Source organism: Streptomyces sp. NPDC048001 (genome assembly GCF_043203115.1).
Classification (GTDB): Bacteria; Actinomycetota; Actinomycetes; order Streptomycetales; family Streptomycetaceae; genus Streptomyces; species Streptomyces sanyensis.
Genome location: NZ_JBIDBN010000004.1, coordinates 1 through 56,649 on the forward strand (window position 1 = coordinate 1; position 56,649 = coordinate 56,649).

The window sequence follows — 56,649 nt, forward strand, 5'->3', positions numbered from 1 at the left end:
CCCGAAGGAGGTTCATCGTTCGACTTGCATGTGTTAAGCACGCCGCCAGCGTTCGTCCTGAGCCAGGATCAAACTCTCCATGAATGCTTTCCCGTGATCGGGATGAACACCACGTTGAGCGGAACCAGTAGGCGGAATAAGCCCACCGGTCCACAGCGTCCTCGCTGTGTTTGTTACAAAGGAACCTCATCCACCAGACCACTGTGGGCCCGGGGACGGGGTATCAACTAATCTGGCGTTGATTTTTGGCACGCTGTTGAGTTCTCAAGGAACGAACGCTTCCTTCGTACTCACCCTCTCGGGCTTTCCTCCGGGCGCTTTCGCTTCGGTGTGTCCAAACACTATCAGGCTTTCCGGGCCCTCCTGACCACCACCCTGCAGACAGCAGTGGTTTAGACCAGTTAGGATCTCGCCTCGACAGTGCCGCCGACCCCCGACTCAGCGTCGCGTTGGGGCCAGGCAGGTGCTCGACACTACAGGTTGGTCACAGACGAGGCAAATCACCCCTGCCGTTCCTAGCTCCCCCAACTCGCAATGCTCTGGGGGAACTAGGACTTCACGTGACATACCCTGCTGAACAGCGTGCCGTCCGCGTACAGGCCGTGACGGCGCAGTACGAAACCCCCGCCCTGGGAGGCTCCATGACCACAGTGACGTCCCCTCTCGCCGGACAGGCCATCGGGCTCGGCGCCGTTCCCGATCCCGTGTTCTCCGGTGCGATGGTCGGTCCTGGGACCGCGATCGACCCCGACCGCGGGCCTTCCGAGGCCGTCTCCCCCGTGGACGGCATCATCGTGTCCCTTCACCCGCACGCCTATGTCGTCGTGGACGGCGAAGGCCACGGTGTCCTCACCCACCTCGGCATCGACACGGTCCAGCTCAACGGGGAGGGCTTCGAGCTCCTCGTCAACAAGGGCGACACCGTTGAGCGCGGCCAGGCGGTGATCCGCTGGGACCCCTCGGCGGTCGAGGCCGCCGGCAAGTCGCCGATCTGCCCGGTCGTGGCCCTGGAGGCCACCCCCGACTCGCTCTCCGAGGTCCGTGAGAGCGGTGAGATCAAGGCCGGGGAGAGCCTCTTCGGCTGGCAGTGACCTGCCCACGCCGGTGACGGCGACCAGCACATCCACCGCGGCGGCAGGGGTCGTCGCTCTAGCGGAGACGGTGAAATGGAGACAACGCTGCGAGGCGTCGGCGTGAGCCACGGTGTGGCGATCGGCGAGGTGCGGCACATGGGCACGGCGGTCCTGGAGCCGCCGGCCAAGCAGAATCCGGACCAGGACGCGGACCGGGAGCGGAGCCGGGCCCGGCAGGCCGTGGAAGCCGTGGCCGCCGACCTGACCGCCCGGGGCAACCTGGCGGGCGGTGAGGCGCAGGCCGTGCTCGAGGCCCAGGCCATGATGGCGCAGGACCCCGAGCTGATGTCCGACGTGGAGCGCCGGGTCGGCTCCGGCAGCACTGCCGAGCGCGCGGTGTACGACGCGTTCGCGGCCTATCGCGACCTGCTCGCGGGCGCCGGGGAGTACATGGCCGGCCGGGTGGCCGACCTCGACGACGTGCGGAACCGGATCGTGGCCCGTCTGCTGGGCGTCCCCATGCCGGGGGTCCCCGACAGCGACGAGCCCTACGTCCTGATCGCCCGTGACCTGGCTCCCGCGGACACGGCGCTGCTCGACCCCGCGCTGGTGCTCGGCTTCGTGACCGAGGAGGGCGGACCGACCAGCCACAGCGCGATCCTGGCGCGGGCCCTCGGGGTGCCCGCGGTGGTGGCCCTGCCGGGGGCGGGCGAGCTGGCCGAGGGCACGCTGGTGGCCGTGGACGGCGGCTCGGGCGAGATCTTCGTGGAGCCGAGCGAGGAGAAGCGCACCGAGATGGAGCGTGCCGCCGCCGAGCGCAAGGCGGCCCTCGCCGCCTCGACCGGCCCGGGCGCCACCTCGGACGGGCACAAGGTGCCCCTGCTCGCCAACGTCGGCGGCCCCGCCGACGTCCCGGCGGCCGTCGACGCCGGCGCCGAGGGCGTCGGGCTGTTCCGCACCGAGTTCCTCTTCCTGGACGACAGCACCACGGCGCCCTCCGAGGAGAAGCAGGTCGAGGCGTACCGCCAGGTGCTGGAGGCCTTCCCCGAGGGGCGTGTCGTGGTGCGCGTCCTGGACGCCGGTGCGGACAAGCCGCTGGACTTCCTGACGCCGGGCGACGAGCCCAACCCCGCACTGGGCGTGCGCGGGCTGCGGACCCTGCTCGACCACCCCGAGGTGCTGCGGACCCAGCTGACGGCGCTGGCCAAGGCCGCGCACGGCCTGCCCGTGTACCTGGAGGTCATGGCGCCGATGGTGGCGGACCGCACGGACGCCCGGGCCTTCGCGGAGGCCTGCCGCGAGGCCGGGCTGGAGGCCAAGTTCGGGGCGATGGTCGAGATCCCCTCGGCCGCGCTGCGGGCCCGGTCCATCCTGCAGGAGGTCGAGTTCCTGTCGCTGGGCACGAACGACCTCGCCCAGTACGCCTTCGCCGCGGACCGCCAGGTGGGAGCCGTCTCCCGTCTCCAGGATCCGTGGCAGCCGGCGCTGCTGGACCTGGTGGCGCTGTCGGCGGAGGCCGCCCGGGCGGAGGGCAAGAGCTGCGGCGTCTGCGGCGAGGCGGCAGCCGATCCGCTGCTGGCCTGTGTGCTGACGGGTCTCGGTGTCACCTCCCTGTCGATGGGTGCGGCGTCGATCCCCTATGTGCGGGCGACGCTCGCGAAGTACACCCTGGCGCAGTGCGAGCGGGCGGCCGCCGCCGCGCGTGCCGCCGACACCGCGGAGGACGCACGGCAGGCAGCCCGGGCGGTGCTGTCGGGCGAGTAGCGCACGGCCGGGGCGAACGGGGCTCCGCGAAGGGGCTCCCCGCGGGAGTGGACGCCTGCGTCCGGGACTGCGGGGAGCCCCTTCGTGCTCGCCGGGCGCGAGACTCGCGGGCCCGGACCGTCAGTGGTGGCCCCCCGGATCGGGAAGCGGCCCGCCTGCGCAGTACTCGACACCCGGCTCGGGTGGGACGGGTTCGCCGGTGACTGCGTCGGTGCAGTAGGCGTCGAACACCTCCGCCGCCGTGAGCGGGGTGAGCCGCCCCCGGTCCAGGCGCCATCCGTGCAGGCGGTCGGGGGCGCCGGGCCGGGAGGTGCGCAGCACGATGCCCCCGGGGCCCCGGAGTGCGAGGCCGACGGCGAGGACGGTGGTGAACTCGGCGGCCGCGTCCGCGTCCACCACGGCGGTGCCGGTGGCGGGGGCCTCCGCGTGGACCACGGCCAGGAGCTGTTCGTCGGGGGCCGGGACGCTGCACACCAGGTGGTGGCTGCCCTCGCCCGCGGCCTCCAGGAGTGCCATCAGGGCGGTGGAGGCCCGGTCGAAGGCGGACCTTCCGAGATCCTCCCCGCAGTCCTCGCAGGGGCCTGCGTCGGCGAGGAGCAGGGTGGCGTAGTTCCAGGTGGCGCGGCGCACGGACCGGTCGATCAGTCGGGGCAGGAGCGCGGTCAGCGGTGCGCCGTCGCAGACGACGGCAGCGCCGCTGCGGGCCGCCCGTGCGGTGAAGCGGCTCCGGGAGGCGGGGTCGTCGGGGTCCATCCCCTCCCGGGCGCAGTACTGCGCGTACTCCTCGGGGTCGAAGAGGGCGAGTGTGGTGTGGAGGTGCCGGGCCGCGAGGGTGTCCATCACCTGCTGGACCTCGCGCAGGTACGCGTCGTGGTCCGAGAAGGCGAAGGTGCGGTAGCGGCGCATGGCGGTGAAGTCCCGCGGATCGGCGAGGACGCCGAGCGTGGCGGGGACCTCCCGGTGGAGGCTGCGCCGCCGCCCGGCTCGGCCGGCGGGGCGGGACGTGGGGCGGTGGTGGGTCATGAGGATCTCCCCCGGGATCGCTGTGGGTCACTGGTCCACCACGCTAGGTGCCGCCACTGACAGTGGGGGTCGACCCGCCCCGGCCGGCCCGCCCCACGGGAGGGCGGGTCAGTGCGCGCTGCGCGCCGCGCGCCGGGTGTGTGCCAGTTCCTCGTAGAAGCGGAGCAGGTCCAGGTTGTCCACCGAACCGGGGTTGACCGCCCGGGCCAGGTCCGTCCCCTGGAGCAGGCGCTTGACGGGGACCTCGATCCGCTTGCCGGTGAGGGTGTGCGGCACGCCGGGCACCTCGATGATCTCGTCGGGGACGTGGCGCGGGGACAGTTGCTCGCGGATGGTGCGCTTGACCCGGTCGCGGAGGGCGTCGTCGAGCACCGCGCCCGGCGCCAGGTGGACGAACAGGGGCATCCAGTAGCCTCCGTCCGGCTCCTCCAGGCCGATGACCAGGGATTCGCGGATCTCCGGGAGGCGTTCCACGGCCTCGTAGATGTCGGCGGACCCCATGCGGACGCCCTGGCGGTTGAGGGTGGAGTCGGAGCGGCCGTGGATGATCACGGACCCGGTCTCGGTGAGGGTGATCCAGTCGCCGTGGCGCCAGACCCCGGGGTAGGTCTCGAAGTAGGACTCGCGGTAGCGGCTTCCGTCCGGGTCGTTCCAGAAGCGGACGGGCATCGAGGGCATCGGGTTGGTGACGACGAGTTCGCCGACCTCGCCCACGAGCGGCCTGCCCTGGGGGTCGAAGGACCGCAGGTCCGTCCCGAGGCAGGCGGCCTGGAGTTCGCCGATGCGCACGGGGAGGGTGGGCACGGCCCCGGCGAAGCAGCTGCACACGTCGGTGCCGCCGCTCACGGAGGCGATCCACAGATCGGCGCGCACCTCGTCGTGCAGCCAGCGGAAGCCGTCCGGGGGCAGCGGTGAGCCGGTGGTGGCGACGCAGCCGATGCGGGAGAGGTCGTGGTCGCGGGACGGGTGGACCCCGGCCTTGGCGCAGGCCATGACGTAGGCGGCGGAGGTGCCGAAGAGTGTGGCGCCCGTCCGTTCGGCCACGGCCCACTGGGCGCCGGTGGTGGGGTGGCCGGGGCTTCCGTCGTACAGGACCACCGTGGTGCCGGTGAGCAGCCCGGAGACGAGGAAGTTCCACATCATCCAGCCGGTGGAGGTGTACCAGAAGAAGCGGTCGCCGGGGCCGAGGTCGCAGTGGAGGCCGAGCTGCTTGTAGTGCTCCAGCAGGATGCCGCCCTGGGACTGGACGATCGCCTTGGGCAGCCCGGTGGTGCCGGAGGAGTAGAGGACCCACAGGGGGTGGTCGAAGGGGACCTGCTCGAAGACCGGCGCGGTCTCGCCCGCGGTGACCGCGGCCCAGTCGAGGGCCCCCTCGGGGGCTTCGGTGCCGAGGAGCGGGATGTGCACGACGGCGCGGAGGCTCGGGAGCTCGCCGCGGAGTTCCGCCACGGTGGCGGTGCGGTCGTGCTCCTTGCCGCCGTACCGGTAGCCGTCGACCGTGAACAGGACGACGGGTTCGACCTGCTGGAACCTGTCGAGGACGCTGCGGGCCCCGAAGTCGGGGGCGCAGGAGGTCCAGACGGCGCCGACCGCGGCGGTGGCGAGCAGGGCGGTGACGGCCTCCGGGATGTTGGGCAGGTAGCCGCTGACGCGATCGCCGGGGCGGACTCCGAGGTCGCGCAGCCGGGCCGCGAGAGCGCCCACCTGGCGCCGGAGCTCCGCCCAGCTGACGGGGGCGGGCTCCTGGGTCTCGTCCACGCGGAGGAGGGCGGGCTCCGCCGCCCGGGCGGGGTCCTCGGCCGTGCGCAGGGCGTGTTCGGCGTAGTTGAGGGTGGCGCCGGGGAACCAGCGGGCGCCGGGCATGGAGCGGTCGGCGAGGACGCGTTCGTAGGGGGTGGTGAAGCGGATGTCGAACCATTCGGCGACGGCCTGCCAGAAGGTCTCCAGCTCGTCGACGGACCAGCGGTGCAGCGCGGGGTAGCCGCCCTCGGCGGGCGCCCCGTGGTGCTCGGCCGCCCAGGCCTGGAAGCGGGTGACGCGGGCGTCGGCGACGCGTTCGGCGTCGGGCTGCCAGAGCGGGGCGGAGTTCGCTGCTGAGGTCATGGGTCGGCTCCCGGGCTGTCTCTCTACGCGGTGGTGCGCGGTGTCTGCGCGGCCCGCGCGCGGGCGGGGTGTGCGCGGACGCGGGCTGACAGGGACGATGCCATGTGATCGTCCTTCGCACCAGGGCTCGCCCCCCATGGGCGCACGGGCGAATATGTGCTCTCACCATGGGTGAACGGCAGTTGAACAGGGGCTCTGGCTCCTTCGGCGGGTGGCAGGGTGAGGCGCATGGACGATCGTGGTCTGGTGCGCCCGGTGCAGTGGTTCGGTTCGTGGCGGGGTCGGCGGGGGGAGCTGTCGGCACGGGGCGGTGCGGGAGCGGCCGCGGGGGCCTCGCGCGGTGAGCGTGCCCGGACCCCGGGCGCGGCGGTGGGGGCGGAGCCGTCGGACGGGGGCGGCGTGGTCCGATTCGCCCGTTCCTCGCTGCGGATCTTCGTGACCGCGGGTGGTGCGGTCTTCTCCGGCTGGGACGGGGCGGAGCCGCTGCCTTCCCACGGTCTGGCCGGCAGCCCTCCGGAGAGGGATCCGAGGGCCGTGCTGGAGCCGGACATGGACGGCGGCTGGCGGGTGGTGTCCGAGCGGGTGACGGTGGCGGTGTCGCGGCTCGGCGCGGTGGAGTTCCGCACTCCGGGGGGCGTGGTGCTGCGCCGGGAGCTGCCGCCGCGCTGGTGGGAGCCGGTGGACGGGGGGCCGGGGCGCTGGCTGCTGCGCAGCGAGGTGGCCGCGGACGCCCGGGTGTTCGGCTGGGGCGGGCGGGCGGAGGGCGTTCGGCTGCGGGAGGCGCGGCTCGGGTGGGCGGACGGCGCGGCGGGAGGGCGGTCCCCGCTCTTCGGCATGCCCGTGGAGCTGGTGGTCGCGGACGCCGGCACGCATCTGGTGTTCCACGACACCGCGCGTGCGGGGCGTGTCGTGGTGCGGGAGGGCGAGGAGGGCGCGGGGTCGGGGCACGACCGCTCCGGGTCGGTGGAGCTGCGGATGGACGGCGGTCCGCTGCGCAGTTGGCTGCTGGTCGGCGGACCTGCCCGGGTGCTCGGCGGATTCGTGCGGCTGACGGGCGCACCGGTGCTGCCTCCCGCGTGGGCGTTCGGGCGGCACCACCGGTTCCGGTTCGAGGGGCCGGTGGCCGAGGCGGAGGTGCGCGAGGCGGTCGCCGGCTGTTCCGCGCGGGGGGTGCCGTTGTCGGCGGTGCATCTCGGGGATTCCGCCGCTCACCTGCCGCAGACGCCGGAGGTGTCCGGGGGCTCCGCGCGGGACGCGGGGGCGGTCCCCGACGCGGCCCGGCTCGCCAAGGACCTGGACGGTGCGGGGGTGCGGCTGGTGTGGGCCGGTGCGCCTGGCGGGGGGCCGGAGCCGGCGGCGCGTGGGCAGGACGCCGGGGTGCCGTACGCGGAGCTGTCGGCGCGGGGGTTCGCGGGCGTGGTCCGGGGACCGGCCCTCCGGGACGGCTCGGGCGCCGGGCTGGCTGGTGCCGGGGTGGTGGACGAGGCGCGCGCTGTGCGTGAGGAGTTGCAGGCCGCGTGCCCGGAGGAGCCGCCGTTCCTGGCGGCGGTGGAGGGCTGGGCCGGGATCCAGCGGGCCGCGGCGGCCTGGGTGGCGCAGGACCCGGTGCAGGACGGGTGGGCGGGGCTGCGGGCCGCGCTGTCCGCGGTGCTGGGCCTCGGGCTGTGCGGGGTGCCGTTCACGGGGCTGGACGTGTCCGAGGCGGCGGCGCCCGGGGGGAGTCCGCCGGGTCGGTGGCGCCGCGCCGCGCCGGGGGCGTCGCCGGAGCTCGCGCTGCGGCGACTCGAGCTGGCGGCCTTCCTGCCGATGCTGCGGACGTCGGGGCCGCAGGCGGTACCGGGTCCGGACGGGGAGGCGGTTCTCAGGGAGCGGGAGCGCCTCGTGCCCTACCTGCTGTCCTCGGCGCGGCTGGCCCGGTGGACCGGTGCGCCGATGGTGCGGCCGCTGTGGTGGGAGCACCCCGGCGACCGGGGGCTGCGGGAGTGCGAGGACGCCTTCCTGCTGGGGGACGCCCTGCTGGTGGCCCCCGTGCTGGAGCCGGGTGCGACACGGCGCGCGGTGCGGCTGCCCCGAGGGCGCTGGTACTCCACGGCCGCGGCATGCCCGTGGGAGGGGCCGGGCGAGGTGGTGGTGGAGGCTCCCTTGGGGCGTGTACCGGTGCTCGCCCGGGCCGGCTCGGTGCTTCCGGTCCGCGGGCCGGGGGGCGGGACCGAGTGGGAGGTGTGGGCTCCCGTGCGGGGGCGTACGGGGGGCGGTCTGGTGGCGCGTGACACGGATGGAGGTCCGGCTGATCCGGGCATCGGGCGCTATACGACGCGGTGGGACGGGGACCGGGTCGTCGCGGAGTGGCGGGTGGGTGACGAGCGGGTGCCCGTCGCCGGACCCCTGCGGGTGCGTGGGGACGGCTGAGACTCCGCGGGAGCAGGGAGCAGGGAGCAGGCGGCGGGGAGCAGGCGGCGGGGCGGCGCCGGGAGGCCGGGGTCCGGGCGTCAGCGCCGGGCGTAGTCCCCGGCGAACCAGTGGGCCGCCGCGACCGTGTGGAGGGGGAACGCGAGCGTCTCGGGCGCTCGCAGCAGGTGCCAGCCCTCCGTCTCCCGGGTGGGCCGCACGGGCGGCAGGGCGGCGGCCGGGCGCGGCGGCAGCAGTCCGAACACCAGCAGGTGCCCGGCCGGGGAGCTCAGCGTGTCCGCGAGGCGCACTTCGCGCTCCGGTGCCTCGATACCGGTCTCCTCGGCGAGTTCGCGGACGACGGCGTGCCGCCAGTCCTCCCCGTGGTCGATGAAGCCGCCGGGCAGCGCGGTCCCGCCGCGCCGGGGCTCGATGGAGCGGGTGACGACGACGAGGCCGGTGCCCTCGGCGTCCTCGACGGGCAGCAGGGCGACGGCTACGGGCAGCGGGTTGCGGTAGGCCGTGGCGCCGCAGGACCGGCAGGTGCGCGGCCAGTCGGCGTCGGGGTCGTAGCGGGTTCCGCAGGAGGAGCAGTAGGAGTCCGTGGGCACGGGCGGACTGTAGCCCATCGTGCGCTGCGGCTCGGGCGGACCGTAGCCCGGGCCCCGGGACTGTCCCGCACGTCCCGGCGGGCGCGTGACGACAGCTGCGGCACCTCGCCGCAGTGCCGGGACATCCGCACCCGTCCGGTATGCGAAAGCCCCTCCGCCTCGGGATGCACCGCGTCCGACGCCGCACGCCGGTCCACCAGGAACTGCGAGACAGCCCCCGGTCGGCGCGCCCGGCCGCCGGGGCGGCGATGCCGGTGGTAGACCGTGGAGATGACCGATCATCAGGGTGCGGGCGGGCCCGTGGCCGGGGGGCGTCGGGCGGGTGGGGGCGGGGCGTCCCGCAGGCTGCTGCGGCGGGCCGCGGGTGCGCTGCTGGGCCTGGCCGCTCTGGCGGCGGCCACCGCGGGGCCGGCCGGTGCCGCCGGGCGGGCGGGCACGGCGCCGGAGTTGGTGGCGCTGCGGGCGGTGGCCCCGTCCGTCGTCCAGGAGATCCGGTACGCCTCGCGCGAGAACTTCGTCGGCGAGCCGGTCGACGGCTACCGGGCGCCGCTGTGCCTGCTGACCGCTCCCGCGGCGCGGGCGCTGGCCCGGGCGCAGCGCTCCCTGCTGCGGCAGGGGTACACGCTGAAGGTGTACGACTGCTACCGCCCGCAGCGGGCGGTCGACCACTTCGTCCGCTGGGCCGCGGACCTCGGGGACCAGCGGACCAAGGCCGTGTACTACCCGCGTGTCGACAAGTCGTCCCTGTTCGGGCAGGGCTACCTCGCCGAGCGTTCGGGCCACAGCCGCGGGAGCACCGTCGACGCGACCCTGGTGCGGCGCGCCGCGGGGGGCCGGGGCGGGGACGGGGCACCGGAGGCGTGCCATGCACGGCGGGAGGGGACCGCTGCGGACGGGTCGGTGGACATGGGGACCGCGTACGACTGCTTCGACCCGCTCTCCGCCACCGACGCCCCCGGTGTCACGGCCCGGCAGCGCACCGAGCGGCGGCGGCTCAGGGGCGCGCTGGAGGGCGTGGGGTTCGCCAACCTCCCCCAGGAGTGGTGGCACTTCACGTACCGGGAGGAGCCGTATCCGGACACCTACTTCGACGTGCCGGTCTCCCCCGAGGCACTCCGGGCGCGCCGGACGGGCTGACGCGGGTGGCGTCCGGGACTACCGTGCGCGCATGAGCGAGCGGACCTTCCCTTCGTACGAGGAGTTCTGGCCGTACTACGTGGCGATGCACTCCAGGGCGGCAACGCGCTGGGCGCACCTCGCCGGCACCCTCACCGGCCTGGCGGTGGGCGTCTACGGGCTGGCCCGCGGGCGTCCGCGCTACGCGGCGGCGCTGCCGCTGATCGGCTACGGAACGGCCTGGCCGGCCCACGTCCTGATCGAGGGGAACAACCCGGCCACCTTCGGGCATCCCCTCTGGTCGCTGCGGGGCGATGCGCAGATGATCGGGATGATGCTGGCGGGACGGGACCGCGAGCTGTCCCGGATCGCACGGACATGGCCGGCGGGCCGGGCCCGGGAGGAGCACCGGCCCGCGGGGCCGGGCGCAGCGGCCTGAGCGGCCCCGGCAGGCCGGTGCGGGTGGCCGCGCCGTGGCGCGGGAACGGGCGGGGAGCACGTCCTGGTGCACCGGCGTGCGGGGGCGTCAGCGGGCGGCGGGCTCGCGTTCCCGGTCGACGCGGGCGAGGGCGTGCTCCACGACGGAGACCAGGATCCCCTTGACGGACTCCCGGTCACGCGCGTCCCCCATCAGCAGGGGGACCTCGGGGTCGAGGTCGAGCGCCCCGCGCACGGTCTCGGGCGGGAAGGGCTCGGCGCCCTCGAAGCGGTTCACCGCGACGGCGAAGGGGATGCCGCGGCGTTCGAAGTAGTCGACGGCGGCGAAGCAGTCCGAGAGCCTGCGGGTGTCGGCGAGCACGACCGCGCCGAGGGCTCCCTGGGCCAACTCGTCCCACAGGAACCAGAAGCGGTCCTGCCCGGGTGTGCCGAACAGGTAGAGGACCAGGTCCTCCCGGAGCGTGATCCGGCCGAAGTCCATGGCGACCGTGGTGGTCGTCTTGGACTCCACGCCCGAGAGGTCGTCGACCGCGGCGCCCGCCTCGGTCAGCGACTCCTCGGTGCGCAGCGGGCGGATCTCGCTGACGGCTCCGACCAGGGTGGTCTTGCCGACACCGAAGCCGCCCGCCACCAGGATCTTCAACGTCACCGGCTCGATCGGCGCCGTCCGGCGGCTAGAGCGCCCGAAGGCCATTGATCACCTCGCGCAGGATGCTCACGTCCGGCAGTTCGGCCGGAGGTACGGGACGGGTCACATGGACGAGCGCGTCGTCCACGAGGTCGCCGACCAGGACCCGGACCACGCCGACGGGCAGGTCCAGGCCGGCGGCGAGTTCGGCGATGCTCGAGGGGGCGTCCTCGCAGCGCTCGACGATCTCCACGTGCTCGGGTGACAGGGACTGGTCCCGGCCCGGGTCGTGGGCGGCGGGCTCGGGGACGACCAGGGCGATCAGGTCGAGGCGGTGGCTGCTGTCGTGGGCGGTGCGGCCGCGGGTCATGGCGTAGGGGCGGACCACGGGACCGGCGTCCGCGTCGATCCAGTGCTGCGGCCGGCGTCTGTTCCGGACGGAGTCACTCATGGCTGACGCCTCACCGTCCGGTGTGGGGACCGGTCCGTGGGGCCGTGGCCAGGTGTGCGCCGACCCGCTTGACCATGAGGGTCATCTCGTAGGCGATCTGGCCGACGTCGGCTTCGGCGTCCGCCAGCACGGCGAGGCAGCTGCCGTCCCCGGCCGCCGTCACGAAGAGGAAGGCCTCGTCCAGTTCGACCACGGTCTGGCGCACCCGGCCCGCGTCGAAGTGGCGGCCGACCCCCTTGGCGAGGCTGTGGAAGCCGGAGGCGACCGCCGCGAGGTGCTCGCCGTCCTCGCGTCCGAGGTCCCGGGAGGCACCGGTGGCCAGCCCGTCCCCGGAGAGGACCAGGGCCTGGCGGATGCTGGCGACCCGCTCGACGAGTTCGTCGAGGAGCCAGTCGAGTTCGCGGGATTCCCCGGCGCGGCCGGCGGGGTTCCTCGGTGCGGTGTGCGGTGCGGTCATGGGCCGTCCCCCTCAGTCGTCGGTCCTGGTGCGGCCGGGGAGGCCCCGGGTCCGCTCTGGGTGCCGGCGTTCCGGCCGGCGGCGTCGGTGGTGGCGGATCCGCGGCCTTCGCGGGGAGCGTCCGGGCCGCCGGTCGCCTCGGCGTTCTCCCGGCGGCCGCGCCGCCATCCGCGCTGGATCGAGGCCATCCGGGCGCGCACGGCCTCGGCGTCGCGCTCCTGGAGCGGCTCCGGCGGGGCGGACGGCTCGGGCCGCTCGGTGTCCGCCGCGCGGCGGAGCTGGGGGACGAGGCTCGCCTGCCTGACCCGCCTGGGCAGTCCGCCGGGCCCGGTCGTCTGCGCGGCGGGCAACGGGCGGGGGCCGGACGGGCCCCCGCGGGGCGCCTCGCCGGAGGGGCCGGCGGAGGCGTCGGCGCCCCGTGCCCGCTCACGGCGCTGCGGCAGGAGGGGGATCGGGGCCGCGCCCCCGTCCCGGCCGTCGCCCGGGCCGTCGGCGTCGACGGGGTGGTGCCGGCCCGCGGTTCCGCGGTCGTCCACCCGGCGCCCGTGGTCCGCCACCAGCGTCGGCGGGCGGCGCCGGGGCAGGGGGACCGCCCCGAGGAGCGGGGTGTCGGGGACGGGGGGCCGGCGGCGGCGACCGGGCTCCTCCGCCCGGCGCGGGGCGCGGGCCCGGAAGATGCCGTCGCGTTCGCCCTCGGTGTCCTCGATCCCGGCGAGGGCGGCCGGGTCGAAGCCGCTGCCCCCGGGGCCGTCCGCCGCCTGGGCGCGCCGGGTGCGGCGGTCGTCCGGGCCCAGGGCGCCTACCGGGGCCTCCAGTTCGACGGGGCCGTCGAGGAGCGCGGACGGACCGCCGTCCGGGGGGACGTCGGCGAGGGCGCGCCTGCGCTGCTCGCGGCGTCCGGCGGCGCTGTCGGTCTTGCGGTCCAGCCGGAAGCCGGTGCCCTGGGTCTCGGGGGCGTCGGTGAGCAGCGCCGCCGGGATGAGGACCACCGCCGTCGTCCCGCCGTAGGGCGAGCGCTGCAGGGAGACGCGGACGTTCTGGCGCCGGGCGAGGCGGCTGACGACGAACAGGCCGAGGCGGTCGGTGTCGGAGAGTTCGAACTCCGGGGTCTCCGCGAGGCGGAGGTTGGCGTCGAGCAGGGCTTCGGGCGTCATCCCGAGGCCGCGGTCGTGGATCTCCAGGGTGAAGCCGTTGGCGACCCGCTCGCCGAGGACCTGCACCCCGGTGTGGGGCGGGGAGAAGACGGTCGCGTTCTCCAGCAGTTCGGCGATCAGGTGGGTGAGGTCGGCGACGGCCGGTCCGCCCACCCCGATGCGGGGCAGCCTGCGGACCTCGATCCGCTCGTAGTCCTCGACCTCGGCGACGGCCGCGCGGACGACGTCCATCAGCTGGATCGGCTTGCGCCACTGGCGGGAGGGTGCCGCTCCGGAGAGGATGACCAGCCCCTCGGCGTGGCGGCGCATCCGGGTGGTCAGATGGTCCAGGCGGAAGAGGTCCGCGAGTTCCTCCGTGTCCTCGGTGCGGCGCTCCATGGCGTCCAGCAGGGTGAGCTGGCGGTGCAGCAGGACCTGGTTGCGGCGGGCGAGGTTGACGAAGACCTCGGAGACCCCCCGGCGCATGTCCGCCTGGCGGACGGCCGCTTCGACCGCCGCGCGCTGGAGCGTGTTGAGCGCCTGCCCGACCTGCCCGATCTCGTCCCTGCCGTATTCCAGGCGGGGTGCCTCGGTCTCCACGTCGATCTGCTCGCCCGCGGCGAGTCGGCGCATCACGCTCGGCAGCCGGACCGCGGCGACCTCGTGCGCGTCCTTGCGCAGCCGGGACAGGGCGCGTACCAGTTCGCGCCCGATGCGGACGGAGACGATCACGGAGGCGAGCAGCGCGAGGAAGCCCAGCACGCCCGCCGCGCCGGCTCGTGCGAGGACCCGGTAGGCGGCGGGTTCGACACGGTCGTGGTGGCGCTGCCCCGCCTCGCGGGCCTCGGCCGCGAGGTCGTCCAGGACGGGGACGGCGGCCTGCTCCCACCGCTCGGCCTCGCCCGCGGTGAGGTCCTTCGCGGGTCCCCGGGCGACGAGGCGGTCCTCGGCGTCCCGCAGCGGTGCGCTGCGGGGGCTGCTCCAGTACTCCTCGACGATCCGGCCCTCGCGGCCGGACAGGCTCTCCAGGCTGACCCGGTAGTGCAGGGTGCGCTGGGCCATCAGGTCGGTGAGAGCGCGGAGTTCGGGGGCGCTGACCCTGCCCGCGGTGAGGGTCGAGGCGATCAGGGCGTCCTCGCGGGAGAGCATCTCGCGTCCGCGGAGCAGCCCGACCAGGGCGCGGCCCTGGCGCTCCAGTTCCGCGTCGTCCAGCACGTGCACGGTCACCAGGAAGGTGTGGGCGGGGTCGATGAGCCGGTTGTAGTAGCCCAGGGCCTGCATGCGGGAGAGGGCGTTGGAGTCGACCGAGCGGCGCAGCGCCGCGATGCCGTCGAGGGCGTCCAGGAAGGCGCTGAGCCGGCGCCCCGTGGAGCGGGTCATGGCGTCGCGCACGGAGGGGTCCGCGGCGCCGGCGCGCACGGCGGCGATCGCCGTGTCACTCGCCTCGCGGCGGGCCCGCATGGCGGGTTGGGCGTCGGCGGCCCGCCGGTCGGCGAGGTAGACCAGGGTGTCGCGCCGCTCGCGCTGCAGGAGGTCGACGGCCTCCTCGACCGGCGTTCCGACCTTGCGCGAGACGGTGGTGGCGTCGAGCAGCCGGGCGGCCTCACGTCCGGTCAGGACGGTGGCGAACGCCCACAGGGCGCCGAGCGAGAGCAGGGGGACGAGCAGCAGCGCCACGATCTTCCGGCGGATCGACTTCCCGCGAAAGCGCATGGCCTCCCCCTGCTCGACCCGCCCGGCCAGGCGGGTGTTCCGTCAGCAAACGGCGAGAGCGTACTACTGACGCAGGAACAACTCGAAGACTCGTCCGGGACGATTTTCGGCCGGTGATATGCCCGCGAATCGGCGCATCGACACTCTTCCGGGGGCTGGCCTTCGTCGGAGCGCGCGAGGACGGCGGCCGCGTCCATACGTTCCGGAGCATGGCAGATGGCTGGATATAGGCGATGTGGACGGCATGGAGCGGGCTCGGGGCATCCTTCCGGGGCTCTCGCTCGTCCTTACGTAGGGGGAACCCCCGGCGTTCACCGCTGCCGCGCGTCCGTGCGGCGGCGGTGCGGCGCAGGGGCCGGTCCTGCCACGACTCCGGGACACCCCGTCGGCGGCCGTCGGCGGCAACGGAATGGAACGAAGGGTTCCGGGCAGGCACCCCTGAGGCGGACAGAGGTTGGGGAGTGAGGCAGGTATGGACACGGACGAGCGCCGGACGGGGGCGCCCCGGCGCGAGGAGCACGGTGCGGGGCCGCAGGGCGCGGCGGCCTCCGGGAGGGGCGGGCGGAGCACCGCGGGGCCCGTGGTGCCGGGGGCGCGCGCCGCCGGCCGGTCCGGGTCCGGCGTGCCCTCCGCGCCGGAGCCGCGCCCGCTGTGGGTGGAGGAAACCGCGGGGAGGCGCCGCATGGCCGACCCGGTGCGCACCGCGGCGGTGCGGGCGGTGATCATCGTCTCGCTGACGCTGATCCAGGCGATGATGGCCTTCCTGTTCAGCCTCACCGACTCCTGGCTCGCCTTCCCCACGGTGCTCACCAGCGTCGCGGGCACGGTGGTGGCGACCTGGGCGGTACTCGACGTGTGGGTGACCCGCCAGGTGTGGAAGCAGCGCCACGGGGTCGTCTCGGTGCCGAGCAGCACGGCGCGCCGCATGCGCCGGGAGCGGCGCCGGGCAGAGCGGGCCGCCCGGCGCGAGGGCCGGATAGCCGGCGGCGGGCCGGTGACGTCACCGGAGGCCGGCGGGCGGGTCCCGGACGGCGGCGCGGGGCAGCTGTCCCAGGCGTGAACCCCGCCCCGCCCGGCGGGCGCCCCGCCCCGGATGCCGCCCGGTGCGGGACCGCTCAGCGGGCGGTGCCACCTGCGGCACCCGGATCGGCGGGTAGGCCGGGCCCGGGGACGGGCGCGGCGGGTGCCGCGCCCGCCGCCGGGGCGTCGGGCTGCGCCGGAACGGTGGCCGTCCTGCGGAACATGCGGGTGGAGGTGATCTCCCCGTGGACCGCCCCGCCCGCCGGGTCGGTCTGCGGCAGCCCGGGGCGCAGATGCTCCTCGACGCTGATGTACTTCAGCCCCGCCCGCAGGTCCGCGTCGTTGCGCAACCTGATCACCAGGGGGAACTCGGCGAGCGCCGTGGTGTCGAACAGCCCCGTGGTGTAGAGCAGTTGGACGCCGAGGGCGTCCGACACGGCCCGCTGGAGTTCCAGCAGGTAGGTCGCGTTGGCGCGGCCGATGGGGTTGTCCAGGAAGAGCGTCCCCGCATGGCGGTGGCGGTCCCGGCCGCGGTCGTTGCTGCGCAGGGCGGCCATGGTGCAGTAGAGCGCGATGGCGGCCGTCAGGAGCTGGCCTCCGGAGAACACGTCGCCCATCTGGCCGACGGGCACCCGCTCCGCGCGCAGCACGGCGTCGGGCTTGAGGATCTCCACGGCGACGCCCTTGGGCTGCAGTGCGGCCTGCACCCCCCGCAGCAGCAGGGACATGCCGTCCCGGCGGCCCTCGCCGTAGGCGGCGGAGGAGTTCTTGCGGACGGCGGCCCGGGTGGCCTCGTCGACGACCTCGCCCAGCCGCTCGGCGAGCAGGGCGTGGTCGGGCTCCTCGAAGCGGATGCGCAGGAACTCCTGCCCCGACCACTCGCCCAGCCCCTCGGGCAGCCGGGACAGGCGCTGTGCCGAGCGCAGGGTCGCCAGTGCCGACTCGACGAGTCCGCGGAGCCGGTCGACGATCGTCTCGCGGTTGCGCTCCAGCTGCGTCAGTTCGTCGGTCAGGACCCGCAGGCGCGGTGCGAAGGCCTCCGCCCAGGTGGCGGCGTGCTCGGGCAGCGCGGCGGCGGGCAGTTCGCGGATCTGCTGGCGGGCGGGCGTGCGAACCTGCTCGAAGCGCGTGGAGTTGGCGTGGCGCACCAGGACGTCGCTCGCCTCGCGCACGCCGGCCTCCGCGGCGGAGAGGTCGGCGGCGCAGCCGCGCAGCGAGCGGCGGGCCTCGGTCGCCGAGGTGCGCGCCTCCTCCAGGGTCCCCGGGTAGGGCTCGGGCCCGGTGTGCGCCTCCTCGTCCTGCTGGTGGTCGCGGAGCAGGTCGCGCAGCAGGGCGGCGGTCTCGTCGAAGCCCCCGGCCGCGTCCTCGGCGGTCCGGTGCGCCCGCAGCAGGGCGGAGTGGGTCGCCCGTGCCGTCTCCAGCTCCTCCGTGCGCGCGGCGAGCCCGCCGCTCGCGGTGCGCAGCAGGGCCTGGGCGTGCTCGACGTCCGAGGGCACCGTGTCCTCGGGGAGTTCGGTGTGCGCCCCGCCCTCGGCGGGGGCCAGGCGCTCCGCCTCGCCGCGGAGGCGGCCGAGCTTCTCGCTGGCCTCCGAGGCGCGGGACTCCAGCATCTGCACCAGGGCCTCGGCACGCGCGGCGGCGGCCTGGCGGGAGGGGCCGTCGGCGCCGTCGGTGCTCTCCAGCAGCTGGGCGGCCCGGGTGCGCACCTTGTTGGTGAGCCGGTCGAGTTCGGCCAGGGCAGCGCTCTCGTCGCTCTCCGCGCGTGCCTGCTCGGCGCGGAGGTCGGCTCCCACGCCGACCTTCTCGTACAGCCGCGACGCGGCCCGGTACGCCTCCCGCAGGGCCGGCAGCGGTGCGCGGGGCGTGCCCGGGTCCGCCGCGGGCTGCTCCGGGGCACCGGCGATCTCGGCACGCTCGGAGCGCAGCGCGCGGGCCGTGCGACGGGCGTCGTCACCGGCCCGCTGGGCGGCACGGCGGTCCTCGTCGGCGGCCTTGGCCCGCTCCAGCAGGGAGCTGGCGCGGGCCTCGGACTCGGCGGCCTCCTCGGCCAGTTCGCGCAGCCTGGCGCCCCATCCGGCGCGCTCCCTGAGGCGGAAGGCCAGCCCGGCGAGCGCGTCCGCGGCGCGGCGGGCCCGCTGGGCTGCGTCCTGGCGCTCGTCGCGGGTCCGTGCGGCGTCGGCGGCGGCCTCCTCGGCCTCGGCGCGTTCGACCCGGGCCTCGGCGAGGCGCTCCCGGGCCTCGGCGGCAGCGTCGGCGGCGGCGAGTTCGGCGGCGGCGAGTTCGGCCAGCATGCCCGGCGGGCAGTCCTCGCGCCAGGCGGCGAGCCGGGCGGCCAGCGACCGGTCCCCGGTCAGCCGGGCGGCGAGGGTGCGGATCTCCTCGTCCCGTTCGGCGGCCCGCTGCCGCAGGGTGTGGCGCTCCTGGTCGGCGGCGTGCTCGTCGTGCATGGCCGGGTTCGGCGGGACGAGGAAGACGTCGCCGGTGTCGTCGCCGCCGGAGGGCACGGGGGCCAGGAGTGCGGCGGCGGTGCCGACGGCCACGGCGGAACGGGGCAGCAGGGCCGCCCCGGCGAGTGCCTCGCGGGCCCTGACGTGGGAGGCGGGGTCGGTGACCACCACGCCGTCGACGAGTTCGGGCCGGGCGGCGAGCACGGCCGCGTGGTCGGCGGGGTCGACGGCCTGCGCGAGGTAGCGCCAGCCGGGGAGCGCCGGGATGCCGTGCTCGCCCAGGTACTCGACGGTGGCCAGGACGTCGGGCGCGGGCGGCAGGAGCCCTCCGTCGCCGAGGGCGCCGAGGATGCGGGAGTCGTCCGCGGCGGCCGTGCGCAGGTCGAACAGCTGGCGTTCCGCGGATGCCACGGAGGTGTCCAGCAGTTCCTTCAGCTCGTCGGCGAACCCGTCGAGCCGGGCGGCGGTCAGGGGCGCGCCGGGCGCGGGGCCCGCCGCCGACGGTGCGCCGGCGGGGGCCTCGCCGCCGTGCAGCGGTGCGGCCCCGGGGGTCCGGGGAGCGGGCACCGGGCCCCGGGCCGTGCCCGCCGCGGTGCCCTCGGCGCCGGGCTCCCCGGCCGCGAGGCCGAGGAGGTCCACGAGGCGGTCGTCGGCGGCGAGGGACTCCGCGGCCCGGCGCTCGGCCTGGTAGGCGTGCTCGGCCGCGACGGCGGCGTCCTCGGCCCGGGCGGCGGCCAGTTCGGCGCGGGACTCGGCGGCGGCCGCGTCCTTGGCGCGCTCCGCCGCTGCGAGAGCGGTGGCGCGGGCGGCGTCCCATGCCTCGACGGCGTGCTTCTCGGCGTCGCTGGCGGCGAGCGCGGCGCGGGCGGGGTCGGCGTCGGGCTCGCTGTCGTCGAGCCAGCCCGCCCGGACCGCCTCGGCCGTCTCCTGCTCGACCTCCTGGAGCCGCTGGCGGAGGTGACCGGTCTCGCTGCGGGCCCGCTGGGCCTCCGTCGCGGCGGCCGTGGCGTCGCGGTGGGCGGCCTCGGAGGACTCCTGGAGGCTTCGGGAGCGCTCCTCCTCCTCGTTGGCGACGCGCTCGGCGTCCTCGGCCGCGGCGTGCAGTGCGAGGACCAGGTCTCCGGCCGCCTTCTCCCGGGCGGCGAGGGCCGGAGCCGCGTCGCGCTCCGCCTCGCGGATCGCCGCGGCCACCCGGGCGGAGCGGTCCCCCGCTGCACGGTGGCGCAGCACGGCCTCCGCGGCCTGCCAGGCGGCGTGCAGGGTGCGGGCGTCGTTCAGTTCGCGGCGCTGGGAGGCCGCTCCCTTCTCCGCCACGGTGAGCGCCAGCGAGGCGTGGCGGTAGGCCAGCTCGGCCGCCACGAGGGCGCTGCGTCCGCGCGCCTGCTCGGCGTCGGTCACGGCGTGGGCGGCGTCGGCGACCTGCCGGGCGAGTTCGGCGGCGAGCCCCCGCTCCTGCGCGCCCCGGGCGGAGAGGCGGCGGGCGAGGGTGCGGGTGCGGCGCTCGGCGCCGGCGTGGATGTCGCGGGCCCGGGCCCGCGCGTCGGCCGCCTCGACGATGCGGCCGAGGAGGTCGACGGAGCCCGCGGTGAAGTCGCGCTCGGCGGTGAGTTCCGCTCGGCGGCCCAGCTTGTTGCCGAAGCCGCTGACGAGGTCGGCGAGGCCGTCGGTGTCCCGGGTGTCGGTGACCGCGCGCAGCAGCAGGTCGGTGAAGTCGGAGTCCTTCTTGACGGCGAAGAGCCCTGCGGCCTCGCCCTCGTCGGCGTTCATCTCCCGCTGGTAGCGGAAGAGTTCCGGGTCGAGGCCGAGCTCACCGAGGTGCTCGTTCCAGCGGTCGTGGATCTCCTCCCAGCAGATCTCCAGGTGGGGGTAGGCCTTGCCGGCCTCGGTCAGCGCGTCGCGGAAGCCCTTCATGGTCCGGCGGCGTCCCTGTGCGCCGGACGCGCCCTCGGCGGCGGGGCGCATCGCCGTCGACTCGGCGACGGGCAGGTTGTCCAGGCTCAGCCCCGGCCCGGGGCGGAAGGAGTACCACGCCTCGGCGAACTTGCGCGGGTCGTTGGAGACCTGGCGCCCGCGCCATTCGCTGACCTTGCCGACGACGACCAGTTCCCCGGTCTGGGTGTGCTGCCACTCCAGCGCCACGTGTCCGCAGTCGTCGGCGAGCAGGAACTTGCGCAGCACTCCGGAGCTGGCGCCGCCGAGGGTGTTGCGGTGGCCGGGAAGCATCACCGAGAAGATCAGCTTCAGCAGGACCGACTTGCCGCCGCCGTTCTCCAGGAACAGCACACCCGCGGGGGCGGGGCGGCGCGGGGGGCCGACGGGCTCCTCCTCGAAGAACTCCGCCTGCGTGGGGGCGGGGTGGGGCACGGCCGAGCCGACTCCCCGCAGGTCCAGCACGGTGTCGGCGTAGCGGGCACCGGCGGGACCGATGGAGTAGAGGCGGACCCGGGACAACTCGTACATGGCGGCGGACTCTCAGTCTTCGTCTGGCTGCTCCGAGCGGTGGGGCCGCCGGGCGGGCGGCGGGTGACCGTTCGGGGGTCGGGCGGTTCGGGGGCGGGCGGGGCGCGGGCGGTCAGGTGTGGAAGGGCAGGCCCGCGTCGGCGGCCAGTTCGAGGTCGTCGCCCTCGGGGGCCGGCACCAGCGTGGCGCTGCCGTCGCTCACCGGGACCACGCCCAGGTCGAGCAGTTCGGACATGGCCGCCGTACCGGCCATGTCGCGCACCTGGAGCTGGAAGCGGGCGGTGGTCCGGTACGTGCCGCCCGCCTCGTCGCCGGTGCGCTGGAGGAAGCCGGACTCGGTGAGGAAGCCTACGGCCTTGCCGATGATGCCGGTGGTCGAGCCTGCGAGGCGCCGGGCGTCCTTGGTGGCCCCGGTGGCGCTGCGGCGGGCGTAGACCCGCCAGGCCTCCTCCAGGTGCGAGGAGCCGCTGGCCGGGTCGCTGTTGCGGCCCTCCTCCTCGGCCCGCTCCTCGAGCCGGTGGCACGCCTGGCGGACGAAGCCGTCCACGCCGTTGACGGTGATGCGGCCGATGTAGCCGTCGTCGGCGAGGTCCTCCGGGCGGGGGAAGGCCATGGCGGCCACGGCGAGATGGGCCAGGCCGTGCAGGAAGCGGTCGGCCGCGTCCGACGAGGCCCGGCGCGCGTAGTCGCCCATGCGGACGGCGAAGACGGAGTCCTCGCCCGCGGTGACGGCCATGCCGGCGCGGGGCGAGACCTCCAGGACCACGAGCCCGAGCCCGGTGGCGACGGCGTCGGCGAGGCGGGCGAAGGCGGTGTCCTCCCGGTAGCGGCGCAGCAGTTCGCCGTACTCGGCGTCGCGGGCGGGGAGGAGTCTCGGCTGGAGCCCGAAGGAGACGAGGCGGGCGGCGTCGGCCGCGTCGGCGGGGGTGACGCTCCCGGCGCCCGGGGCGGAGATCGGTCCGGCCGGGGGCCCCGCGGGCGCGCCCGGCTCGCTCCACGCTGCGGAGTGCGCGGAGTGCTCGGCGGGGTGGTCGCTCACGGGTGGGGCTCCTCGGGGATGCGCGGGGTGGCCGCTGGGGCCGGCCGGTGGGGCGGTGCCGCTCCGGGGCGGGCGGGGGCGGTGGGGCGGGCGTCCTCGGGCCCGGGCCACCGGACGCCGCCGGCGGGCGAGGGGCGGGCGGGGGCCCGGCTCTCGGGCGCGGGGGCGGGCGGCCGGTGCGGGGCGGTGCCGAGCGGTGCGCCGGGGCCGGTCATGACCCCTCCGACCGGTCGGCCGCCATGCCTTCGGCGTCCAGCAGCGCGGTGCCGACGATCAGGTCGGCGCCGCCGAACTCGGGGTCGTCCAGCTCGGTGCCGTCGTCCACGGCGAACAGCAGCCGCTTCTCGCCCTGGCGGTAGGCGGTGCCCACCGGGGGGCTCGCCGCGTGGACGGCCAGCAGCGCCACGAGGTAGGGCAGATCCGGGTCGGTGCGGCGCGCCTCGGCGAGGAGGCCGGACAGCCTGCGGGGTGCCTCGTGCTCCAGGTCGAGCAGTTCCGTGGCGCGGGCGAGCTGCTCCTCGCTGAACCGGCTGTCGTCCGGGGTGGCGATGAGATCGGGCTCCGGCATCTCGGCACCGAGGTGCTCGCGTTCCACCGGCGGGGTCAGCAGCACGTCCACCAGATCGGCCATCCGGACGCTGGCCGGGGTGCGCAGCCCGGTGCCGCGGGCGAAGTAGGCGTCGGTGACGCGGGTCGCCGACTCCAGCGGCAGCGGCAGGACGGGGGCCATCAGCTGCCCGTACAGGTCGAGGCCGGTACGCCCGGTGGGGCGCGCGAAGGCCTGGCGGTCCTGTTCGGCGCGGAACAGCGGCCCGGCCTCCAGCAGCCGGGACTGCAGCTGGGTGTGCCGCCGGATGCAGTCCTTGACTATGTCGACGAGTTCGGCGGCGCGGCGCTTGTGATCGGCGAGCCTCGGGTCGTCGCCCGCCTCGGCCTCGTCGCGCGCCTTGCGGATGTTGGTGAGGATGGCGTTCTCGTGGCGGTAGCGGTCGGCCACGTGCTCCAGGGCCTCGGCGATCATGTCGGGCACGGTGTTCAGCCAGTCCACCGCCCGCACGTTGCGGCGGGTGGCCTCCAGGGTCCGGCGAAGGGTCTCGGAGTACTGGACGGTCCGGTAGCGGGCCTGCTCGGCGGCGAGTTGGGCGTCGGCGAGCCGACCGCGGCTGATCAGGATCTCCAGTTTGACCTCGGCGGCGATCTGCGCGCTGGTGACGTCCGTGTCGAGGGCGCCGACGAGGACGTTGACCGCCTCGTCGGTGGTGCGCAGGTAGACGCCGCCCCCGTGGCCGGGGACCTCCTCGATCAGCTTGAAGTCGTAGTCCCGGCGGGTGTAGGCGCCGTCGGGGCCGAAGGTGCCGTAGACGGCGCGGAAGCCGCGGTCCACGCTGCCGACGTTGATCAGGTTCTCCAGGACCCAGCGGGCGACCCGTTCGTGCTCCTCCTGGGGGCGCTGCGGCGCCTGGGCGGCGACCCGCGGGAGCAGCCTGGCCACTATCTGCTCGTGGTCGGCTCCCGTGTCGAAGTCCATGTGCAGGGTGACGAGGTCGATGGCGGCGAGGGCGACCTCCGCCATCGTGTAGACCGAGTACTCGCCGACCAGGTTGGCCTTGCGCGCGTCCAGGTCGTGCAGGGGCGCGGTGCAGGCGAGGGCGCGCAGCCGCCGCGCCAGCCCTTCGTCGGCGGCCGGGCCCGGCGCGGGCCGCGGCCCCGCGCTGAGCTGGGGCGGAGCGGGGTCCGTCGGGGCAGGCGAAGTCACGCTGCACAGATTAGGTCCTCGCACGGACAACGGTCGAAACGACGCAGGGCGACCGGCTCGATGCGCAGTGTCACGGCGGGTGGCGGATCACGGGCCGGGCGGGTGCCACCGGGCGGGCCGCCCGGCGGGCCGCCGTCCGGCCGTCGCGCGCGGCGGGCAGGGGCCGGGCCGCCGGCGGGCCCCCGGTGCGGCCCGGCGGCGGGGAGCGGGCGGCGCACCCTGCGGGGGCTCGGAGGGCTCGGGGGCGCCGGCTTCCGTCCGGGGCACTCAGGCGCCGGGGCCCGAAGCGCCGTCCCGGGCGCCGCCGGGGACGGCGAGGGCGTAGGCATCGACGAGCCGGGCGCGCGAGTCGTCGAGGTAGTCGGCGAGGAGCCGCTCCGCCTCGGTGGGCTCCCCGCGGCGGAGCGCGTCGAGGATCTCCCGGTTGCGTACCAGGTAGGGCTGGTGGAGGGCGCGGAGGTCGGCGACGACGTGGAAGGCCAGCCTCAGTTCGGCGAGCACGCTGCGCATCAGCTCGTCGGTGCGCGGGCTGCCCGCGAGGGCCACCAGCTCGCGGTGGAAGTGGATGTTCGCGGTGGAGACGCCGCGCCAGTCCCGGTCGCCGGCCGAGTCCTCGCCGACCTCGACGGCGGCAGCCAGGCCCTCCAGGGGGTACGGGGGCTCCCCGAGCCCCTGGACGACGGCGCGTTCAACCAGGTGCCGTGTGCGGTAGATGTCGTCGACGTCCTGCACGGCGAGCACCCGCACGAAGACGCCCCGGTTGAGTTCGTGGACGAGCAGCCGCTCGTGGGTGAGCAGCCGGAACGCCTCGCGCAGCGTGTTGCGCGAGACCCCGAGCGCCTTGCCGATGGCCTCCTCGGAGAGGCGCTCCCCGGGCGGGAAGTACCCCTCGGCGATGCGGGTGCGCAGGATGTCGGCGACGCGCTCCGCCGTGCTGGTGCGCCCCAGCAGGTGGCGGTCGTCGGCAAGTCCGCCGCCCTTGGGCCCGGTCGTCTCCACGACACCCCTTTCTCACCGCGCTCTGCCCGCGCCGGACGGCGCCCAACCCGGCGCACGGGAGTACATCGTAGGAGCCGGAACGCGCCAGTGCGCCCCTTGTCGGATCGTTGAACAATCCTCTACGTTGTGGTGACCGGCCGCGTCGGACCGGTCACGGACGGGGAGCCCGCACGGCGCCCGGGCGCGCTCACGGCACCGCGGGCACCGGTCGGCGGCGCCGCGCCCTCCCCTCCCCGCACCCTCCACACCCCCCACAGCCCTTCACCGAGCGAGGTGCAGATGAGCACGGCCAGGACTCGGCCCGTCCCCGGCGGCGCCGCGCAGGACACCGGCGCCTTCGCGTGGTGGCGCTCCCTCGGGCCCGGCGGACGCCGCGCGTTCGGCGGAGCCTTCGGCGGGTACGCGCTGGACTCGTACGACTACTTCGCGCTGCCCCTGGGCATGGTCGCCATCGCGGCCTACTTCGGCCTGGACAACGGGCAGACGGGGCTGCTGACCACGGTCACGCTGGTGGTCTCCGCGCTCGGAGGCGCGCTCGCGGGGATACTCGCCGACCGGATCGGCCGCGTCAGGGCCCTGATCGCCACCGTCGCCACCTATGCGGTCTTCACGGTCCTGTGCGGCTTCGCCACGAGCTACGAGATGCTGATCGTCTTCCGGGCCCTGCAGGGGCTCGGCTTCGGCGGGGAGTGGGCCGTCGGCGCCATCCTCGTCGCGGAGTACGCGCGGTCCACCCACCGGGGGCGCACGCTCGGGGCCGTGCAGAGCGCCTGGGCGGTGGGCTGGGCGCTGGCCGTCGCCGTCTACACCCTGGTCTTCGGGTTCCTGGACGCGGACACCGCCTGGCGCGTGCTGTTCTGGACGGGAGCACTGCCGGCCCTGCTGGTGGTCTACGTCCGCCGCAACGTCAGCGACGCCCCCGAGGCCGCGGAGCGGCGGCGTGCCAGCGGCGAGCGGGGTTCGCTCACCGCCGTCTTCCGAGGGGACCTGCGCCGCGTCACCCTCTGCGCCACGCTGCTCTCGACGGGGGTGCAGGGCGGCTACTACACCCTGGCGACCTGGGTGCCCACCTACCTCGCCTCGGAGCGGGGGCTCACCGTGGTCGGAACCGGCGGATACCTGGCCCTGCTCATATCAGGCGCCTTCGCGGGCTACCTGACCGGCGGGTACCTGACGGACCGCATCGGGCGCAAGAACAACATCGTCCTGTTCGCGGCCCTCTCCGCAGCCGCCGTCCTCGCCTACACCTCCCTTCCCGAGGGCGCCGACGGCCTCCTGCTCGTGCTCGGATTCCCCCTGGGCTTCTGCATGTCGGCGATCTTCAGCGGCTTCGGTTCCTATCTGAGCGAGCTGTACCCGGCAGCGGTGCGGGGTACGGGCCAGGGCTTCACGTACAACAGCGGTCGTGCCGTCGGGGCCTTCCTCCCCACGCTCGTCGGGTTCCTCTCCGACAGCTGGGGCGTCGGAGGGGCGCTGGCCCTCGGCGCGGCAGGGTACGGGCTGGCCGTGCTGGCCTTGGCGGGCCTGCCCGAGACACGCGGCCGGGAGCTCGCGTGAAGGCCCTCCGGGAGTCCCACGGCGGCTGCTGCGGGGCGGTGGCCGGGGCGTTCGCCCCTCGGGCGCCCGGCCCGTGCCGTGGTCCGCGCGCCGCCGCGCCGGGGCCGCCCCGCCCGGGGCCCGCGGTCCCCCCGAGCAGCATGCTGCCCCCCGCCGCCGCACTCGCCGCGGCCCGACCCCACAGGAGAGCACCGTGACCGCAGTGTCCATCGACCTCAACGCCGACCTCGGCGAGGGCTTCGGCCGCTGGCGGCTGACCGACGACGAGGAACTCCTCTCCGTCGTCACCAGTGCCAACGTCGCCTGCGGGTTCCACGCCGGGGACGCGGCGACCATGCGCCGCGTGTGCGACCTGGCCGCCGCACGCGGTGTGCGGATCGGCGCCCAGGTCTCGTACCGGGATCTGGCGGGATTCGGCCGCAGGGCGATGGAGGTGCCCTCCGGCGAACTCGCCGCCGAAGTGGCCTACCAGATAGGCGCACTGGAGGTCTTCGCCCGGGCGGCCGGCTCGCGCGTCTCCTACGTCAAGCCCCACGGCGCCCTCTACAACCGGGTGGTGCACGACCCGGAGCAGGCCGCAGCGGTCGTCGAGGGGGTCCTCCTGGCGGGCGAGCGGCTCCCCGTACTCGGTCTGCCGGGCTCGGTGCTGCATGCCGCGGCACACAGGGAGAGCCTGCCGGTCGTACCGGAGGCCTTCGCCGACCGGGGCTACACCGCACAGGGCACCCTTGTCCCGCGAGGCGGCCCGGGGGCACTGGTCAGCGATCCCGGCGCCGTGGTCGAGCGGTCGCTCGGCATGGCACTGTCCGGGGCGGTCACCTCGGTGTGCGGTCATCCGGTCAGCATTCCGGCGCGGTCCTTGTGCCTGCACGGGGACACACCCGGAGCGGTCTCCCTGGCCCGCAGGGTCCGGGCGCGGCTGGAGGAGTCGGGTGTCAGAGTGGAGGCCTTCGCATGACGGGCACGGGTCACATCCCCGTCGGCCCGCAGCCCTCTCCCGCGGCCCGGCGGGAGACCGCTCGGGCACTTCCCGGCGGTTCCGATCGCTCCGGCCCCCCTGCCTCCCTGTCCGCCGCGCGTCCCGTCCGCCGCGCCTGCTGCGACGCCTCCGGGCTCTCCGGGCGACTCCCCCGGGGCCGAGGCGGGGAGGCGGACGCGGGTCCGCCCGGCACAGCTCCCGGCGCACACGGGGCCGGGGCGGTCCGGGTACTCCCGGTCGGCAGCCGGGCACTCCTGGTGGAGCTGGGGGGCGGAGAGGAGACGGCGGCCTTCCACGCGGAGGTCCTGCGGCGGAGGGCGGCCGGGCTGCTCCCCGGGGTGGGGGAGGTGGTCCCCGCCGCACGGACCGTGCTGCTGGACGGCGTGGACGACCCGTCCGTCCTCGCCCGGGAAATCCCCCGGTGGGAGTACACGCACGGAGACGCCGCGGCGGCCGGGGAGGTGGTCGTCCCGGTGCGCTACGACGGCCCCGACCTGCCGGAGGTGGCGGACCTCTGGGGGGTGTCGGTGCGGGAGGCCGCCCGAATCCACGCATCGGCCGCCTACCGGGTCGCGTTCTGCGGCTTCGCGCCGGGCTTCGGGTACCTCACGGGGCTGCCCGGCGCCTACGCGGTACCCCGCCGGTCCACGCCCAGGACCGCGGTCCCGGCCGGGGCACTGGCCCTCGCGGGCGGCTACACGGGCATCTACCCGCGGCCGTCCCCCGGGGGCTGGCAGCTCATCGGGACGACCACCGCGCTGCTCTGGGACCCGTCGCGACAGCCCGCCGCCCTGCTCTCCCCCGGCACCCGGGTGCGCTTCGTCCCGGAGGGGCCGTGACGGCCCGCGGCGCAGGAGTGCCGCCGCCGCGGCGGGCCCTGGTGGTGGTCCGCCCCGGGGGGCTGACCACGGTCCAGGACGCGGGCCGCCCCGGGTACGCGCATCTCGGGGTGCCGCGGTCGGGGGCGCTCGACGGCCCCGCCGCCCGGCTGGCCAACCGGCTCGTCGGCAACGGCCCGGACGCCGCCGTGCTGGAGACGACGCTGGGCGGGTGCGCCGTGCGCCCGCTGACCGAGGTGGTGGCCGTGGTCGGCGGGGCGCCGTGCACGGTCACCCTCGACGGCCGCCCCGCACCCTGGGGTGTTCCGCTCCGGGTGGGCGCCGGGGCCGTGCTGGACGCGGGGCCCGCCCTGCGGGGCGTGCGCAGCTACCTGGCCTTCGCGGGCGGCGTGGACGTGGCGCCGGTACTGGGCAGCCGTGCCACGGACCTCCTGTCGGGCCTGGGGCCGCAGCCCCTGGAGGCGGACGCCGTGCTGCCTCTGGGACCGGGTCCGGGGCGGCCCGGACCGGTCGGCGCGGGGGTGCCCTGGGCGGCACCGCCCGAGGAACTGGTGCTGCGGCTGCGGCCGGGGCCGCGTCACGACTGGTTCGCACCGGGCAGCCTGCGGCGGCTGTACGCCTCCCGGTACCGGGTGTCGGCGGCGAGCAACCGCATCGGGCTGCGGGTGGAGGGCCCGGGGCTGGAGCGTGCCGTGGGAGGGGAACTGCCCAGCGAGGGGATGGTCCTGGGGGCGGTGCAGGTGCCGCCGGACGGGCGCCCGGTGGTCTTCCTCGCGGACCATCCGACGACCGGCGGCTATCCCGTGGTGGGTGTGGTGGAGGAGGCGGACCTGGCGGGAGCGGCCCAGGCCCCGCCCGGAACGCCGGTCCGGTTCGTCCCGGTCTCCCGGGCTCTCGCCTCCTCTGCTCCCCGCGCCTCCTCCGGCTGCTGCTTCCCCGGCTCCCCCGTTCCGGGGGGCTCCTGAGGGGGGCCGTATCCTCCGCCTCCCGGGGTGCGGACGACCAGCAGGTCCCCGGGGTGCATGGCGACCGTGTCCACGCCGTCGAGGGTCTCCTCGTGTCCGTCCGCCCTGACCACCCGGTTCTCCCCGAGGGCACCGGGCCCGCCTCCCGCCATGCCGTACGGGGGGACCCGACGGTGCCCGGTCAGCAGGGCCACGGTCATCGGCTCCAGGAACCGGAGTTCGCGCACGACGCCCTCCCCGCCGCGCCACCGGCCCCGTCCGCCGCTGCCCTCCCGGACGGCGAAGGACTCCACCCGCACGGGGAAGCGCCACTCCAGCACCTCGGGGTCGGTGAGGCGGGAGTTGGTCATATGGGTCTGCACGGCGTCGGCGCCGCTGAAGCCCTCGCCCGCTCCCGATCCCGAGGCCACGGTCTCGTAGTACTGGAGGCGGTCGTTGCCGAAGGTCACGTTGTTCATGGTCCCCGAACCCTCCGCCTGCACCCCGAGTGCGGCGTACAGGGCCCCGGTGACGGCCTGGGAGGTCTCCACGTTGCCGGCCACCGTGGCCGCCGGGTGGACGGGCGAGAGCATCGAACCGGCGGGGATGCGGACGTCCAGGGGCTCCAGGCAGCCGCTGTTCAGCGGGATGTCCTCCCCCACCAGGGTCCGGAAGACGTACAGCACGGCCGCCATGACCACGGACGACGGGGCGTTGGCGTTGCCCGGCACCTGGGGGCTGGTCCCGGCGAAGTCGACGACGGCGGACCGGCTCGCCCGGTCCACCCGAACGGCCACCTGGATGACCGCCCCGGAGTCCGTCTCGTAGCGGCAGGAGCCGTCGCGCAGCCCGGCGACGATACGGCGCACGGACTCCTCCGCATGGGCCCGCACGTGCCCCATGTAGGCATGGACCACGTCGAGCCCGAACTCCGCCACCATCTTGCGGAGTTCGGCGATGCCCTTCTCGTTGGCGGCGATCTGCGCGCGCAGGTCGGCGAGGTTCACCTCCGGAGCCCGGGACGGGTACGGCGCCCGGGTCAGCAGGTCCCGGGTCTCCTGCTCGCGCAGGCGCCCGCCGCGCACGAGGAGCCAGTTGTCGAAGAGCACGCCCTCCTCGTCGACGGTCCGGCTGAAGGCCGGCATCGAGCCCGGGGTGATGCCGCCGATCTCGGCGTGGTGGCCCCGCGAGGCGACGAGGAAGAGCAGGTCCTCCCCGTCGTGGACCGGCGTGACGACCGTCACGTCGGGCAGGTGCGTGCCTCCGTGGTACGGGTCGTTGACCGCGTAGACGTCCCCCGGGCGCATCCGCCCCTCGTTGCGCCGCAGCACCTCCCTGATCGATTCGCCCATGGAGCCGAGGTGGACGGGGATGTGCGGCGCGTTGGCGATCAGGCGCCCCCGCGGGTCGAAGAGCGCGCAGGAGAAGTCGAGCCTTTCCTTGATGTTGACGGAGTGGGCGGTGTTCTCCAGCCGCACGCCCATCTGCTCGGCGATGGCCATGAAGAGGTTGTTGAACACCTCCAGCAGGACGGGGTCGACCTGTGTTCCGGCCGCCCTGCGGCCGGGGCGGGCGGTGACCCGGTCGAGGAGCAGGTGGCCGCCCTCCGCGGCGGTGGCCCGCCAGCCGGGGTCCACCACGGTGGTGGCATCCGGCTCGGCCACGATCGCGGGGCCCCTCACCCCCTGGCCCGGCCCCAGGTCGGCGCGCCGGACGAGCGGCACGCCGCGCCGGGCTCCTTCCACGACCATGGCGACCCGCTGCCCCCCGACCGCGTCGGCGCTCCCCGCACCCGCGGTCCCGGCCTCGGCGGCCTCGGCGGTCCCGGCCTCCCCGGTCCCGCCGGACGGCACCCCGCGGGAGGCCCCCGCGCGGCCGCCCGCCGCTCCCGCCGCCTCCACCGTGACGGCCTCGGCCACCACCGGCTTGTCCATCGTGAAGCCGTAGCGCTCCCGGTGCCGCGCAACGAAGGCGGCGCGCATCTCCTCGGCGCCGCCCAGCGGGACGGGCAGCGAGGAGTCCGTGCCCGCGTACCGCAGCAGCACCCGCCCGGTGACGCGGACGGCCTCGTCGGCCACGCCGTCGGCGTGCAGTTCCCCCCGGGCGTGCCCGGCGAGCGTGTCGCACAGCTCCCGGACCCGTTCGGCGCTCCGCTCGTCGAGCACGGCCTCGACGGACTGCTCCCGCATCGCCGTGGCGTCGGCGAGCCCGATCCCGTAGGCCGACAGGACCCCGGCGAGCGGCGGCACGATCACGGTGTCGACGCCGAGCGCGTCGGCCACGGCGCAGGCGTGCTGGCCGCCCGCCCCGCCGAAGGAGGTCAGCGCGTACCGGGTGACGTCCCGGCCCCGCTGCACGGAGATCTTCTTGACGGCGTTGGCCATGTTCGCGACGGCGATCTCCAGGAAGCCCGCGGCGACCTCCTCGGCGGTGCGGGAGGTGCCCGTCGCCCGGGCGACCTCCTCGGCCAGGGCGGTGAAGCGCTCCCTGACCACCTCGGCGTCGAGGGGCTGGTCCCCCCGCGGGCCGAAGACCGCCGGGAAGTGGCCGGGCTGGATGCGCCCCAGCATCACGTTGGCGTCGGTGACGGTGAGCGGCCCGCCCCGGCGGTAGCAGGCGGGGCCGGGCACGGCTCCGGCCGAGTCGGGGCCGACCCGGTAGCGCCGACCGTCGAAGTGCAGGATCGATCCCCCGCCCGCGGCGACGGTGTGGATGCTCATCATGGGGGCGCGCATCCGCACCCCGGCGACCTGTGTGCCGAGTTCGCGCTCGAACTCGCCGGCGTAGTGCGAGACGTCGGTGGAGGTCCCGCCCATGTCGAAGCCGATGACGCGGTGGTGGCCGACCTCGGCGGAGGTACGGGCCATGCCGACCACCCCGCCCGCCGGACCGGAGAGCACGGCGTCCTTGCCCCGGAAGTGGGCGGCCCGGCGCAGTCCGCCGTTGGACTGCATGAACATCAGCCGGATCCCGGGGAGTTCGGCGGCGACCTCCTCCACGTACCGCCGCAGCACCGGGGAGAGGTAGGCGTCGACGACCGTGGTGTCGCCGCGGGGCACGAGCTTGATCAGGGGGCTGACCTCGTGCGAGCAGCTGATCTGGCGGAATCCGGCCTCGGCCGCCGCGCGGGCGACGAGGCGCTCGTGCTCGGGGTGGCGGTATCCGTGCACGAGGACGACCGCGGCCGCGGTGAAGCCCTCGGCGCGTGCCGCGGCCAGCCGTTCGGTGGCGGCGGCGAGGTCCAGGGGCAGCACGGTGCTGCCGTCGGCGCCGAGGCGTTCGGGCACTTCGACGACGCGCCCGTACACGGCCTCGGGCAGCAGGATGCGCCGGTCGAAGATGCCGGGCCGGTTCTGGTAGGCGATCCTCAGGGCGTCCCGGAAGCCCCGGGTCGTCACCAGCACGGTCGGCTCTCCCCGCCGTTCCAGCAGGGCGTTGGTGGCGACCGTCGTGCCCATCCGGACGGAGGCGACGCGGTCGGCGGGCACCGGGGCGCCCTCGGGGATGCCCAGCAGCGCCCGGATGCCCGCGACCGCCGCGTCCCGCCGGCGCCCGGGGTCGTGCGAGAGCAGTTTGCGGGTCACCAGGCGGCCGTCGGGGCGTCGCCCGACGACGTCGGTGAACGTCCCGCCGCGGTCGATCCAGAACTCCCAGAGCCCGCTCATCCCCCCATTCTCGCGCCCGCCGGTGCTTCGGCCCCGGTGGCGGATCCGGTCCGGCGCGGCGCCGGGGGCAGAGCGGCGAGGGCGGCGGACGTCTCGGCACGGGCGGCGTGGTCGAGCCGTTCCGCGGTGCCGCCCGCCCGGTGCAGCACCTCCTCGGCCGCCAGGCGCAGCAGTTGCGGTACGAGGTCGGTGCAGCGGCGTGCGATCCACCCGGTCCCGGCCGTGGCGAGCCAGGCCACCGCCTGGGCGCGGGTGGGTCCGGGTCCGTCGGGCGCGGTGGAGGGCTCGGGCCCGAGGTCGAGGCCGCGGGCGGCGAGCTGCCGGTGGAACGAGCGGGCGAGCATCCGGTGGCCGCGCTCGCCCGGGTGCAGGCGGTCGGCGCTCCACAGGGCGCGGTCGGCGACCCAGGAGGCGTCGGCGGCGTGCAGATGCACCGTGCCGTAGCGCTCGGACAGCGCGTGGACCACGGCGTTGACGGCCCGCTGGCGCCGTGCCAGCGGGCGGGCGAGCGGGGAGGGCAGGGCGAGCATCGACCCTGGGTCGGGCAGGCAGGCCGTGAGCAGGACGGTTCCGCCGGCGTCGAGCGCGCCGAGCACCTCGTCGAGGCGGCGGGCGAGCGCGTTCGTGTCGAAGGTGCGGCGCAGGGTGTCGTTGACGCCGACGACGACGGAGGCCAGGTCCGGGCGGAAGGCGAGTGCCCGGGGCAGCTGGGTGTCGGCGACGTCGCTGCTGAGGGCTCCGCCGACGGCGAGGTTGCGGAACACGGCGGGGCGTTCGCGGTGCCCGAGCCCGTCGGCCAGCAGGGCGGCCCAGCCGCGCCAGGCGTCGCCGACGGGGTCGCCGACGCCCTCGGTGAGCGAGTCCCCGAGGGCGGCGAAGCGCAGGGGGCGCGGAGCGTCCGGGCTGTTCCGCGCACCGTCGCCGTGACCGGCGGAGCGTGCGCTCCGGACCGGGCGCACGACTGAGGGGGCCACGGCTGAGGGCGGCGCGGCTGAGGGCGGCGGCCCGGCGGGGCGTTCGGGGTCCCCCGCCTGGTGGATCCGGGGCCCCGGTGACGGCGTGGCCGGGCCGGGGCGCGGCCGGGGCGGGGGGACGGGCGCGCGGGTCCCCGCCGGGGCCGGGCGGTCGGGGGCGCCCGGCGGCGGATGGGCCCGGGTGGGGCGGGGGCGGGGGCCGTCCTCCGGGGCCGCCGGGGCGGGCGCGGCACCGCGGCCGCTCCGCGCCGCCCCGCCGTCCGGGAGGTGGGGGGCCTCGTGGGCGGCGAGGAAGGCCCGTACCGCGGTGGGCCAGTCGAAGAGTTCGGCACGGGCGCGGGCCGCGGCCCGCCGCTCCTGCTCGGGGACGGCGAGGAGGCGCAGCGCGGCGGCGGCGTGGTCCGGGCCGCTGCTCCCCGCGGCGGCGGCCCCCGCGTCGCCGAGCACCTCCGGCAGTGCCGAGGTGGGCGCGCAGACGACCGGGGTTCCGCAGGCGAGGGCCTCCAGCGCGGCGAGACCGAAGGTCTCGGCGGGCCCGGGTGCGAGGCAGAGGTCCGCGGCGGCCTGGAGGTCGGCGACGGCTCCGCGGTCGGTGAGGTGCCCGAGGAAGGACACGGGGAGGCGTTCCTCGGCGGCACGGCGCTCCAGGGCGGGGCGCAGCGGGCCGTCGCCCGCGACGACCAGCGCCGCGGCCGTCCCGCCGGCCCGCAGCGCGGCCAGGGTGTCCAGTGCGGTGCCGGGGCGCTTCTCCACGGAGAGGCGCGAGCAGAGCAGCAGCAGCACGTCCGCGCCCGCGGCGAGCTCGGCCCGCAGGGCGGGCCGTCTGCGGTCCGGGCGGCAGTGGTCGAGGTCGACGCCGAGCGGGGCGCGGACGAGGTTGCGGGCCCCGATCCGGACGAACTCGCGCTCGGCCCACTCCGTGGTGCACACGATGCGGGAGTAGGCCCAGGCGCTGCGCCGGTTGAGGCGGTCCGCGGCGTGGGCGGCCGCGGCACCGGGCACTCCCCAGGTGCGCAGCACTCCGTCGGCGGTCTCGTGGGAGACCATCACCGAGGGCACCCGCTGCCGCCGTGCCCACTCCCCGGTCCAGCGCAGGGTGGTGCGGTCGGAGACCTCGATCCGGTCGGGGGCCAGCTCCTCCAGCAGGGCGCGCAGCCTGCGCCGTGCGGTGAGCACCCGGTAGCCGCCGGTTCCGGCGATCTCCGGTCCGGGCAGGGTGATCACCCGCCCCTGCGGGGTCCGCTCGTCCCCGGGCCCGGCCCCGGGGACGATCAGCACGGGCTCGTGCCCGGCGGCGCGGTAGCCGCGGCCGAGCCGGTCGAGCGCGGTGCGCAGACCCCCGGAGGAGGGGGTGACGAAGTTGGCCATCCGCACGATGCGCAGCGGGCGCCCCTCGGCCGCGGCCGGTCTGCCGCCGGGGGCGCTCATGCCGCCACCGCCGCGGCCCGCTCGCCGAGGACCTCGGCGTAGTGGTCGAGCAGCAGGTCGCCGACGGTGGCCCAGGTGCGGCCCTCCACGGCGGCCCGGCCGGCGGCGCCGTAGGCGCGGCGGAGCGCGGGGTCGGCGGCGAGCGCGGCCACCGCGTCCCGGACGGCGGCGGGGTCGCCCGGGGGGACGAGCAGCCCGGTGCGGCCGTGGTCCACGAGGTCGAGCGGGCCGCCCGCCGCGGGGGCGACCACGGGGACGCCGGAGGCCATGGCCTCCTGCACGGTCTGGCAGAAGGTCTCGTAGGGGCCGGTGTGGGCGAAGACGTCGAGGGAGGCGAAGAGGCGGGCGAGCTCGTCGCCGGTGCGGCGGCCGAGGAAGGCGGCGCCGGGCAGGGCGCCGCGCAGCGCGCTCCCGCTGGGCCCGTCGCCGACCACGACCACGCGGACCCCGGGCAGGGTGCACGCCCCGGCCAGGAGTTCGACCTGCTTCTCCGGGGCCAGGCGCCCGACGTAGCCGACGAGGAGCTCCCCGTTCGGGGCGAGGGTGCGGCGCAGCCGCTCGTCGCGCAGCGCGGGGCGGAAACGGGCGGTGTCGACGCCCCGGGGCCACAGGCGGACGCGTTCGACGCCGTGCTCCCGGAGGTCCCTCAGGGCGGCGGTGGACGGGGCGAGGGTGCGGTCGGCGGCCTGGTGGACGGCCTTGATGCGCCGCCAGGCGGCCGCTTCTCCCGCTCCGACGTAGGTGCGGGCGTATCCGGCCAGGTCGGTCTGGTACACGGCGACGGCCGGCAGTCCCCGGCGGGCCGCGGCGGCCATGCCGCGCACGCCGAGGACGAAGGGGCCGGCCAGGTGGACCAGGTCGGCGCGGTGCGCGGCGATGGCCGCGGCCACCCGGCGGCTGGGCAGGGCGACGCGGACCTGCGGGTATCCGGGCAGGGGGAGGGAGGGCACGCGGACGACGGGGCAGGGGTCGGCGGGTTCGTCGCAGGCCGACGCCCCGGGTGCGGCCGGGGCGACGACGAGGGGTTCGTGACCGCGCGCGGCGAGGTGCCTGGCGGTCTGGAGGGCGCAGTGCGCCACACCATTGACGTCCGGGGGAAAGGATTCGGTGACGATGACGACACGCATACCCGTGTTGTCGTCGGGCCCGGAGTGGCGTCGCCAACGTGGATCTGTCCGCCCGGGGAACGTCCCGTGAGCGTTGCGTGCCGGGAGCGCGCCCCTGGTCCTGCCGGGCGTGCGCCGGGGCGGGACCACGGGCGCGCGGTGCTCCGGGCGCGGGTTCAGCCGACGGGGTCGGTCCCGATCCTGCTGCGTACCGCGGTCTGCACCTCGGCCTCCTCGGCCGGGTCGGCCGCCAGGCGGCGCAGCCGGTCGGCGACGCGTACATCACCGGTCTCGGCGTGGAGGGCGGCCACCTCGCGGGTGGTCTCCTCGCAGTCCCACAGGCACTCGACGGCGAAGCCGGTGGCGAAGGAGGGGTCGGTGGCGGCGAGGGCCCGGGCGGCGCGACCGCGGAGACGGGAGGAGGTCGTCTCGCGGTAGACGTGCCGCAGCACGGGCGCGGCGCAGTCGATGCCGAGCCGCCCGGCTCCGTCGACGAGGGTCCACAGCAGGGGCGCGTCGGGGCCGTCGGCGCGCACGGTCTCCCGCAGGGCGCCGAGGACGAGGGGGGCGTCCTCGGCGGTGCCGCGGCAGGCCAGCACCCCGGCGGCGGCGGCGCCCAGCGCGTCGGGCCGGTGCACCCAGCCGCGGGCGCGCTGGACGGCACTCGTATCGCACATCCGCTCGAATGCGGCGATCGCGGCGTCCGCGACGGTGCCCGGGCCGCCGTTCACGGCCTCCTCGACGAGGTCGAGGACGATCGTGTGCCGGGCGTCGGCCAGGTAGTGGAGGGACGCGGAGCGCCCCCCGTCGCCGCCGAGGCGCGCGGCGCGGACGATGGCGGGCAGGTCCTCGGGGCCGGCCACGGCGGCGAGGCACCGGGCGGCGGGGACCTGCCGCGGGGTGCCCAGTTCCTGGCCCTCGTCGGCCCAGTCCAGGACGGCCTGCACGCTCCAGCCGGGGCGGGGGCCGCTGGGGCGCATCTGGCGCTGCCAGCGGTCGAAGGAGCCGGCCTCCCGGGCGGTGCGCACCCGCTCGCCGACGAACGGCCGGGGGTCCTCGGACCACAGGCGCCAGGGGCGCGGCTCGAAGGCGTCGCGGACGGCGGCGGCGAGTTCCGCCTCGCCCTCCGGGGTGGCGGGGAAGCGGGCCAGGACCGGTCCGGCCAGGGCGCGCAGTCCGGCGTCGTCGTCGCGGACGGCGAGTTCGTCCAGGGCCCATGCCCAGTTGGCGCCGGTGGCGGCGTAGCGCCGCAGCAGGGCGAGCGCGTCGCCGCGCCCGTAGGAGGCGAGGTGGCCGAGGACCGCGAGGGCGAGGCCGGTGCGGGTCTCGCCGGTGTCCAGATGGTCGTCGGCGTCGCCCAGGTGCCGCTCGATCTCCTCCAGCGAGCCGTGGAGGTCGAGGAACAGGCGGGCGTAGTAGAGGGAGCGGTTCTCGACCTGCCAGTCGTGGCGGGGGTCGCTCACGACGCAGTGGTTGAGGGCGGCGAGCGCCTCGGCGCGCGGGGCGGCGAGGGCGTGCAGCGTGCCGTCGCCGCGGCCCCTCTGCAGCAGGCCGAGCAGGGTGCCGCTCGGCGCTATGACGGGATCGAACATGGTGAGAGCCTCACATCAAGCTGTCGACGCGACCGGATGCCGGGATTCCTGGTACGTCACCGGGCCACGCGGCAGCTTGTCGGGCCGTCGGTCGTCCCGTTCGCCTTCTGCCTGGTGTAAACCATGTTCCTCTGCCTCTCTTCGGCGCCCCAGGGGAGTTCCCGGACGGGGGTCCGGGGCAGGGCTGACGTCATGATGACCCACGCATTTCGCCACCGCGACCACATTTACGACGCCTTCCGGGCCGGTGGCCGGGCGTGCCGCGGCCCGTCGGCGGGGGCCGGCGGACACGGTGCGGCGGCACGGAGCATGCCCGCACTCAGCGGGCGTCGAACAACTCCAGGAGGTCCGTCTTCCCGAACATGCGGGCCGTATCCACGGCGGAGGGGGTTCCGGCCCCCGGGTCGGCCCCTCCGGCCAGCAGCGAGCGGATCACGGCGCCCTCCCCCTTGAACACGGCTCCGGCCAGGGGGGTCTGCCCGCGGTCGTTGGGGCGGTCCGGGGCCGCGCCGCGGGCGAGCAGCGCGTCGACGGTGGCCGCGTGGCCGTGGTAGGCGGCGAGCATCACGAGGGTGTCGCCCTTGTCGTTGGTCAGGTCCGCGGGGACGCCGGCGTCCAGGTAGGCGGCGAGGGTCTCGGTCTCTCCGCGTCGAGCCAGGTCGAAGACCTTGGTCGCCAGTTCGATCACTTCGGAGTCCGGGACTTCGCTCATCGGACGGCCGCCTTTCTTCGTGGAGGAGGGGTCTCTTCGTGGAGAGGGGTCGCACGGCGGCTGCGGCCGTGCGAGTGAACCGACAGGGTACTGCCCGTCGCGCAGGGCGATCCGGAGCCGGGCGCCGGGCACACCCGGCGGGCGACCGGGCCCGGTGCCCGCGACGGCGCAGGGAGCGCGGGCCGGAAGCGGAATCCGGTGGCGGCCCGGTGCCGACCGCGGGGCGACGGGGCGCGCCCGCCGCACTGACCCAAGGGGATGAAATTCATCATATTTCACTCTTATGCGGCTTTTCTCATATAGATACCGGCCGTAAGGATGGAACAACTCATGGTGATTGTCCCCTCACCCAGGAGAAACTCATGATCCTGTCCATCTCGGGCGTCGTCCTGCTCGGCATCATCGTCTTCCTCTTCTTCCGCAAGGACGGACTCAAGGCCTCGCACGCCTTCGTCTCCGCACTCTTCGGCTTCTTCCTCGCGGGCACCGCGATCGCGCCGAGCATCACGGCGGGCACCACGAGCCTCGCCGGGCTGCTGGGCGGGATCCAGTTCTGACACCCGACGACCGACGAGACTCCAGGAGACAGCTGTGGCCCGGCGACCACTTCCCCGCATCCTGACCAGCGGTAGCGCACAGATCGCCCGCAGCCGCGAACTGGCGCGCACGGCCGCCGACAGTGCCACCGACGTCCTCCATCCGCTGATCACGATCAGCCGTGGTCTGCGGAAGCTGGCCGCCACGGCCCGCGGCAGGTGGGCCGCCACCCCGAAGGAACGGCGTGGTCCCACCCTGTTCTTCGTGGCGGCCGGCGTCCTGGGGGTCGCGCTCATCCCGTACGGGCCGCTGATCGCCCTGATCACGGTGATGGCCGCGGCCGCCTGGGCGGGCCGCGTCAGGGAGCCGGTGCGCACCGGCCCCGACGAGGCGGAGAGCGCACGGCTGAGCGCGCTGTACGAGGCGCTGGTGCCGTACTTCCGCGCCGACGGCGACCCCTCCCCGCTCTACTCCCACGGCGGGGACTGGAGCCGGGCCCTCACCCGCCACTCCTTCGACGCCGAGGGGCGCCTCTCCTCGCTGCGCCTGTCCTATCCGCCGTACTTCACCGACTCGGAACCCGCCGCACGCGAGCGGATCGAGCGGCTGCTCCACGCCAAGTCCGGCCGGGGCCGCGAGTACCGCTTCCGGTGGGACGAGGAGGGCAACCAGCTCGACCTCGACGTGCTCCCGCCGCTGTCCACCGCGATCGGCGCCCAGACGTTCGTGGCCTCCCCCGGCGAGGCCGTCCTCGGCTTCACCGACGCCGACGCGGAGCCGCGGACCATGCCCGTGACCGCGGGCGGCGAGACCGTCCAGGCTCCCCCCGTCCTGTGGCGCACCGGGCCGCGGTCGCACGAACCCCATCTGCTGGTGCTGGGCGGACCGGGCAGCGGCACGACCACCCTGCTGCGCTCCCTCGCCCTGCAGGCCCTGCGCCACGGCGACGTGCTGATCGTCGAGGGAGGCGACACCGACGCGTACGCGTGCTTCACCGGCCGACCCGGTGTGGTGGCCGTCGAGCGCGGCCTGGACGGTGCGCTGGCGAGCCTCGACTGGGCGGCGCGGGAGACCGAGCGGCGCCTGATCGAGGCCAACCGGGCCCGCCAGGCGGGAGCCCCGCTGCCGGAGGACGTCCGGCGCCCGCTGTGGATCCTGGTCGACCGCCCCGGCGCGCTCGGCGACACGGCCGCGGCGGACGGGCGCACCGACCCGCGGGAGCACCTGCGCGTCCCGCTGCGGCACGGGCGCGCCGCACAGGTCACCGTGGTGGTGGCCGAGCAGCCGGAGGCCGCCGCGGCGCTGGGCGAGGCGGTGCACACCCACACCCGGGCGCGGGTCCTGCTGGGCCCGGCCACCGGCGAACAGGTCGCGGCGGTGCTGGGCGAGGCTCCGCCCACCACCCCGCCCGCGGACGTCCCCCCGGGCCGCGGCTACGCCCGCCTCGGTGCCGGGCCCGTGCTGCGCGTCCAGGTCCCCGCCACGCCCGACCCCTTCGACGAGACGGCACCCAGGGAGCGGCGGCGGGCGGTGCTCGACCTCCTGCCGCCCCGCCCCGACACGGTCGAGGCGCTCCCCGCGGAGACCGGGGACACCGCTCCCCCCGCGCCGGCGGCGGCGCCCGCGGCGCCCGACCGGCAGGTTTCCGCCGTGCCCGCCGAAGGCTGAGCCGCACCGCCGCCGCGGGCGGCCGCCGGGCCTCCGGCAGCCGTCCCGCACACCCCCGCCGGCCGGGTCCCGCTCCCCGCGGGTCCCGGCCGCGGCGCGTCAGGCCACGAAGGTCCGGGGGGACTCGGCCCCGGTGGAGGCGCCCGTGCGGACCAGTCGAGCGGCGGCGGCCAGGCGCACCGCGGCCTCGTCGGCCACGGGCCCGCCGACCGTGAAGGGCAGGCGCACATAGCCCTCGAACGCACCGTCCACGCCGAAGCGCGGGCCGGAGGGCACCCGCACTCCTACCCGCTCCCCCACCTCGGCGAGGCGCGAGCCGGACAGACCACCGGTGCGCACCCAGAGCGTCAGCCCGCCGTGCGGGACCTCGAACTCCCAGTCGGGCAGCTCCCGGCGCACGGCGGCGACGAGCGCGTCCCGGTTCTCCCTGGCCTGGTCCCGGCGAGCCGCCACCGCGTCGTCCCAGCCGCCAGTGCGCATCAGCCAGTTCACCCCCAGCTGCTCCAGCACCGGCGTGCCGAGGTCGGCGTAGGCCCGGGCGGCCACCAGCGAGCGGATCACGTCCGGCGCCGCGCGGACCCAGCCGATGCGCATCCCGGCCCAGAACGCCTTGCTCGCCGATCCGACGGTCAGCACGGTCGACCCGGCCGGATCGAAGCCGCACACCGGCCGCGGCAGCGCGACCCCGGGGTCCAGGCAGAGCTCGGACATCGTCTCGTCGACCACCAGGACCGTGCCCGCGCTCCGGGCCGCCTCCACGAGCGCGCGCCGCTGCTCCTCGTCGGCGAGCGCGCCGGTGGGGTTGTGGAAGTCGGCCACCACGTAGGCCAGCCGCGGTGCCGCCTCCCGCAGCACCTGGCGCCAGCGCGAGAGGTCCCATCCGCTCAGCCCGTCGGCCATCGCGACCGGGACCAGGCGCGCACCGGCCTCGCGCATGAGCTGGAGGATGTTGGCGTAGGAGGGGGACTCCACGGCGATGCGCTCGCCGCGGCCGGCGAAGAGGTGGCAGATGGCGTCGATGGCCCCCATGGCGCCGGTGGTCACCATGATCTGCTCCGGCATGGTGGGGATGCCGCGCGCGGTGTACCGGTCGGCGAGCATCTGCCGCAGCGAGGGCAGACCCGCGGGGTAGTCGCCGTGGGTGTGGGCGTACGGCGGCAGCTCCTCCAGGGCGCCCTGGAAGCCCTGGGTCAGCCAGGGCTCGGGGGCGGGCAGGGCGGCGCAGCCCAGGTCGATCATGGAGCCGAGCGATTCGGGCGGCAGGGGCTCCAGCCCGCGGGCGGGCAGCGGGTTGCCCGCGGGGACGGAGGTCCAGCTGCCGGCGCCGCGGCGGGATTCGAGGAAGCCCTCGGTGCGCAGGGCCTCGTAGGCGGCGGCCACGGTGGTGCGGCTGACCGACAGGGCGAGCGCCAGTTCCCGCTCGGCGGGCAGCCGGGCCGCGACGGGCACCCTTCCCTCCAGCACGAGCAGCCGGATGCCGTCGGCGAGCGCGCGATAGGCCGGGGGACGGCGGGTGCCGGGACCGGCGGGGCGGGGCTGCTGGGAGGAGAGCTGGCGGGCGAGCTGCGCCGCACCGACCGCTGAAGTCCACTGGGACATGGAAGTCAGTCCACCTTCCTCGAATTGGCCATGGTTGGCGCATGTTCCATAGCCACAGAGTGACACGCATCGGTCCACTACCACCACGGGGGGTCTCCCATGTCCGCGCTGATGCTGCGCCGGCTGGTCCAGTTGTACGTCGGGCTCACGCTGTACGGAGCGAGCTGCGCCCTGCTGGTCCGCGCCGGACTGGGCCTGGAGCCCTGGGGTGTGCTCCACCAGGGGCTGTCCGGCCTCACCGGCCTGTCCATCGGCACGGTCTCCATCCTGGTGGGCGCCGCGGCACTGCTGCTGTGGATCCCCATCCGCCAGCGGCCGGGACTCGGTACGGTGTCCAACCTGCTGGTCATCGGGATCTCGATGGACGCCTTCCTCGCCGTCCTCCCGGACGCCCGCGCGCTGCCCGTGCGCGTCGCCCTCCTGGTGGGAGGCGTCGTGCTCAACGGCATGGCCACCGGCCTCTACATCGCGGCCCGCTTCGGCACCGGCCCCCGCGACGGGCTGATGACCGGGCTGCACCGCTTGACCGGCCGCTCGATCCGGCTGGTGCGCACCGCCCTGGAGGTCGCGGTGGTGACCACCGGCTTCCTGCTGGGCGGCTCGGTGGGGGTGGGGACGGTGCTGTACGCGCTGGCCATCGGCCCGCTGACCCAGGCCTTCCTGCGCGTCTTCGCCGTCCCCGAGCCCGTGACGCGCAGCACAGTGGTCGCCGACTCGTCACCCGGGCAGGCCATACTGCGGCGGTGACCCGCATACCCCACCCCTATCTCGACCACCCCTCCACCCTGGCGTTCGCCCACCGCGGCGGCACGGCGGACGGGCTGGAGAACACCGCCGCGGCCTTCCGCCGCGCCGCGGAGGCCGGTTACCGCTACTTCGAGACCGATGTGCACACCACGCGCGACGGGCGGCTGGTGGCCTTCCACGACAGCACGCTGGACCGCGTGACGGACGGCCGGGGCCGGATCGGCAGGCTGAGCTGGAGCGAGGTGAGCCGGGCACGGGTCGCCGGCCGGGAGCCGCTGCCGCTCTTCGAGGAACTGCTGGAGGAGTTCCCTCAGGCCCGGTGGAACGTCGACCTCAAGGCGGAGTCCGCGCTGGAGCCGCTGGTCGGCCTGATCGCACGGACCGGGGCCTGGGACCGGGTGTGCGTCGGCTCCTTCGACGAGGGCCGGGTGGCCCGGGCCGCCCGGGCGGCCGGGCCCCGCCTGGCCACCTCCTTCGGGGTCCGGGGCGTCCTGGCGCTGCGGCTGGCCTCGCTCGGCCTGCCGGTGCCCGTGCGCGAGGGGGCGGTGTGCGCCCAGGTCCCGGAGCGGCAGGGCGGCGTGCGGGTGGTGGACCGCCGGTTCGTCCGGGCCGCGCACGCCCGCGGTCTGCAGGTGCACGTGTGGACGGTGAACGACGCGGCCTCGATGGAACGGCTCCTGGACCTTGGCGTGGACGGCATCATGACCGATCATCTTCAGACGCTGCGCGCCGTGCTCACGGACCGCGGACTGTGGGTCTGACCATCCGGGCGCTGCCGCGCCCGGCACGAACGAGGGGGCGCGGATGACGGCGGGCACCACCGACCGCACGACGGACGACGGGGCGCGGGAGCGCCGGCGCGAGCAGCGGGGCTGGTACTTCTACGACTTCGCCTGCTCGGTCTACTCGACGAGCGTGGTCACCGTCTTCCTCGGCCCGTACCTGACCTCGATCGCCAAGGCCGCGGCCGACGCGGAGGGCTTCGTCCACCCGCTGGGCATCCCGGTCAGGGCCGGTTCGGTCTTCCCCTACGCGGTCTCCGTGTCGGTGGTGGTGGCCATCCTGGTGATGCCGTTCGCCGGAGCGCTCGCGGACCGGACGGGCCGCAAGAAGCCCCTGCTGGCGGCCGCCGCCTACGTGGGGTCGGCGGCGACCACGGGCATGTTCTTCCTGGACGGGCACCGCTATCTGCTGGGCGCGCTGCTGCTGATCGTGGCGAACGCCTCGCTGGCGGTGTCGATGGTGCTCTACAACGCCTACCTGCCGCAGATCGCGGAGCCGGAGGAACGCGACGCGGTCTCCTCGCGGGGCTGGGCCTTCGGGTACACCTCGGGCGCGCTGGTCCTCGTGGTCAACCTGGTCGTGTACTCGGGGCACGAGTCCTTCGGGCTCACCGAGGGCGAGGCGGTGCGGATCTGCCTCGCCTCGGCCGGGCTGTGGTGGGGCGCCTGGACCGTGGTCCCGCTGCGCCGCCTGCGCGACCGGAAGGTCTCCCCCGCCGGCGACGGCGCCGTGACCTCGGGCTGGCGCCAGCTGCTGGCCACCCTCCGCGACATGCGGCGGCACCCGCTGACACTGGCGTTCCTGCTGGCGTACCTGCTCTACAACGACGGCGTGCAGACGGTCATCTCCCAGGCCTCCGTGTACGGGTCCGAGGAGCTGGGCCTGGACCAGACCACCCTGATCACGGCGGTGCTGCTGGTGCAGGTGCTGGCGGTCGCGGGGGCGCTCGGCATGGGCCGCCTGGCGAAGGCCTACGGCGCGAAGCGGACCATCCTGGCCTCGCTCGCGGTGTGGACGCTGATCCTGGTCTGCGGCTACTTCCTGCCCGCGGGCGCGCCGGTGTGGTTCTTCTGCCTGGCGGCCGGCATCGGCCTGGTCCTCGGGGGGAGCCAGGCGCTGTCGCGCTCCCTGTTCTCCCATCTGGTGCCGCGGGGCAAGGAGGCGGAGTACTTCTCGGCGTACGAGATGAGCGACCGGGGGCTGAGCTGGCTGGGGCCTCTGGTGTTCGGGCTCGCGTTCCAGGTGACGGGGAGCTACCGGGATGCCATCATCTCCCTGGTGATCTTCTTCGCCCTGGGCTTCGTCCTGCTGGCCCGGATCCCGGTGCGAGCCGCGATCGCCGCCGCGGGCAACCCGGTCCCGGACCGCGTTTAGACGCGGACGGTAAAGGGCGGTAGTGTACGCCTTTGGCCTGCCAGGCGGACCGTTACTGCGCGCCCAAGAGTGAAAGACGCTGGGTGACATCTGGTCTCAGATGTGACAAACCGGGCGCTGGTGGGTAGAACAAGGGCGGCACGACGGGCGACGCATGACCCGCAACGGGAATCTTCACCGCCGACCGGACGTTGACCGGATGACGACGACAGCGACACCTGTCCTGTGGGCGACAAGCCCGGGAGGCACGATTCATGAGTGAGCGAGCTCTTCGCGGCACGCGCCTCGTGGTGACCAGCTACGAGACCGACCGCGGCATCGATCTGGCCCCGCGCCAGGCGGTGGAGTACGCATGCGAGAAGGGGCATCGTTTCGAGATGCCGTTCTCGGTCGAGGCGGAGATCCCGCCGGAGTGGGAGTGCAAGGTCTGCGGAAGCCAGGCGCTCCTCGTCGACGGGGACGGCCCCGAGGAGAAGAAGGGCAAGCCGGCGCGCACGCACTGGGACATGCTCATGGAGCGGCGCACCCGCGAGGAGCTGGAGGAGGTGCTGGCCGAGAGGCTGGCCGTCCTGCGATCCGGCGCGATGAACATCGCGGTGCACCCGCGCGACAGCCGCAAGTCCGCGTAACGGCGCCGCCCGCGCGGAACCGGCACAGCACGGCAAGGCCGCGGGCCGGACCACACGAGGATGTGGTCCGGCCCGCGGCCTTGCCGTGTTCCCTCTCCCCCGCCCCGGGCGGCCCCTCCCCCGGTGGCCGGCCACCCGGCGGGGCCCTACCGTCGGGCGCACGCCGGACGGTCAGGTCAGGGCTGGCCTGGCGTGGCCTGGCCTGGTCAGCCGCGCGCCGGACGGTCGGCTCAGGACGCCAGCGGCGGGCGGGGGCCGGAGCGGTCCTCCCCGTCGCCGCGGTGCGCGGGGCCGTCCTCGCGGATGACCTCGCCCTGGACCACCTTGCCGTCCGGCCGGCGCATCCGGGCCTGCTGGAAGGCCTCGCCGATGCCCCCGGGCGCGGCCCGGTTCATCCGGCGCTCCAGGGAGCGCTCGGTGGCGCGACCCAGCAGCCCCCGCACCGGCGGCAGCAGCAGAACCAGGCCGAGGACGTCGGAGACCAGGCCCGGGAGCATGAGCAGCAGGCCGCCGAGCATCATCAGCCCGTCGCCCTCGCCCCGGCGCCCGGCGGCCTCCTGCGGCCGCTGGAGTGCTTCGGAGAGCCGGGCGAAGGCGCGGCGCCCCGCCCTCTTGATCACCAAGGCCCCCAGGACCGCACCGCCCAGGAGGAGGGCGAGCACGGTGAGCCCGCCGGCCGCGTCGGCCACCACGGTCAGCAGCCAGATCTCCAGGACCAGCCAGGCGGCGACGCCGAGCGGCAGGAAGGTGCGCAGGCGGGAGCGCCCGGGGGTGGTCGGGGTGCGTGAACCGGTCGTCATGGCACCCAGTGTGCCTGGGCCCCGGCGCGCGTGGCGTAAGGAGGGGGTCAGCGCCCCGCGGTGCCCCGCCCCAGCAGCCTGCCCGCGCGTCCGCCGACGCCCCAGGCGGTCACCCGCCACAGCGCCTCGACCACGATGTCGCGGTTCATCTTGGAGTCGCCGAGCTCCCGCTCCACGAAGGTGATCGGCACCTCGACCACATGGAAGCCCGCTTCCACGGCCCTGCGGGCGAGGTCGACCTGGAAGCAGTAGCCCTGCGAGGCCACGTCGTCGAGGCCGAGCCCCTGCAGCGTCTCGGCGCGGAAGGCGCGGAAGCCGCCGGTCAGGTCGCGGATGGGGACGCCGAGCAGCATCCGGGAGTAGGTGCTGCCGCCCCGGGACAGGAGTTCCCGGTGCCGCGGCCAGTTGACGACGCGGCCGCCCGGGACCCAGCGGGAGCCGAGGACCAGGTCCGCGCCCTTGAGGGCGGTGAGCAGCCTGGGCAGTTCCTCGGGCTGGTGGGATCCGTCGGCGTCCATCTCCACCAGGACGCCGTAGCCGCGCTCGATGCCCCAGCGGAACCCGGCGAGGTAGGCGGCGCCCAGCCCCTCCTTGCCCCTGCGGTGCAGCACGTGCACCCGGTCGTCGCCAGCGGCCAGTTCGTCGGCGAGCTTCCCGGTGCCGTCGGGGCTGTTGTCGTCGGCGACGAGGACGTCCGCCCGGGGGACGGCCTCGCGGACCCGCGCCACGGCCGACGCGATGTTCTCGGCCTCGTTGTAGGTCGGGATGATCACCAAGGTCCTGCCGAGCGGGCCGTACTGCCTCCCCTGGGATCCACCTCGGGGAACCGCACCACCGTCGTTCACTGCTGCCCCTTAAAGTCCGTACGCAGAGCCCCACCTTAGCGAGGGCTGCGGACGGCTCGGCGCGCGGTGGCCGATCACCGGCGGCGGGACAGCACCCGGCGCGGGGCGCAGCCGCCGGGGTTCCGCGGACCGGGCCCGGCGTCCTTCGGGCCGACCTGGGGCCCGCTGGCTGCGGGTCGACCGAGAGCCGTTGTCTACTGAACGCCGGGCCCCACCCGGGTCGCACCGCCTTCCGGCCGAAACCTTCCCTCTGCCCCCGAGGCGCGGGCGCTGAACCTGGCTCCCGGTGGTGGTGCGCCGGTGCGGCACGCCACCCCATGACCCAGCGGCGTTCGACGACTGCGTGGACGGTGCCGGTCGGACCGTGAGCGGTGGACCCGGCCGAACCTACCGGCCGGTGGGCGCACGCTGTCAACAGCCCTCCCACCGGCGGGTATCCGTCGAACGGCCAGGTCAGCGGGGAAGATCCGCAGGTCGCGGCGGAAGGCCGCGGCCCGCGGCGGACGGTGCGGGAGGGGTGGACGTCACCCGATCGGTCCCGGGAAGACCGTGCGACCCGCGACGACGGTCCGCAGGCAGACCGGCAGGCCGACGCCGGGAGTGAGGTCGGGCAGGCCCGGGGTCCCGGACCGGGGGTCGGTCGACCAGCGGGCGACCCGGTCGTCGGGGGCCTGCACCACCAGCGCCCCGGTCTCCCAGACGGCGTAGTCGGCGGGGGCTCCGGGGACCAGGACCCCGGCGTCGTCGCGGCCCACGGCCCGCCATCCGCCCCGGGTGTGCGCGGTGAACGCGGCGCGCACCGAGATGCGGTGCTCCGGGGTGCGGTGGAAGGCGGCGGCCCGCACGGTCCCCCACGGGTCGAGCGGGGTGACGGGGCTGTCGGAGCCGAAGGCGAGCGGCACCCCGGCGCGCAGCAGCGCGGCATAGGGGTTGAGGCTCCGGGCCCGCTCCGCGCCGAGCCGCGCCGCGTACATCCCGTCCTCGCCGCCCCAGGCCGCGTCGAAGGCGGGCTGGACGGAAGCGGTCAGCCCGAACTCGGCGAAGGCGGCGACGGCCTCGGGGGCGAGCAGTTCGGCGTGCTCGACCCGGTGGCGGGCGGCACGGACGCGGGCGAGCCCGAGCTTGTCCGCCGCCTCGCGGAAGCCGTCGGTCACGGCACTCAGGGCGGCGTCGCCGATCGCGTGGAATCCTGCCTGGAGCCCGGCCTCCGTGCAGGCGACGACATGGGCGGCGATCTCGGCGGGCGCCAGCATGGCGCGGCCGGTGTGGGGGGCGTCGGCGTAGGGCTCGTGGAGGCAGGCCGTGTGGGAGCCGAGCGATCCGTCGGCGAACAGGTCGCCGGCCGCGCCGACGGCGCCGAGCCGGCGGGCCCGGTCCACGTCCAGGTCGGCCCAGTAGCCCACGACACGGGGTCCGGGCTCCTCGCCGGCCAGCCGCAGCAGGCCGGTGAAGTCGTCCTCGCCGGAGATGTGCGGGCCTCCGCACTCGTGCACGGTCCCGATGCCCCGGGAGGCGGCGTGGCGCAGGGCGGCGCGCTGCGCCTCGGTGCGCTGGCGCGGGGAGACGGCGGCGTGGGCCGCCTCGCGGACCGCGTGGTGGGCGTCGGCGGTGAGCGGCTCTCCGTCGCGGTAGCCGTCCAGGGAGCGGACGCCCGGGACGAGGTCCAGCATCGCCGTGGTGACGGCGGCGGAGTGGACGTCGACACGGGTGAGGTAGAGGGGCCGTCCGCCCGTGAGGGCGTCGAGTTCCTCCCGGCCGGGGGCGCGGCCCTCGGGCCACCGGGAGGCGTCCCAGCCGTGGCCGAGGAGCACGCGGTCGCCGGGGTGCTCCTCGGCATACCGGCGCACCAGGGCGCCCGCCTCGGCGAGGGAGGCGGCGCCGCCGAGGTCCAGTCCGGTCAGGGCCAGCCCGGTCGCGGTGGTGTGCACATGGGAGTCGGTGAACGCGGGGGTGACCAGGGCACCGTCGAGGTCGACGATCTCGTCGGCACCTGCGGCGAAGGCGTCGGCCGCGCCTTCGGCGCCGACCCAGGCGACGTGCCCCCGCTCGACGACCATGGCGGTGGCGAAGGGGTCGGCGGGGCTGTGGACTTCTCCCCCGCGCAGCAGCACGGTGCGGTCGTCGCTCTGGGGGTCGGTGCGCGTGGTCATGGACCAAGCCTAGATACGCGGAGGCCGTGCCTCGTACGGGGTGGACAGGACCACGGTGGTGCGGCTGGAGACGCCCGCCAGGGAGCGGATCCGGGTGAGCAGGTGCTCCAGCTCCAGCGGGGTGGCGACGCGAACCTTGAGGATGTAGTTCTCGTCGCCGGCGACGCTGTGGCACGCCTCGATCTCGGGGACGTCGGCGAGCCGGTCGGCGATGTCGTCCGGGGCGCTGGGGTCGAAGGGCTTGACCGAGATGAACGCGGTCAGCGGCAGGCCCACAGCCTCGGGGTCGACGACCGCGGCGTAGCCGCGGATGACGCCGCGCTGCTCCAGGCGCCGCACGCGCTGGTGCACCGCCGAGGTGGACAGGCCGGTGGCCTTGCCCAGGTCGGTGTAGCTCATCCGCCCGTCCCTGACGAGCAGTTCCACGATCTGACGATCCAGCTCCTCCATGCGGATCAACCTATTGCCCCGGGCGGTCTTCGGCACAGCCCGGCGGCGTTCGGGGGCCGGCACCGGGCCAGGGTGTGACCAACGCCACAGGTTTGCCCCGCCGTCGGCCGTGACCTCATGGTTATACGGCCCTCCCGATGGGCATTGCTTCGTGTGGTCGAGGCCACAAGCGCCTGATCGGCCCATCCGAGGGGGAGATTCTCCATGCAGAGCACCAAGAACCGCGGCCGTTCCGAACCGGAGCCTGTTGATCCGGCGTACCCGGTCGACTCCGACACCTTCGATCCGTACGACACCTTCGGCACCTACCGGGTCGTCTGCCCGGACTGCGCCCAGCCCATCGCCCTGCTGGAGGACGAGGACGTGCTCCCCGAGCACGGGCGCTGCGCCACCCCGTGGAACCCCTTCGGCCTCACCGTGTGCGACGGCACCGGCCGGCCCGTGGGCGACACCCGCCCCGCCGACGACTCCGCGGCCCTCCAGGACCAGGACACCGCCGTGGTGCTGGCACTGCCGCAGGGGCTCGACTGGCGGACGCAGCCCTTCTCCCACGTCGGGGGCCCCGGGTCGCGTCCGATGAGGCTGCCGGGGCTGCGCCGGGCCGCCTGACGGCCCACGGCGCGCCGGCCGCGGACCGCGGGGGTGGTCCGCGGCACCGCCCTGTGCGGGCCCCGGGGGCGCAGCGCCCGCCCCGGCGCGGCGCGCGACGCGCGGCCCCCTCTCGCCGGAGGCGACCCGCCGGGCGCGGCGGACCGCACCCGGCGGACGGGCCGGGGGCCGGTCAGCGGGTCTCGGGCCCCGTCAGATGGCGGGCGATCACCATCCGCTGGATCTGGTTGGTGCCCTCGACGATCTGCAGCACCTTGGCCTCGCGCATATAGCGCTCGGCCGGGAAGTCCTGGGTGTAGCCGTAGCCGCCGAGGATCTGCACCGCGTCGGTGGTGACGCTCATGGCCGCGTCGGTGCAGAACAGCTTGGCCATCGCCGCCTGCCGGGAGAACGGGCGCCCCTGGTCCCGCAGACGGGCCGCGGACAGGTAGAGGGACCGGCCCGCCTCGATCCGCGTCGCCATGTCCGCGATCATGAAGCGCAGGCCCTGGAAGTCGGCGATCGGCCGCCCGAACTGCCGGCGGTCGGTGGCGTACTCCACCGCGGCGTCCAGCGCGGCCTGTGCGACACCGACGGCGCAGGCCGCGATCCCCAGGCGTCCGGAGTCGAGCGCGGCCAGCGCGATCGAGAAGCCCTGCCCCTCCTCGCCGACGCGGCGGGCGTCCGGGACGCGCACCCCGTCGAAGTGGACCTGGGCAGTGGGCGAGCCCTTCATGCCCATCTTCTTCTCGGGCGCCGCGGCGCTCAGCCCGGGAGCGTCGCCCGGCACCAGGAAGGCGGTGATCCCCCGGGCGCCCTCGCCGCCGGTGCGGGCGAGCAGTGTGTAGAAGTCGGCCACGCCTCCGTGGGTGATCCACGCCTTGGTGCCGTTCACCACCCAGTCGTCACCGTCGCGCACCGCCTTGGTCCGCAGCGACGCGGCGTCCGAGCCGGCGGCCGGCTCGGAGAGGCAGTAGGCGCCCAGCAGCCCGCCGCCGAGCATGGCGGGCAGGTGCTCGGCCTGCTGCTCCTTGGTGCCGAACCCGGCCAGCGCATGGCAGGCGAGGGAGTGGACGCTCACCCCGAGGCCCACGGTGAGGCGGGCGGAGGCCAGTTCCTCCAGCACCTGGAGGTACACCTCGTACGGCTGGTCGCCGCCGCCGTGCTCGGATGCGTAGGGCAGCCCGAGGAGGCCGGACTCGGAGAGGAGGGAGAAGACCTCGCGCGGGAAGACGCCCGCCTCCTCCTGCTCGGCCGCGCCGGGGGCGATCTCCCGCTGGGCGATGTCGCGGACCAGGGCGATCAGGTCCCTGGCCTCCTCGGTGGGCAGTTGACGGTCCACCGGCTGCTGGGCGCGGTCGGGCATTGCGGCGCACTCCTCCCTGTCGGGCGCTGCGGCGGTCGCGCGCACGGGGTGTCGGAGCGCGCCGCCGATTGTCCTGCCACGGCCGATGCTGCCCTTCCGGATCACGGAAAAGGCTGGTTGGCGGCTGTGGCGCGTCGAGTATGCCCGATCGGCGGGCTCCCGTCACGGGTGGACGGCGAAGCCGTGATCACAACCGGGGCCCGGGGCCTGCCGGGCCCGCGGAGGGAGGGTCAGAGCAGACCGAGCCCGCTGACCAGCATGGCCAGGACCACCACGAGGACCCAGCCGAGCGCGTGCTCCAGGAGGTCCGGGCCCTCGCCGGGGCCCCCGGTGCGGGTGCGCGGCGCGGGGGGAGCGGCGGTGGCGGCGGTCGCGGTCATGACGGTTCTCCTCGGTCGTGGGAGCGGGACGTCCCCCCGGCACCCGCCCACAGTGCCAGCCCCCGGGGCCCGGAGGCAGAGGGGGCAGCGGTGCCGAGAGAAACGTCACGGGAGGCGGGATCAGCGCACCCCCGCGGCCGCGAGCGCCGCGCGCTGCGCGTGGGTGGCCCGGGCGGGCCAGACCAGGTAGCAGACGCCGCCCGGTCCGGGCAGCGTCCGCCCCTCGGGGCCGCGCCGCCGGGTGCGCAGCCACAGGGGTGCCCACTGGGAGCGGCGGTAGACGCGCCGGACACCGGCGCCGTCCGGAGCCGCGGGGTCGTGGCAGACGACGTCGCCCGCGGCCGAGAAGCCGACCACCGTCATCAGATGGCCCGCGGTCCCGTAGCCCGCCCCGGTCAGCTCCTCCTGAGCGAAGGAGAGCGAGGCGATCACGGGGATGCCCGCCGCGATCAGCCGCTCCAGGTCCGCCATCGAGCCGAGCCGGGTGACGACGGCGGAGAGGCCCGGGTAGGAGGCCGCGTACGCCGTGTTGAACGCCCAGTTGCCGCAGCCCTGGTACCCGTGGTCGTAGGTGGCGCGGGCCGCGTGGCAGACCTGCGGGTCGCCGTAGGCGGGGTCCACCCAGGCGAGGTCGCCGGCGTCCGGGCGGCGGCCCCAGTACTCCACGACCATCTGGGAGCATGCGGGGCTGCACCACGCCTCGCCGCCGCCGTCGTACTCGGGGTACCGCCCGGTGTGGACGTTCTGCGAGTAGGCCGGCAGCACCAGCTCCCCGGCGAGGCGGGGCTCCTCGGCGGGCACACCGGAGCGGTCCGGGACGCAGGAGGCCATGGCCCCGGCCCGCCACACCAGCGGTGTCGCTCCGCCGCCCGGCCGGCGGTGGAGGGTCAGACGCAGCCGGAGGGCGGCGAAGCGCGTCCCGGCGGCGGGGTCGTCCACGGCCAGGGTGTCGGTGTGCACCGAGGCCCGGCCGTCGCCCTGGCCGCCGGCGGAGGTGCGCCGGATGTCCTCGTCGCCCGAGGCCCAGCAGCCCATGGTGAACCAGGGCGTCCGGGTGCCGTCCCCGTAGCGCGCGCGGAGTTCGGCGCGAAGCCAGGTCCCGGACGGGGTGCGGGCGTTCCACGAGGCGACGGCCTCGGTGGCCGGGACGGCCGGACGGTGCCAGGGGGAGGTCCACACCGCGTACTCCCAGGGCTCGCTGCGTCCGGTGTGGGGGTCGGTGCGCGCCAGGGTGCCCACGGGGGTGCCGATGACCAGGCCGGGGCGCAGCGAGGGCAGCACGCGGGTGCCCTCCGTCCTGCCGCCGCGCCAGTCGGTGTACGTGGACCAGAAGCGGTTGTCTACGGCGGGGGGCTCTCCGGCCGGGGCCCGGACGGGTCCGCCGGCCGAGGCGCGTGGTGCCGCGGCGGCGGCGGCCGCCGCGAGGGCGGCGCCGAGGACGGTTCTGCGCGAGGCGGCTCTGGCCATGAAGGACCCCCAGGTCGGGTGCGCGGTGCCGGGGCGTGCCGCGGGGGGAGCGCCCGGCCCGCCGCGCGGGCGGACGGCGCCGGCCTCCCGAGACGCCCCGGGGCCACTATCGCCTCCGGGGCGGGCGCGGCAAAGCACCGCGGGGTGCGACGCGGCCGGGCGGCTGCCGCGGTCGTCTGTTCCGGGCGCGGCGCTACAGTGGCGCGCCATGGACCTCCTCCGACCGCTCGCCGAGCGGCTCCACGCGCTCGCGCCGTCCTGCGGCCGCTCGCGCCTGGTCGCCGTGGACGGTCACGCGGGCTCGGGCAAGAGCACCTTCGCGGGACGCCTCGCCGCCGCGGCCGAGGGGCCGGTGCCGGTGCTGCACCTGGACGATCTGGCGACGCACGAGGAGTTGTTCGACTGGACCGGGCGGATGCTGGAGGAGGTCGTCGAGCCGCTGGCGCAGGGCAGGGCGGCCCGCTTTCACCCGTACGACTGGAATCTGCGCCGCTTCCTCGCGCCCCGGGTGCTCCCGGCCGCTCCCCTGGTGCTGGTGGAGGGGGTCGGCGCGGGGCGGCGCGCGTTGCGGCCGCATCTGGCGGCACTGCTGTGGATGGACCGACCGGCCCAGCGCTCGTGGGCCCGGGGCCGGGGGCGGGACGGGCCGGAACTGGCCGCGTTCTGGGACGGCTGGATGCGGGCGGAGTCGGCCCACTTCGCGGCGGACCCCTCACGCCCCTTCGCGGACCTGCTGGTACAGGAGTGCCCGGAGGGCTACCTGTGGCGGAAACCGCCCGAGGGTGCACCATCCCAGGGCCCGGAATGTCACCGCGAGTGACCGTCTGGATGCCGCATACCGGTCGGTCGGGATTCCGGCCGCACCGAGGCCCGAACTCTGCTTGACCGAGGGGGCGCGGAGGTCTTACGTTCTCAATAAGCGGCTTCTCGAAGTCGCCGCAGACGCGAAGCCCCCGGTTGTTCCCCCGTGATCGGGGGCTTCGTTCTGCCCTGAAACCCCTCCCGCGGACACGCGATCCGAGTGCCTCCATGACCCTGGGTAGTCGCACACGCTCCGCCGACGCGGTCTTATTCCCCTCCCTCCGCGCGGGTACGATGCACCCCGGTGGGCTCAATTCCCGTCCGTGCCGTGCCTGTTGGCCGCCCCGCCGGTGGGCGCCCCGGCGCGGGAGAACGGGTGCACGGTGTGCGGGGGGATGGTGGAGAACCCTATGGACGAGGGCGCACGGAGCGCACGCACTCCTGCCGAACTGGCCTGGCTGCGGGGCGTGGACGCCTGCACCATGGGCGCCTACCCGCAGGCCGAGGAGGAGTTCCGGGCCGCGGTCGGGCTCGACCCCGGCATGGCGGACGCCTGGCTGGGGCTGCACGCCCTCCGCGTCGACACCGCGACGGCCCTGCTCCATATGCACCGCCACCGCGAGCGTTTCGGCGAGCAGCGCACCCGCCACCACCGCACCCTCAACTCCTGGTACTGGCTGGGCTGGTGGGTCCAGCCCGTGCTGGAGAGCCCGCGCGACCTGCTGCTCGCGCACGCCTCCCACTGGCTCGACGGCCGCCATATCGCCGAGCTGGACCGGGCACTCGCCGGGCTGCCGCCGGTCGACGCGGACCCCCAGGTCCGCTTTCTGCACGCCTGCCGGTCGTACCTGGTCAAGGACTGGGAGCAGCTGGTCCGCCACACCGAGCCCCTGGTCGACGATCCGCTGCTGGGGATCGAGGCCGGTCTGTTCGGGGGCATGGCGCGGGTGCGGCTGGAGATGTACGGCCAGGCGGAGCCCATCCTGGCCTCCGCCCTGATGCGCTGCCGCAGCGAGCAGCCCCAGCGCAAGGAGCTGCGCTACTGGCTCGCCCGTGCCCGGGAGGGCACGGGGCGCAGCGCCGCGGCCCTCCCCCTGTACCGGGCCGTGCACCGGGTCGACCCGTCCTTCATGGACACCTCGGCGCGGCTCGCGGCCATCGCCGCGTACGACGGCTTCGACGGGATCGACGCCTGCGACGAGGCCACGGACCTCGCCGCCGTCTCGCTGGCCGGGTACGAGGCGGACGCCGACCGGCGGCCCGGGAGCGAGGCGCCCGCGCCCGCGGACCGGCTCGGGGCGGAGCCGCCCGGCCAGGTCCCGGCACCCCCGGCCGCGCCGGGCGACCCGTTGCGGCACCGGTCGGCCACCGCACGGACGGCGGCACCGCGGTTCCCCTCCGGGCCGACGGACTCCGCCCTGCTGGCACGGGCACTCGGCGAACTGGAGCGCATGGTCGGGATGGAGCCCGTCAAGCGGCAGGTGAAGGCCCTGTCCGCCCAGCTGGAGATGGCCCGCCTGCGGGCGGGGCAGGGGCTGCCCGTCCAACCGCCCAAGCGCCACTTCGTCTTCTCGGGTCCCTCGGGGACGGGCAAGACGACGGTCGCGCGCATCCTCGGCCGGGTCTTCTACGCACTGGGGCTGCTCGGCGGCGACCACCTCGTGGAGGCCCAGCGCTCCGACCTGGTCGGGGAGTTCCTCGGGCAGACGGCGGTCAAGGCCAACGAGCTGATCGACTCGGCGCTCGGCGGGGTGCTCTTCGTCGACGAGGCGTACAGCCTGTCGAACTCGGGCTACAGCAAGGGCGACGCCTACGGGGACGAGGCACTGCAGGTCCTGCTCAAGCGGGCCGAGGACAACCGCGACCACCTGGTGGTCATCCTGGCCGGATACCCGGAGGGCATGGACCGGCTGCTGGGCGCCAACCCGGGGCTGTCCTCCCGCTTCACCACCCGGGTGGACTTCCCCTCCTACCGGCCCCTGGAGCTCACCGCGATCGGCTCCGTGCTGGCGGCCGAGAACGACGACGTCTGGGACGCGGAGGCCCGCGA

At 75.6% G+C, this 56,649-nt stretch carries 42 protein-coding genes, 1 rRNA gene and 2 pseudogenes (1 of these 45 only partly in view); 19 read left to right on the forward strand and 26 right to left on the reverse strand.

Features of this window, described 5'->3' with window-relative positions; all coding sequences use genetic code 11:
• A 16S ribosomal RNA gene (locus ACGF15_RS08580) occupies window positions 1-84 on the reverse strand; the annotation flags it as partial.
• Window positions 85-641: 557 nt separating this feature from the next.
• Here ACGF15_RS08580 and ACGF15_RS08585 point away from each other — a divergent pair.
• Both ACGF15_RS08585 and ptsP read left to right on the forward strand, forming a co-directional pair.
• The gene (locus tag ACGF15_RS08585; RefSeq protein ID WP_345615440.1) at window positions 642-1,091 is read left to right on the forward strand and encodes a PTS glucose transporter subunit IIA; all 450 of its coding nucleotides are present in this window, start codon (window positions 642-644) and stop codon (window positions 1,089-1,091) included.
• 75 nt (window positions 1,092-1,166) lie between these two features.
• The gene (gene ptsP / locus ACGF15_RS08590) at window positions 1,167-2,837 is read left to right on the forward strand and encodes a phosphoenolpyruvate--protein phosphotransferase (RefSeq protein ID WP_362608464.1); all 1,671 of its coding nucleotides are present in this window, start codon (window positions 1,167-1,169) and stop codon (window positions 2,835-2,837) included.
• 120 nt (window positions 2,838-2,957) lie between these two features.
• Here ptsP and ACGF15_RS08595 read toward each other — a convergent pair whose 3' ends face one another.
• Both ACGF15_RS08595 and ACGF15_RS08600 read right to left on the reverse strand, forming a co-directional pair.
• The gene (locus tag ACGF15_RS08595) at window positions 2,958-3,860 is read right to left on the reverse strand and encodes a hypothetical protein (RefSeq protein WP_392797370.1); all 903 of its coding nucleotides are present in this window, start codon (window positions 3,858-3,860) and stop codon (window positions 2,958-2,960) included.
• A gap of 108 nt (window positions 3,861-3,968) precedes the next feature.
• Window positions 3,969-5,963 (reverse strand): acetoacetate--CoA ligase, encoded by a 1,995-nt coding sequence (locus ACGF15_RS08600; protein ID WP_392797372.1) that lies wholly within the window; start codon window positions 5,961-5,963, stop codon window positions 3,969-3,971.
• Between the two features lie 228 nt (window positions 5,964-6,191).
• Here ACGF15_RS08600 and ACGF15_RS08605 point away from each other — a divergent pair, with 228 nt between their 5' ends.
• On the forward strand, window positions 6,192-8,372 hold the full coding sequence (locus ACGF15_RS08605; RefSeq protein ID WP_392797374.1) for a TIM-barrel domain-containing protein: 2,181 nt from the start codon (window positions 6,192-6,194) through the stop codon (window positions 8,370-8,372).
• Window positions 8,373-8,452: 80 nt separating this feature from the next.
• Here the strand turns inward: ACGF15_RS08605 and ACGF15_RS08610 are convergent, their stop codons facing one another.
• Complete coding sequence (locus ACGF15_RS08610) at window positions 8,453-8,980, reverse strand: NUDIX domain-containing protein (RefSeq protein ID WP_362608470.1); 528 nt, start codon at window positions 8,978-8,980, stop codon at window positions 8,453-8,455.
• A gap of 252 nt (window positions 8,981-9,232) precedes the next feature.
• Between ACGF15_RS08610 and ACGF15_RS08615 the strand changes: the two genes are divergently transcribed.
• Window positions 9,233-10,099 (forward strand): M15 family metallopeptidase, encoded by an 867-nt coding sequence (locus ACGF15_RS08615; RefSeq protein ID WP_392797376.1) that lies wholly within the window; start codon window positions 9,233-9,235, stop codon window positions 10,097-10,099.
• Window positions 10,100-10,130: 31 nt separating this feature from the next.
• The gene (locus ACGF15_RS08620) at window positions 10,131-10,517 is read left to right on the forward strand and encodes an Mpo1-like protein (RefSeq protein ID WP_392797378.1); all 387 of its coding nucleotides are present in this window, start codon (window positions 10,131-10,133) and stop codon (window positions 10,515-10,517) included.
• An 87-nt stretch (window positions 10,518-10,604) separates the two neighbouring features.
• On the opposite strand, the gene ACGF15_RS08625 is transcribed toward ACGF15_RS08620, so the two are convergent.
• The 4 genes from ACGF15_RS08625 to ACGF15_RS08640 are packed head-to-tail and all read right to left on the reverse strand — an operon-like array spanning window position 10,605 to window position 14,898.
• Window positions 10,605-11,210, reverse strand: a complete 606-nt coding sequence (locus tag ACGF15_RS08625) for an ATP/GTP-binding protein (RefSeq protein WP_345615431.1) — start codon at window positions 11,208-11,210, stop codon at window positions 10,605-10,607.
• Complete coding sequence (locus tag ACGF15_RS08630) at window positions 11,191-11,595, reverse strand: DUF742 domain-containing protein (RefSeq protein WP_345615430.1); 405 nt, start codon at window positions 11,593-11,595, stop codon at window positions 11,191-11,193. Before ACGF15_RS08630 ends, ACGF15_RS08625 begins: the two co-directional genes overlap by 20 nt.
• Before the next feature lie 10 nt (window positions 11,596-11,605).
• The gene (locus ACGF15_RS08635) at window positions 11,606-12,052 is read right to left on the reverse strand and encodes a roadblock/LC7 domain-containing protein (protein WP_392797380.1); all 447 of its coding nucleotides are present in this window, start codon (window positions 12,050-12,052) and stop codon (window positions 11,606-11,608) included.
• Window positions 12,049-14,898: a nitrate- and nitrite sensing domain-containing protein gene (locus tag ACGF15_RS08640; protein WP_392797382.1), complete on the reverse strand. Its 2,850-nt coding sequence runs from the start codon at window positions 14,896-14,898 to the stop codon at window positions 12,049-12,051. The genes ACGF15_RS08635 and ACGF15_RS08640 overlap by 4 nt, the downstream gene beginning before the upstream one ends.
• Window positions 14,899-15,370: 472 nt before the next feature.
• On the opposite strand from ACGF15_RS08640, the gene ACGF15_RS08645 reads away from it, so the two are divergent.
• The gene (locus tag ACGF15_RS08645) at window positions 15,371-15,958 is read left to right on the forward strand and encodes a hypothetical protein (RefSeq protein ID WP_392797384.1); all 588 of its coding nucleotides are present in this window, start codon (window positions 15,371-15,373) and stop codon (window positions 15,956-15,958) included.
• A 55-nt stretch (window positions 15,959-16,013) separates the two neighbouring features.
• On the opposite strand, the gene ACGF15_RS08650 is transcribed toward ACGF15_RS08645, so the two are convergent.
• The 4 genes from ACGF15_RS08650 to ACGF15_RS08665 all read right to left on the reverse strand — a co-directional run bounded on the left by ACGF15_RS08650 (window position 16,014) and on the right by ACGF15_RS08665 (window position 24,619).
• Window positions 16,014-20,825 (reverse strand): hypothetical protein, encoded by a 4,812-nt coding sequence (locus ACGF15_RS08650; RefSeq protein WP_392797386.1) that lies wholly within the window; start codon window positions 20,823-20,825, stop codon window positions 16,014-16,016.
• Between the two features lie 112 nt (window positions 20,826-20,937).
• A complete protein-coding gene (locus tag ACGF15_RS08655) occupies window positions 20,938-21,864 on the reverse strand; it encodes a hypothetical protein (protein WP_392797388.1) in 927 nt (308 codons plus the stop codon).
• A 211-nt stretch (window positions 21,865-22,075) separates the two neighbouring features.
• Entirely contained in the window at window positions 22,076-23,620 is a 1,545-nt protein-coding gene (locus tag ACGF15_RS08660; protein WP_392797390.1) for a hypothetical protein, read from the reverse strand.
• Between the two features lie 267 nt (window positions 23,621-23,887).
• Complete coding sequence (locus ACGF15_RS08665; RefSeq protein ID WP_392797392.1) at window positions 23,888-24,619, reverse strand: GntR family transcriptional regulator; 732 nt, start codon at window positions 24,617-24,619, stop codon at window positions 23,888-23,890.
• Between the two features lie 279 nt (window positions 24,620-24,898).
• On the opposite strand from ACGF15_RS08665, the gene ACGF15_RS08670 reads away from it, so the two are divergent.
• The 4 genes and pseudogenes from ACGF15_RS08670 to ACGF15_RS08685 form a co-directional block, all read left to right on the forward strand.
• Entirely contained in the window at window positions 24,899-26,176 is a 1,278-nt protein-coding gene (locus tag ACGF15_RS08670) for an MFS transporter (protein ID WP_362608491.1), read from the forward strand.
• Between the two features lie 193 nt (window positions 26,177-26,369).
• Complete coding sequence (locus tag ACGF15_RS08675) at window positions 26,370-27,134, forward strand: 5-oxoprolinase subunit PxpA (RefSeq protein ID WP_345615421.1); 765 nt, start codon at window positions 26,370-26,372, stop codon at window positions 27,132-27,134.
• Between the two features lie 278 nt (window positions 27,135-27,412).
• Window positions 27,413-27,994: an allophanate hydrolase subunit 1 gene (locus ACGF15_RS08680; protein WP_376427226.1), complete on the forward strand. Its 582-nt coding sequence runs from the start codon at window positions 27,413-27,415 to the stop codon at window positions 27,992-27,994.
• A pseudogene (locus ACGF15_RS08685) lies at window positions 27,991-28,878 on the forward strand (biotin-dependent carboxyltransferase family protein); the annotation flags it as partial. The gene ACGF15_RS08680 and the pseudogene ACGF15_RS08685, both read left to right, overlap by 4 nt.
• Here the strand turns inward: ACGF15_RS08685 and ACGF15_RS08690 are convergent.
• From ACGF15_RS08690 to ACGF15_RS08715, 6 genes and pseudogenes are all read right to left on the reverse strand, one after another.
• Window positions 28,791-32,603 (reverse strand): hydantoinase B/oxoprolinase family protein, encoded by a 3,813-nt coding sequence (locus tag ACGF15_RS08690; RefSeq protein WP_392797394.1) that lies wholly within the window; start codon window positions 32,601-32,603, stop codon window positions 28,791-28,793. The pseudogene ACGF15_RS08685 and the gene ACGF15_RS08690 sit on opposite strands and share 88 nt — an antisense overlap.
• Window positions 32,600-33,577 (reverse strand): SGNH/GDSL hydrolase family protein, encoded by a 978-nt coding sequence (locus tag ACGF15_RS08695; protein ID WP_392797730.1) that lies wholly within the window; start codon window positions 33,575-33,577, stop codon window positions 32,600-32,602. The genes ACGF15_RS08690 and ACGF15_RS08695 overlap by 4 nt, the downstream gene beginning before the upstream one ends.
• A 270-nt stretch (window positions 33,578-33,847) precedes the next feature.
• Window positions 33,848-35,005 (reverse strand): annotated as a pseudogene (locus ACGF15_RS08700) (glycosyltransferase); the annotation flags it as partial.
• On the reverse strand, window positions 35,002-36,132 hold the full coding sequence (locus ACGF15_RS08705; RefSeq protein ID WP_392797396.1) for a glycosyltransferase family 4 protein: 1,131 nt from the start codon (window positions 36,130-36,132) through the stop codon (window positions 35,002-35,004). The gene ACGF15_RS08705 and the pseudogene ACGF15_RS08700, both read right to left, overlap by 4 nt.
• Window positions 36,133-36,287: 155 nt before the next feature.
• Window positions 36,288-37,703: a HEAT repeat domain-containing protein gene (locus ACGF15_RS08710; RefSeq protein ID WP_392797398.1), complete on the reverse strand. Its 1,416-nt coding sequence runs from the start codon at window positions 37,701-37,703 to the stop codon at window positions 36,288-36,290.
• 319 nt (window positions 37,704-38,022) lie between these two features.
• The gene (locus ACGF15_RS08715) at window positions 38,023-38,415 is read right to left on the reverse strand and encodes an ankyrin repeat domain-containing protein (protein ID WP_360650277.1); all 393 of its coding nucleotides are present in this window, start codon (window positions 38,413-38,415) and stop codon (window positions 38,023-38,025) included.
• Window positions 38,416-38,777: 362 nt separating this feature from the next.
• Here ACGF15_RS08715 and ACGF15_RS08720 point away from each other — a divergent pair, with 362 nt between their 5' ends.
• Entirely contained in the window at window positions 38,778-38,972 is a 195-nt protein-coding gene (locus ACGF15_RS08720; RefSeq protein ID WP_256526690.1) for a hypothetical protein, read from the forward strand.
• A gap of 34 nt (window positions 38,973-39,006) precedes the next feature.
• Window positions 39,007-40,620 carry a hypothetical protein gene (locus tag ACGF15_RS08725; protein ID WP_392797400.1) on the forward strand — a complete coding sequence of 538 codons (1,614 nt, stop codon included), beginning with the start codon at window positions 39,007-39,009 and terminating at the stop codon, window positions 40,618-40,620.
• Window positions 40,621-40,719: 99 nt separating this feature from the next.
• Here ACGF15_RS08725 and ACGF15_RS08730 read toward each other — a convergent pair whose 3' ends face one another.
• Window positions 40,720-42,219, reverse strand: coding sequence for a PLP-dependent aminotransferase family protein (locus tag ACGF15_RS08730; protein WP_345615416.1), 1,500 nt, complete (start codon window positions 42,217-42,219; stop codon window positions 40,720-40,722).
• A gap of 99 nt (window positions 42,220-42,318) precedes the next feature.
• Between ACGF15_RS08730 and ACGF15_RS08735 the strand changes: the two genes are divergently transcribed.
• From ACGF15_RS08735 to ACGF15_RS08750, 4 genes are all read left to right on the forward strand, one after another.
• Entirely contained in the window at window positions 42,319-42,966 is a 648-nt protein-coding gene (locus ACGF15_RS08735; protein WP_345615415.1) for a hypothetical protein, read from the forward strand.
• Window positions 42,963-43,727, forward strand: a complete 765-nt coding sequence (locus ACGF15_RS08740) for a glycerophosphodiester phosphodiesterase family protein (protein ID WP_345615414.1) — start codon at window positions 42,963-42,965, stop codon at window positions 43,725-43,727. Before ACGF15_RS08735 ends, ACGF15_RS08740 begins: the two co-directional genes overlap by 4 nt.
• Before the next feature lie 43 nt (window positions 43,728-43,770).
• On the forward strand, window positions 43,771-45,123 hold the full coding sequence (locus ACGF15_RS08745; protein WP_362608502.1) for an MFS transporter: 1,353 nt from the start codon (window positions 43,771-43,773) through the stop codon (window positions 45,121-45,123).
• A 254-nt stretch (window positions 45,124-45,377) separates the two neighbouring features.
• On the forward strand, window positions 45,378-45,752 hold the full coding sequence (locus ACGF15_RS08750; protein ID WP_026278069.1) for an RNA polymerase-binding protein RbpA: 375 nt from the start codon (window positions 45,378-45,380) through the stop codon (window positions 45,750-45,752).
• A gap of 230 nt (window positions 45,753-45,982) precedes the next feature.
• Here ACGF15_RS08750 and fxsA read toward each other — a convergent pair whose 3' ends face one another.
• The 4 genes from fxsA to ACGF15_RS08770 all read right to left on the reverse strand — a co-directional run bounded on the left by fxsA (window position 45,983) and on the right by ACGF15_RS08770 (window position 49,997).
• Entirely contained in the window at window positions 45,983-46,552 is a 570-nt protein-coding gene (gene fxsA / locus ACGF15_RS08755; RefSeq protein ID WP_345615412.1) for an FxsA family membrane protein, read from the reverse strand.
• Between the two features lie 47 nt (window positions 46,553-46,599).
• Window positions 46,600-47,397: a polyprenol monophosphomannose synthase gene (locus tag ACGF15_RS08760; RefSeq protein WP_345615411.1), complete on the reverse strand. Its 798-nt coding sequence runs from the start codon at window positions 47,395-47,397 to the stop codon at window positions 46,600-46,602.
• A gap of 524 nt (window positions 47,398-47,921) precedes the next feature.
• Entirely contained in the window at window positions 47,922-49,547 is a 1,626-nt protein-coding gene (locus ACGF15_RS08765) for an amidohydrolase (protein ID WP_392797404.1), read from the reverse strand.
• 9 nt (window positions 49,548-49,556) lie between these two features.
• Entirely contained in the window at window positions 49,557-49,997 is a 441-nt protein-coding gene (locus ACGF15_RS08770; protein ID WP_256526701.1) for an Lrp/AsnC family transcriptional regulator, read from the reverse strand.
• Window positions 49,998-50,201: 204 nt separating this feature from the next.
• Here ACGF15_RS08770 and ACGF15_RS08775 point away from each other — a divergent pair, with 204 nt between their 5' ends.
• Window positions 50,202-50,606 carry a hypothetical protein gene (locus tag ACGF15_RS08775; protein WP_345615409.1) on the forward strand — a complete coding sequence of 135 codons (405 nt, stop codon included), beginning with the start codon at window positions 50,202-50,204 and terminating at the stop codon, window positions 50,604-50,606.
• A 172-nt stretch (window positions 50,607-50,778) separates the two neighbouring features.
• On the opposite strand, the gene ACGF15_RS08780 is transcribed toward ACGF15_RS08775, so the two are convergent.
• The 3 genes from ACGF15_RS08780 to ACGF15_RS08790 form a co-directional block, all read right to left on the reverse strand.
• A complete protein-coding gene (locus ACGF15_RS08780; RefSeq protein WP_362614639.1) occupies window positions 50,779-51,951 on the reverse strand; it encodes an acyl-CoA dehydrogenase family protein in 1,173 nt (390 codons plus the stop codon).
• A gap of 230 nt (window positions 51,952-52,181) precedes the next feature.
• On the reverse strand, window positions 52,182-52,331 hold the full coding sequence (locus tag ACGF15_RS08785) for an SCO1431 family membrane protein (RefSeq protein ID WP_345615407.1): 150 nt from the start codon (window positions 52,329-52,331) through the stop codon (window positions 52,182-52,184).
• A gap of 120 nt (window positions 52,332-52,451) precedes the next feature.
• Window positions 52,452-53,798, reverse strand: coding sequence for a C39 family peptidase (locus ACGF15_RS08790; protein ID WP_392797407.1), 1,347 nt, complete (start codon window positions 53,796-53,798; stop codon window positions 52,452-52,454).
• A 208-nt stretch (window positions 53,799-54,006) separates the two neighbouring features.
• On the opposite strand from ACGF15_RS08790, the gene ACGF15_RS08795 reads away from it, so the two are divergent.
• Both ACGF15_RS08795 and ACGF15_RS08800 read left to right on the forward strand, forming a co-directional pair.
• Window positions 54,007-54,618, forward strand: coding sequence for a uridine kinase (locus ACGF15_RS08795; RefSeq protein ID WP_392797409.1), 612 nt, complete (start codon window positions 54,007-54,009; stop codon window positions 54,616-54,618).
• A 376-nt stretch (window positions 54,619-54,994) separates the two neighbouring features.
• On the forward strand, window positions 54,995-56,649 hold the 5' portion of the coding sequence (locus ACGF15_RS08800; RefSeq protein WP_392797411.1) for an AAA family ATPase. Its footprint extends 247 nt past the window's final position; 1,655 of the gene's 1,902 nt are visible here — the first part of the coding sequence; it begins with the start codon at window positions 54,995-54,997; the stop codon falls past the right edge of the window.

Coding starts and splice junctions, on each gene's coding strand:
- ACGF15_RS08585 (WP_345615440.1), top strand. CDS start 642: ATGACCACAGTGACGTCCCCTCTCGCCGGACAGGCCATCGGGCTCGGC.
- ptsP (WP_362608464.1), top strand. CDS start 1,167: ATGGAGACAACGCTGCGAGGCGTCGGCGTGAGCCACGGTGTGGCGATC.
- ACGF15_RS08595 (WP_392797370.1), bottom strand. CDS start 3,860: ATGACCCACCACCGCCCCACGTCCCGCCCCGCCGGCCGAGCCGGGCGG.
- ACGF15_RS08600 (WP_392797372.1), bottom strand. CDS start 5,963: ATGACCTCAGCAGCGAACTCCGCCCCGCTCTGGCAGCCCGACGCCGAA.
- ACGF15_RS08605 (WP_392797374.1), top strand. CDS start 6,192: ATGGACGATCGTGGTCTGGTGCGCCCGGTGCAGTGGTTCGGTTCGTGG.
- ACGF15_RS08610 (WP_362608470.1), bottom strand. CDS start 8,980: ATGGGCTACAGTCCGCCCGTGCCCACGGACTCCTACTGCTCCTCCTGC.
- ACGF15_RS08615 (WP_392797376.1), top strand. CDS start 9,233: ATGACCGATCATCAGGGTGCGGGCGGGCCCGTGGCCGGGGGGCGTCGG.
- ACGF15_RS08620 (WP_392797378.1), top strand. CDS start 10,131: ATGAGCGAGCGGACCTTCCCTTCGTACGAGGAGTTCTGGCCGTACTAC.
- ACGF15_RS08625 (WP_345615431.1), bottom strand. CDS start 11,210: ATGGCCTTCGGGCGCTCTAGCCGCCGGACGGCGCCGATCGAGCCGGTG.
- ACGF15_RS08630 (WP_345615430.1), bottom strand. CDS start 11,595: ATGAGTGACTCCGTCCGGAACAGACGCCGGCCGCAGCACTGGATCGAC.
- ACGF15_RS08635 (WP_392797380.1), bottom strand. CDS start 12,052: ATGACCGCACCGCACACCGCACCGAGGAACCCCGCCGGCCGCGCCGGG.
- ACGF15_RS08640 (WP_392797382.1), bottom strand. CDS start 14,898: ATGCGCTTTCGCGGGAAGTCGATCCGCCGGAAGATCGTGGCGCTGCTG.
- ACGF15_RS08645 (WP_392797384.1), top strand. CDS start 15,371: ATGGACACGGACGAGCGCCGGACGGGGGCGCCCCGGCGCGAGGAGCAC.
- ACGF15_RS08650 (WP_392797386.1), bottom strand. CDS start 20,825: ATGTACGAGTTGTCCCGGGTCCGCCTCTACTCCATCGGTCCCGCCGGT.
- ACGF15_RS08670 (WP_362608491.1), top strand. CDS start 24,899: ATGAGCACGGCCAGGACTCGGCCCGTCCCCGGCGGCGCCGCGCAGGAC.
- ACGF15_RS08690 (WP_392797394.1), bottom strand. CDS start 32,603: ATGAGCGGGCTCTGGGAGTTCTGGATCGACCGCGGCGGGACGTTCACC.
- ACGF15_RS08705 (WP_392797396.1), bottom strand. CDS start 36,132: ATGCGTGTCGTCATCGTCACCGAATCCTTTCCCCCGGACGTCAATGGT.
- ACGF15_RS08710 (WP_392797398.1), bottom strand. CDS start 37,703: ATGTTCGATCCCGTCATAGCGCCGAGCGGCACCCTGCTCGGCCTGCTG.
- ACGF15_RS08715 (WP_360650277.1), bottom strand. CDS start 38,415: ATGAGCGAAGTCCCGGACTCCGAAGTGATCGAACTGGCGACCAAGGTC.
- ACGF15_RS08720 (WP_256526690.1), top strand. CDS start 38,778: ATGATCCTGTCCATCTCGGGCGTCGTCCTGCTCGGCATCATCGTCTTC.
- ACGF15_RS08730 (WP_345615416.1), bottom strand. CDS start 42,219: ATGTCCCAGTGGACTTCAGCGGTCGGTGCGGCGCAGCTCGCCCGCCAG.
- ACGF15_RS08735 (WP_345615415.1), top strand. CDS start 42,319: ATGTCCGCGCTGATGCTGCGCCGGCTGGTCCAGTTGTACGTCGGGCTC.
- ACGF15_RS08745 (WP_362608502.1), top strand. CDS start 43,771: ATGACGGCGGGCACCACCGACCGCACGACGGACGACGGGGCGCGGGAG.
- ACGF15_RS08750 (WP_026278069.1), top strand. CDS start 45,378: ATGAGTGAGCGAGCTCTTCGCGGCACGCGCCTCGTGGTGACCAGCTAC.
- fxsA (WP_345615412.1), bottom strand. CDS start 46,552: ATGACGACCGGTTCACGCACCCCGACCACCCCCGGGCGCTCCCGCCTG.
- ACGF15_RS08765 (WP_392797404.1), bottom strand. CDS start 49,547: ATGACCACGCGCACCGACCCCCAGAGCGACGACCGCACCGTGCTGCTG.
- ACGF15_RS08770 (WP_256526701.1), bottom strand. CDS start 49,997: ATGGAGGAGCTGGATCGTCAGATCGTGGAACTGCTCGTCAGGGACGGG.
- ACGF15_RS08775 (WP_345615409.1), top strand. CDS start 50,202: ATGCAGAGCACCAAGAACCGCGGCCGTTCCGAACCGGAGCCTGTTGAT.
- ACGF15_RS08780 (WP_362614639.1), bottom strand. CDS start 51,951: ATGCCCGACCGCGCCCAGCAGCCGGTGGACCGTCAACTGCCCACCGAG.
- ACGF15_RS08785 (WP_345615407.1), bottom strand. CDS start 52,331: ATGACCGCGACCGCCGCCACCGCCGCTCCCCCCGCGCCGCGCACCCGC.
- ACGF15_RS08790 (WP_392797407.1), bottom strand. CDS start 53,798: ATGGCCAGAGCCGCCTCGCGCAGAACCGTCCTCGGCGCCGCCCTCGCG.
- ACGF15_RS08795 (WP_392797409.1), top strand. CDS start 54,007: ATGGACCTCCTCCGACCGCTCGCCGAGCGGCTCCACGCGCTCGCGCCG.